We start from the raw sequence: 57,671 nt of genomic DNA, 5'->3' as shown, positions 1-57,671 counted from the left end.
CGCGACTGGTACAACGAGCGGCTCGAACTGGCCGTCGCCCATCGCAAGGGGGTCGTCAGCATCGCTCTGATTCTCGCTGTCAGCTCGCTCAGTCTCTTGTACTTCAATGGGCGGGATTTCTTTCCCGAGATCAAGTCCGGGACGTTGCAGATGCACATGCGGGCGCCTCTCGGCATGCGGATCGAGGCCACGGGCCGCATCGCCTCGCTGGTTTCGAAAGACATTGAGCGGTTGCTCCCCGGCCAGGTCGAAGGCATTGTGAGCAACTGCGGTCTGCCGGTCGGCGCGCATAACCTGGCGTTCATTCCCACTCCGACGATCGGCCCGCAGGATTGCGATATGACCATCTCGCTCAAGAATGAAAAGTCGCCGGTGTGGGACTATCGGCGTATTCTCCGCCAGGGCTTGCGCGAGCGATATCCCGGCACCGAATTCACGTTCCAGCCGGCGGACCTGACCGCGAAGATTCTCAACTTCGGCTCGCCCTCACCTATTGATGTGCAAATCAACGGCCCCGACCGGTATGCCAACTACGACTTCGCGCGCAATCTCGCCGGCCGGTTGCGCCAGATCCCCGGGACTACCGATGTTGTGATTCAGCAGACCATGCGCACGCCGACACTCCTGGCCGAAACCAACCGCATGTTCGGGCTTGGCATGAACCTGACTCAGAAGGACATTGCCGGCAACCTGCTGTTGACGACGGCCGGCAGCCAACAGGTCGATCAACAGTACTGGCTTGACCGAAAGACCGGCATGTCCTACCGAATCAATGTGTATACGCCTCAGCAGCAGCTCACCAGCCTCAAGGATCTGATGACGGTTCCCGTCGATCGGGACGATCGGTCCGCGTCGGACAAGGATCTGAAATTGCTTGGCAATGTGACTACGCTGTCGGCGGTCGGCACGCCCGGTGTGATTACGCACAAAGATATCATGCCGCTGATCGACATCTATGTCTCCACCGACGAGCGTGACCTGGGCAGTGTGCTGGCGGATGTCGAAGCGGTCGCCCGTAGCATGGAACCCGAGCTGCCCAGAAGCGCGGCGATTGAAATCCATGGCCAGGCCGAATTGATGCGCGAGGCCTACGCTGAACTGGCCATCGGTCTCGCCGTGGCCATCGTGCTGGTCTACCTTCTGATCGTCGTCAACTTTCAGTCGTGGCTCGACCCCTTCATCATCGTTGCGGCCCTACCCGGTGCCTTGGCGGGCATTGCCTGGAGTTTGTTCCTGACCCACACCAATCTCTCCACCCCGGCATTGACCGGCGCGATTATGACCATGGGCACGGCCACGGCCAATTCCATCCTCGTCGTTTCCTATGCCCGCGAACGGCTCGCCGAGCATGGCGACGCATTGCGGGCTGCGATCGAAGCCGGAAAGGCCCGCATCCGTCCCGTCCTTATGACCGCGGCCGCCATGATCATCGGGATGTTGCCGATGTCGATGGGAAGCTCGCAGAATGCGCCGCTCGGTCGCGCCGTTATGGGCGGCTTGATCGTGGCCACCGTATTCACGCTGGTGTTCGTTCCCTGCCTGTATGCCATTGTGTATAACCGGCGTTCCGTCCGGCGGCAGGAGCTTGTCTAAGATGAATGTCCTGCGCGGGAAAGGCCTTGCGATCGCGGCACTTGTTTTATGTCTGAGCTATGTCGGATATCGAGTATATGAAAGCCGGCTCGACGCGGTGGCGCTGCGTGAGGCCACGCTCGAGCGCGCCGTTCCGACCGTGGCCGTCATCCATGCCACGCCGTTGCCGTCGAACGAGACGATTACGCTCCCCGGCAATATCCAAGCGTGGTATGAGGCGCCGATCTATGCGCAGGTCTCGGGCTACGTGAAGATGTGGTACAAGGACTACGGCGCGCAGGCCAAGAAAGGCGATGTGCTCGCCGAAATCAACGCGCCGTCTCTCGACGCGCAATATGCGCAAGCCAAGGCGGACTTGGAGTCGGAACGGGCCAAGAATGCGCTGGCCGAGCTGACGGCCAAACGCTACCTGGCCATGCGCACCAATCATGCCCTCTCTGAGCAGGCCATCTCGGTGCAAGTGGCCGAGGCGAAAGCCCAGGCGGCCAAGGTCAAGGCGGCGGAACAAAACGTCAAGAACTTCGAAGCGATGATTCAGTTCAAGACCATCGTCGCGCCCTACGACGGCGTGGTCACTGTCCGCAATATCAATGTCGGCGACTACGTCAATAAAGACGGTACGATCAGCACCTCCGGGACCATCAGCAACCTGTTTACCGTGGCCGACGTCAGCATGATGCGTCTGTTCGTCAATGTGCCGGAAATGTTCGGGCCCTTTCTCCAACCGGGTCTGACGGCCGACGTGACGGTGCCGCAATTGCCGAATCGCCATTTCACCGCCAAGTTCCTGACCGTTGCCCGAGGATTCGATGTGAGCACGCGCACCGCCGTCACGGAATTCACGATCGAGAACGAGGACCGAGCGCTGTGGCCGGGCTCCTACGCCACTGTCCATCTCACGGCGCCCGTAGAAAAACGCCTGTTCACCATTCCCTCGACCGCCATGGTCTTCCAAGAGCACGGGGCGCAAGTGGCGGTGGTGGCGGTGGACGGCCGCGTGCATTTTATCCCGATTACCGTCGGGCGCATTCTCGACAGTGCTATCGAGCTGATCGACGGAGTCTCTGAGAGCGAACGCATTATCAATAACCCCAGCGCCGCGTTGTTGGAAGGCGATATCGTGCGCATCGTGACGCCGGCGCCCGGGTATGATCTCGTGACGCCAGATACGCCGGCCTCAAAGGAAGGCCACGCACAATGACGGCCTCGATCACATGCTGAGCGAGCGTGTCCGCACAGGATCCCACGCGCCAGGCTTTCTCCTCGCCGGGGTCCGGCGCAGTGCGATGGCCGTGCTGGCGCTCACGGCATCGGCCTGTAGCGATGTGCCGCATGTCGATCTGGCCCCGCCCTATCAACCGGCTGAATTTGTCGTCCCTGCCTCGTGGCATGGGGCCAGTCCCTTCGTCGAGGCGAATCCGTCGGATGGCGCGATGCGTCCGGATTGGTGGACCCTCTACGAGGATCCGCTCCTGAACCAGCTCGAAGAGCAGGCGATGGCGGCGAATGCGGATCTCCAGGCCACGGCGGAACGGTTTATCCAGGCGCGCGATGAAATGATGAAAGTCCGGTCGCGCCGAATGCCGCAGATCGGACTGGGGTTCGGTGCCTCGAATAACAGGCAGTCAGAGAATACCCTGTTTCGCGCTCCCGATAGTCCGCTCCAGGACCCCTCCGTGAACCTTGGAGGGCTGGCCTCTTGGGAGCCAGATTTTTGGTCGGCGATCCGCAATGCGACGCGCGTGGAAACGTATCGCGCGGAACAGCGGGCCGCCGACTATGGCCTCGCGCGTCTCAGTCTGCAGGCGGAGATCGCGGCCAACTATTTTTCGCTACGCGGCTACGACGCCGAGATCGCGACCTATACCCAATCGATCGATCTCTATCGACGGTCCCTCGCCATCGTGAAGGCGCAGTTTGCCGGGGCGATTGCCTCGGCTCTCGACGTGGCTCGCGTCGAATCGCTCCTATACAGCACTGAGACGAAACTGGCCCAGGTTCAAGGACAACGCCAAGTGACGGAACAGTCGATTGCCACCCTCGTCAACATGGCGCCGGCCGGGTTCACGATCAAACCGGTCGATCAGCTTCGTGTGACGCGGATCACGATTCCGCAGACTATGCCGTCGACCTTGCTGGAGCGCCGGCCGGATGTCGCTGCAATGGAGCGCCAGATGGCGCAAGCGAACCGGGCCATCGGCATTGCCCGTTCCGCTTTTTATCCGAACGTGAATTTCCGGATCGGAGGCGGCTTTGAGGACGGCGGTTTCAATCTTGTCCAGCTCGCCAACAGTTTATGGTCCTATGGCGCGACGGTATCGGTGCCGATGTTTCAGGGAGGCTACCGACGCGCTCAATTGCAGCAGGCCTGGTCGGCCTACCGCGAAACAGAAGATCGATACCGGGCGATCGTGCTCAACGCCTTCCGCGAAGTCGAAAATAATTTGAGTCTGACCAATCAGCTGAACCTTGCCGTCAACCGGCAAGAGGCGGCGGTCGGAGCGACGATGAAGACGCAAAGTCTGACCATGGAGCTGTATCAGGGCGGGCTGGCCTCCAGCCTGGAACTGATTTATGCGCAGGAGGTTACACTCACGGCGCGGATCGAATCGGTACAGATCAAGGTCGAACTTCTGAGAGCGTCGGTGGCGCTGATCCGTGCGCTCGGCGGAGGCTGGAACCGGAATCAGTTGCCGACTGACGAGCAAATCCAGCCGTTCGAGACTTTCCAATATACGAATCTCGACAAGCCGGCGCCTGCGGGCGGTATCGATGTCCATGTAGGCAATAACCGGATATACAATGATCTGACCAAGCCGCCGGTTCCTTGACCGGATGCCGGTAATCGCTACGCCGTTCAGGTCTCAGCGCAGGCTGGATGGCGCAAGTCTGGGTGGATCTGATCGTGAGGCAGGGATCGTGAAATGGGAACTTGAATCCCGTTGCGCGTGAGTGCCTTCTGCAATCGAAAGATTATTTCCCGCGATCCTGATCGGAGCCCAGGCGGAGTCGGGAGGGGCTGCGCCCTCCCTCCGGTCCCAGTGAGCCGGAACCTGGACCGATGGAGGGCGTCAGTGGAGGTGACGTGTTCCCCATATCGGGACTGTGCCGCGGAACGTAAGAGCGGGGCGTGTGATCGCTGCGTTCGGACCGTACGGGTACATCGAGAGGCGTCGCGGCCTTTTCGGATTTTCGCCAGGTGCCTTGCTCCAGATCGGTCTGTCTGACTTCGCCCCCTTCGCGTACCAGTTGGAGCTCGTCCAATTCGCCGTTGTGTGCGACAGCCAGATTGCTGGCCATGACCTCTTTCGCCATGGCCTCCGCCGTGGGCAGTTCGTCGGCATAGACATCGGTGGCATATTCCGCCGTCGAAGGCGCGGCGGAAGACGACCATACGGATTGACCAGGTTCCCCGATGTTGATCGATGTGACGGTGGACAGACCGGGTCTGACCGGATGCTCGCGAATTTCCTGTTCCTGCAACGCAATGCGGACCGGCACGCGTTCAACGATATGGATGAAGTTTCCCGTGGCATTGTCCGGCGGCAACAGGGCGAAGGCGCTCCCGCTGCCGGGCACGAGGCCTTCGACGGTGCCGTGAAACGTATATTGCGATCCATACAGGCCGACGTTGACCAACGCCGTCTGCCCGGGGCGAATGTGTTGCATCTCGGTTTCACGCAGATTCGCCTCAACCCACAAATGATCCAGCGGCACGATGGTCATCAGCGGTGAGCCGGGATGCACGCGATCGCCCACCTGGGCTTTCCGCTTCGCCACATAGCCGGAGACCGGGGCTTTGATCTGTTGGCGGGTGTATTCCAGATAGGCTTCGATGAGCTGGTGTTTCGCCAGCTCGACGGCTGGGTGCGCGATGACGGTGGTGCCGCCCACCCGCGCATCGAGCGTATCGAGCTCGGCCTTCGTTTCCCGCACATCCGCTTCCAGCGACAGAATTTTGTCGGACGTATTTTGGAGAATTTGCTTAGACACGGCGCCGCTCGCCGCCGCGGTCCGATAGCGTGCCAGATCGTGGAGTGCCAGATTCAGGCGGGCGGACCGCGAGGTCAATTGTTCCGCCAGCTGTTTTCTGGTCATGAACAGCGCTGCAATGCGCCGGACTTCTTCGCCGAGGTGCCCGCGCGCGCGTCCTAATGCCGCGTAGGCCTGATGTTCGTCGAGGCGGATCATCAAGTCGCCTCGATTGACGAATTGCGTTTCTTCGGCCAGGACCTGCGTGACAATCCCGGAGGCCTGCGCCGCCACCGGGACGAGGTTCCCGGTCACGTAGGCGTTGTCGGTGCGGACCCAGAACCGGTCGTGCGTCCACCAGTAGTTGAGGTAGACGATGGAGGCGATCAGCACGAGCGCGGCCACGATTAGCAGCCGGCGGTTCCGGCGGGCGCGGATGGCTTTGGGATGGATTCGGAACGAAGTCGGTGCCGGTGCCGGTGAAGGCGTGGGTGGAGTCGGTGTGGTCGTCATTGTGCACTCGGGTTATGGTGTGGTCTCTTTTCGATGTCCTGATTCTTATAGCCCCCGCCCAGCGCTTCGATGAGGTCGACGGCCGCCACCAGTTGGTCGCTTTCCAGCGCGCGCAGGGCATACTCCTGTTCCAGCACGGGCTGGCGGTGCCGCAAGACCTCGCGGTCGTCGTCCAGGCCGGTGATGAGCCGCACTTTCGCCAACTGCACGTCTTCACCGAGGGAGGCCATCAGGCGCTTGTGCGATTCAATCATCTCGCGCGTCGATTGCCAGGCACTGAGGCTGTCCGCCACATCGCGCATCGCATCGAGCAGCGTTTCATTATAAAGCTCCACGGCCGAGTCATATTCCGCCCGTTGCGCGGCCAGTTCACCACGCAGCCGGCCGCCCTCGAACCAGGGCATGCGCAGTCCCGGCGCGAAGCCATAGGAGTTGCTTTGACCGCTGAATAACAGGTTGGACAATTTATCGGCGTGTTTCATCAGCGTCAGCGCATTGAATCCGACGAACGCGGTGAGATCGATCGTGGGGTAAAATTGGGTCTTCGCGACCTTGACCAACCGGGCGGCGGCATCGGCCCGGTAGAGGGCCGCGGCCAGATCAGGACGGCGGACCAACAGTCCGATGGATAGATGGTCGGGGGCGGTAATCTGTTCGGGAATCACGACGGCCGGTTTCGCGAACAAGTGGAGCGAATAATCCGGGCCTTGGCCGGCCAGCCGCGCCAGCACATGGCGCTGGACGTCGAGTTGATCGCGGAGCCCCGCTTGCCGCTTGAAGGCCGCTTCATAATCCGCGACGGCGATTTTTACCGGCTGTTCGTTATCCAGGCCGAGACGGAATCGGGTTTCCGCGAGTGTCTTGAGATCCCGGCGGATGGCAACCAAGGTTTTCACGATGTCGAGCTGCTGCTGTAATGCTTGTCCTTTGAAATAGGATCGCGCCATGGCGGCGGTCAGCCGCAGGCGCACGTCGGCCTTTTCCGCTTCTTCCGCAGCTGCCTGTCCTAGGGCCGCTTCGACCGTGGCCCGGTTCTTCCCCCAGAAATCGAATTCGTACCGAAAGCTCAGCGGGTTGACGATGCCCAGCAGAATCTTGTCTCCCGCCACTTTCGGATTCAGCACCGCAAACACGCCATGTTGCGAAATGCGCTCATGGGTCAGCGAGGCATCGGCCTCCAGAAACGGCAGCAGCCGCGCGCCTTCCACTTTCACCAGGGCTTCCGCTTCTCGCAACCGCGCGGACGCGCGCTTGAGGCCGGGGTTATCTTTGAGGGCGCTGTCGATCAGGTCGTTCAATTCCTGATTGCTGAATTGCGTCCACCAGCGATCTTCCGGCCATTGCTGCAGCCGGCTCTCGACTTCAGCCAGGGTCTCGCGCATTTCCGGCGGCTCAAGCAACTCAGCGGGAGGATTCCCCGGCGGAATCCAGGCGCAACTGCCGAAGAGCAGCGCACCGGCGATGCCGAGGCCGGTCCGTAGTCGCGAGGTTGCAATGCCAGGGAAGGTCATGGCATCTCCTCGATCAATTCTTCCGCACGGAGTTCTCGCAACTCTTCTGCTGGAGTCAGCGGGAGCGGCCTGTGGGTCGGATGCGCGAACCAGACCAGCGCGGCGATGCCGAGGAACAGGCCGCTGGCCACCAGAAAGGCATCGTTCAGACTCAAGATCGCCGCCTCTTGTTTGATCATGGTGCCGAGCGTGGCATTCACTTGCGCCGGCGCGACTCCCGCCTCGATGAGTTTGGTCATCAACTGTCCCAGCGGATCGTACGAGATCGACAGCCGCCCGCCGAAATGGTCGGCCAGATTGAGTTGATGGAAGTGCGCGCGTCGAAAGAGGATGATGCTTTGGAATGTGATGCCGAAGGCCCCGGCTGTGACGCGCAACAGATTGGCGACCTCGGCCGCGCGGAGAATCAGAGGGCCGGACAAGCCGTGCAGAATCAACACGGTCAACGGGGTAAAGAACGATCCCAGAAAGATGCCTTCGACGACCATGGGCCAGAAGAGTTGGTCAAAGGAGTGTGGGTCGTCGTACAGGCCCATCCAGTAAAACGTGGCGGCAAATCCGAGACTGTTGAAACAGATCAGCCAGCGCGCATCGACGTATTTGCAGAGGATGTGCATGACCGCAATAGCGGGGGCGCCGAAGAGCACCAGGGGGAGCAGCGCCAAGCCGGCCAATTCAGACGAATAGCCCAGGATCAGCTGGATTTGCACAATCAGGAGCGAGAGCAGTCCCTGAACGGAAAAGAATCCAACGGTCAGGCAGGTGACGCCGATGAAAAAGTTCCGGTGTCGAAACAGCCGGAGGTCCAGGGTGGGGTGCCGCTCGCCGAGTTCCCATATCACAAAACAGGGAAGCGCGACCGCCAGGACGATCGCGATCGCTTGGAGGAGGGGAGAGTCCATCCAATCGAAATCGTTGCCCATGTTGAGGAAGGTCTGGAGACCCAGAAGCAGGAGCAGGAGCAGCAAAAATCCCACGAGGTCGAACCGCCCGTATCGCCGGCGGAACCCCCGTCCGTGGAGGAGCGCCGCCAGCGTTCCGACCACGATCATCGTCAGCACAAAATCCAAATAGAACAGTGAGCGCCAGCCGAATAGATAGACGAGGTACCCGCCGACCGGCATCCCAATGGTGAAGGGAGTGATGCTGAACAATCCCCAGACGCTCAGGGCCAGCGCTTTCGACCGCTTCGGGTACTCGTTCAGCAGCATCGCTTGGGCGATCGGCAATGTGATGCCGCCGGCGATGCCCTGCGCGATTCGGGCCGGGAGAAATTGCGAGAGGGTTTCGCTGGCGCCGCAGAGGTACGAGGCGCAGCTATAGACGAGGAATGCGCTGATCAGCAGGCGATAGTCGCCGATGCGGCCGGAGAGATAGCGCGCCAGAGGAAAGCCCAGCGCCAGCCCGACCATGAAGTCGGTTTGCGCCCAGGTGAGAAAACTCGGCAGGACGCCGCCGAGGTCGCCGGAGACGTGCGGCAGCAGCGCGATATACGAACCGGCATTGAACAACACCACGATGTGCGCCAGGCCGAGGATGGCATTGAAGAGCACAAACCGCCAGCCCCGCAATCGTCTGAGAAACACCGTTGTCATTCCGCGCTGCCTTCACTCTCTTAAAAAGACGGAGAATAGCTGTGCTGGGCCTGGGCCGGGGGCGGTTGGACTGTTGAGACGGGCAGGTTCACTGCCGGTGCGGGTGTCCGATGCGTCAGATAGATGGCCATTCCAGTGAAGAGCATGCCGCCGACCAGATTGCCTAATGTCACCGGGATTTGATTCCAGAGCCACCAGGTGGAGACCGTGACGTTGGCGCCGAGCAGCATACCGACCGGGATCACGAACATATTGACGACCGCATGTTCAAATCCCTGAGAGAAGAAGAGCACGGTCGGTCCCCAGATGGCAAGTAATTTCCCGCTAAAGGAGTTCGAGGCGTAGGACGCGACGACGGCCAAGCTCACCATCCAATTGCAGAGGATGGCTTTGGTAAAGACCGTGAGCATGCCGGCGGAGCCGTGGGCGGCATAGTAGTTCGTTTTGGCTTCGGCAATCGCGATCAGTTTGGCGCCGACCGGAGGGACGATATTGTCCCATGCCGTCGTAATGCAGAGTGCGAACAGGAGGGCATACAGCATCGACCCTAAGAGATTGCCGAGAAAGACCCATCCCCAATTGGCCAGTACGCGACTCATGCTGACCTGCCCGCGGCTCGCGACGGCGATGCAGGGCAGCAGCGCGAAGCTGCCGGTGATGATTTCCGTTCCCAGGAGGATGGCCAACGCCAGTCCGAAGGGAAACAGGAGGCTGCCGGCAATCCAGGACCCGGTCTCGACGGCGACCGTGACGGCCATGCTGGTCGCGATTCCCAGGTACGCGCCGGCCAGCATCCCTCGAATGACCAGATGCCGCGGGGGCACGTTCAGCTTGGTGGTACCGCCGGCCAGCATGCTTTCTACAACGCCGAGAGGTTTGACGTAGTCCATTGCGGATTCTCCTTTAGGATTCCATGGTGCCGCCGGTTGATCGCCTGGGTTGGAGGCCGTGAATAAATTCAGCAATCTCGTTAAGCAACCTCGGTGCCAGTCGTGTGCTTCGCATAAACCGCGCAATAGTTCTGACTTTGGTCCGTGCTGAAATGGTATTGAGCGGTTTCGCACGGCTCGCACAGTGCGATTGAATGGGCGCTGACGGTGAGTCATTCGGACATTTGACAGGGTGGGGAGTGCCCTCCTAGGATGACGCAGTTTCATGGAGTGCCTATGCGCGAGCGTGCCGCCCGCTTGTTCAACAATCTTCCGATTCACCGCAAGCTGTTGCTCGCGTCGTTTATTCCTCTCGTCGCCCTCATTGTCTTGAGCGTGATGACCTATCAGAGCATTCAGACGTTTTCGCAGGACGAAGAGCAGCTGGATAATCTGTATGTGGCGCAAAAAAATGCAGCTGAGTATATGCGGTTGGTTGTCGATCTGGAGACCGGGTTCCGGGGCTACGTACTGACCGAGCAATACCGGTATCTGCGTCCCTATCGCGTCGCGCAGGAAGGGATCGATGCCATCGGCCGTGATCTTGCCGGGCGCATTTCAGGCGACCAGTCGGATCGGTTCAAGAATATCCAGGCGCTCGTCGTCCAGTTGGTGACGGAGAAAGAGGCCTTGATTCACGCGATCAAGGACGGCCATAAACAGGACGCCTTTCATTATATGGAAGAGGGGCGCGGGCGGGAACTGATGGTCGAGATTCGCCGGCAAATGGGGATTTTCGACCGGTTCGAGCAGCAGAGCGTCGCTGAAAAGCTGGCACAATTGAGCCAAGATCGCACCTCCACGCTGTTTGTGGTGCTGGGCGGAGGCGTCTTTACCTTCGGGTTGATGGTCGGCGCCTTGTATCTGATTGCCCGTTCGATAGCCGCTCCGCTGCTTAGCCTGGCCACGACGGTCGGTTCTTCGCCCGCGGGTCTCGTCCCGGCGATTGCCGTGCTGGCGCGCACGGACGAGATCGGGGATCTCACGCGGGTCATGCACGACATGAGCACCCAGATTCGCGGCCACCTCAATGCGATGGAGAAGTCCGAAGCCGCGCTTCGTCAGCTGAACGAGCATTTAGCCACCTCGGAGGCGAAGTATCGCGGTCTCGTCGATCATGCGCCGTTTGGAATCTTTACCACGAAGGGCATGCAGATCACCTTCAGCAATCGCTATAACCAAGAATTAGCGGGCCTCGGTCCCAATGATCCGGTGGATCCCGATGCCTTCAGAGAGCAGATTCATCCGGAAGATCGCGATCGGGTGCTGTCCGAATTTTCGCAGGCGGTGACGCAAGGCCAGTCGTACGAAACCGTCTTTCGCTTTTTGCACAAGGACGGAAGTGTGCGCAAAGTCTTGAGCCGCCGGTTGCCCATCGACGGCGGCGACGGCGTTTCGCAAGTCTACGTGGGCTTCAACGTCGATATCACGGCGCTGGAGGATTTGCAGTCCCGATTGAGCCGGGCGGAGCATCTGGCGATGTTGGGGCAGGTGGCGGCCGGCATCGCGCATGAGCTCAGGAATCCGCTGGTCGGGATCGGCTCGACCGCCTCGCTTCTACTCGATGATTTCGCGGACGGCGATTCGCGACGGGCGGATATCGATGTGATTTTGAAAGAGGCGAAACGATTGGACCGCATCGTCAATCAAATCGTCGAATATGCGCGGCCGCGAGAGCTGGCGCCGGTACTGTTCGAACTATCTGGATTGATCGCCGAAGTCGTCAAGACGCTCGATGTGCCGCTGCAGGCCAAGCATCTGGCTATTCAGTCGGCCCTGTCGCCGCTGGCCGATCGCGTGCATGCCGATCGGGATCAGATCAAGCAGGTGCTCTTGAACGTCATCCACAATGCGATCGATGCGTCTCCGATGGACGGGGCGGCCATCGACGTGACGGCGTTCGAGTTGTCCGGCCAGGAGCGGCCGGGTATCGTGGTGCTGGTCAAAGATGCCGGCGTCGGGATTTCCTCAGCGGCGCTGCCGCACGTGTTCGAGCCGTTCTATACGACGGGCAAGCGGCATGGGACGGGATTGGGGCTGGCGATCTGCAGAAATATTATTGAAAGCCATGGTGGCGATATTCACATGACGAGTGAGCCGGGCAAAGGGACCTCCGTGAGAATTTGGCTTCCGCTGAGTCAGAATGCTCAGGCGGTGAAAGGCTAATCGATGCGTGCAACGGTATTTGTAACGGATGATGAACAGGCGATTCGCGCCGCGATCGTCAAGCGGCTGACTCGGCAGGGGCATCGTGCCGTCGGATATGAATCCGGCGAAGCGCTGCTGGAAGCGCTCCGGCACGAGCTGCCCGATCTCATCTTGCTCGATCTGAAGATGCCCGGCCTCAACGGTCTCGACACCTTGAAGCGTCTGCGGCAGCTGGCTCCGTCCGCCATGGTGATTATGCTGACGGCGTACGGGACGGTGCAGGATGCCGTGGAAGCGATGAAGCTGGGGGCGTACGACTTTCTGATTAAGTCGGTCGATCTGGAGGGCATCGATCCGGTGGTCGCCCGCGTGTTGGATGTCGTGAGCCTTCGCCGCCGCCTGGATGCCGAGCTCGAACATCGGGACAGTCAATACCAATTGAGCCATCTGGTCGCGCAGAGCCACGTGATGAAGCAGTTGCTCGAACAGGTGCGTGAAGTGGCAGAGAATCCCAAATCGTCGGTGATGCTGCTCGGTGAAACCGGAACGGGGAAGGAGTTTTTTGCGCGCGTGATTCATCACAACGGCGCCCGGGCGTCGGCGCCGTTTATCGGGGTCAACTGCACGGCGATTCCCAAGGAGCTGTTTGAGAGCGAATTGTTTGGGTTTGAGCGGGGCGCGTTTACCGGCGCGAATCAGCGCAAGCTCGGGCTGCTCGAAAAATCTGAAGGCGGGACCCTGTTCCTGGATGAAATCGGTGATCTCGATCTTTCGATGCAGGCCAAACTCTTGCGCGTCATCCAGGAACGCTCTTTCCGGCGCCTGGGAGGGACCGATGATATCGGCGTGGATTTCCGTCTGATCACGGCCACGAACCGCGATCTCAAAAAGGAAGTGGGGCGCGGGGCCTTTCGCGAGGATCTCTATTTCAGGCTCAACGTGGTCGCCTTCGAGCTGCCGCCGTTGAGGAATCGAGTGGAGGACATCTTCGATCTCTGCCAGCGCGCGCTGGTCCGGTTCGCTCAGGATTTCGGGAAGCCGGTGCCCGAACTGGACCCGGAGGCCCGCACGCTGCTGGAGCGCTATCACTATCCGGGAAATATCCGCGAGCTCCAGAATATTCTTGAGCGGGCCATGATCTTCTGTCAGGGCCGGACGCTTGCGCCGAGCTGTTTGCCGGCGGAGTTGCGCGAAGCAGGCAAGCAGGTGGCCGTCACTACGGCGCCGGGACCGGAGCCGGTCGTGCGGGTCGAGATGAAGCTGGGGCAGCAATCGCTGGCCGATGTAGAGGGCGCGATCGTGGAAGAAGTCTTGCGGCTGGCCGATTACAACAAGACGCTGGCGGCCAAACATCTTGGAATGACCCGCTTCGCCCTGGATCGGCGACTCAAGAAAACCCACGACGAGTAGATCTTGGCGCGCAGGTTGTCCTGCTCCATGCGGCCTGGCGGCGGCAGCCTTGTTGCCGAGCGCGTGCGGCGTACTCGGTTATTTCCTGTGGGACTCGCTTTCTTTGAGTGCCTGTTCCAGCTCTGCTACGCGCTTCTCTAGCCGCTGCATGAATTCCTGAATCTGATTTTGAGACTGCGAGGATGCGCCCGCTTGAACGGCGGATCCCTGAGTCGACGTAGGCGCCGGATCAAGGGGGGCGGCCGTCTTCGGCACCTTCGCTGTGAGTTCCGCATTCGCCCGCTCCAAGTCGGCAATTCTCTTTTTCAGATCGGCAATCGCCAGACTTTCCGCTTTTCCCAGCGTTGCCTGCTGCACGGCATCGTGGGCTTCTTGTGCCCGCCTGATCGGATCGGGATTGGCGTTCAGATAAGACTGATAAGCGATGGACAAGCGCCGCTCGGGATATTCAACCAGACTGCCTTGGCGCTGGGTCGTTTGGTAGCGAGCATCATCAAAAAAGACGGCAAAGTCCTGTTCGCCGACCGAGGTCCAAGGGTGGTCGCGGACATACCCGGTGGTTTCACGGATATCGTGCAGCCGGTCCGTGCTGCCCACCTCTGACGCGGTCGTGATAAGGGGGTGCCAGAAGTTCGCGATGGCCAGCCGCAGCGTATCTTGGTGTGCGACGATGGTGCCGGAGGTCACGCGCTGGCGCGCGCCCGTGCCTGGTTTCGCGCGGTAGAACACGACGGCCTCTTCGGCATTCGCTTGCGCGAATGCCTCCTGAAGCGGTCCGCTCAGGAGGTGAATGTCTGACGAGTCGAACAGTCTGGGCGTCCCTGGGTCACCGGTGAAGGAGCGCAAGAGCCCGATCTTATTTCTCGCTGAAATTGAAGTAAGCAGGATCTCGATTTGCTCGCGAGTGAATGACACCGCATGGGTGGGGCCGCGGTCGTGCAGGAAGGCGATCTTGCTGCGTGGTTCCAGCCGAACGATTGTATCGGGACTTTCGTAAATCGACCGGCCGACTGGCCCCACGGTCGCGCAGGCGCTGCTGAGTACGCAAGCACTCAGCACGAGAGCGGCACAGCTCTGCTTCCATAGCGTATCGAGTCGCCGAGGTGGTGCTGTCTGTGGGTGGCGCATCGTCATGTTCGATTCGTTGGAATAAAGGAGAGCTGTTCTTTCAGCTCAGGAAGCGTTCCAATTTTCCGGATCCCGGCCTTGGTGCCTTTGTAATAGGGGATCGTGGTATCAGGGTCGACATAGTCTGTCGTCAGGCTATTGGCCCACCCCTTCGGATGCTCGAACAACATAAACACATGGCCAGTTTGGTTGGACTCTACCACGACGACCAGCGCGGTCACCGTGCCGTAGGGATTGAAGAGTTCAACGAGATCTCCGTTTTCAACTTCGAGTGTCGCGGCATCTTGCGGATGGATTTCGACGTGCGGCAACGGTTCGCGGCCGATGACGTAGGGTTTGCGCAGATCGTCGTACAGCGTTTGCCATCCGTGATTGGATCGGCCGTTGTTCACCCAGAACGGATACCGTGCGTCGCTCATCAACTGTTGCAGTTGCGGAGGAAAGCCTGGCCAGGATGCCGGAATGAATGTGAATTTCCCTGCATCCTCAAACAGCCGCGTGGTTCCTACGGGGAGTCCGTTTGTGATTTCCTTGACCGGCGTCTGTACGCCGTTGGTTTTCAATTGTGCGAGCATGGCATAGGTGGTCTCGCCGTAATCTTCTTGCGCACCTTTGACGCCGGCTGCGGCGGCACGAAACACCTCTTCGTCCGTGCGCCAGTCGAAGCCGGAAAACCGCGCGGCCTTCTCGCTGTTCCCCTCTGCCTGGTAGAGCGCCTGGATTTTCTGCGCCATCATCGCCATGATTTTCCAATCAGGCTCCGCGACTCCCGGCGCATCCATAAATTTCTGGTAGAGCCGCAAGCGCCGCTCTCCGTTGATCGAGGTCAGATTCATTTCGCCCCATTGTGCCGCCGGCAGCACGAGATGCGCATAGCGGGCGGTGTCGATCGGATAGATGTCCTGCACGATGAGAAAGAGACCGCCTTGCTCCAACGCGCCGAGGACCGCCTGTACCCGCTCTTCGAGCGTCCCACCGCCGGCGGCATCCAAGGCCTGGTTGACCAGTGCCGTGCGCCGGGCGAGGGCGAGGCGAAACTGCTGTGCGTTCAACGTGCCGCCCGCCGGGTTGCAGCCGGCGACCCAGAAGACTTTGGAGGCGCCTCCTTTGATGGCAACTTCGTCCACGTTCACCGGCGGGCGCTTGCCCGGATAGCTCGGACGGCTGTACCCCTCTTGATGGCCGCCCAGCCGGCCGCATCCCGTGCCGGGTTTTCCGAGGTTGCCGGTCAACAGGGCCAAATCGACGACCGACGCCACGTTCTCATAGTTCTTCAGTCCCCAAATCAGTCCCTTCTCGTAGAGCAGAAGCGTTCGTCTCCGGTGTGTTGGGGATTTCGGTTTGGCGATCCACTCGGCGGCGGTCATCATCTGTTCTCTGGAGATCCCTGTCAGACGAATGGCCTCGTCGAGATCTTGTGCGAGGTTCTTCGCCTTGCATGCTGCAAAGTTCTCCGTCCGCCGCTCGATGAACGCGGAGTCGTGCCATCCCTGTTCATAGATCAAACGGGAGAGGCTGTTCAGCAACGCAATATCGGTCCCGTTGTTGAGTTGCAGATGCAAGACGTTCTGTTTGCCCGCCGCGGCTTCCGCCACCGCGACTGTGGACGTCCGGCGCGGATCGACGATGATGATCTTGCCAGCTGCATGCGGCTCGCCCGGCAGCGATGCGTTTTTCTGAGCCAACGTTCCCCCGGACAGATTCGGCACCATATGTTCGAGGAAATACACCGACTGGGTTTCATAGGAATTCGCGCCGATCAACAGGATGGTATCGGCGAGTTCGGCATCCAGATAGGCGGAGGGAAGTGCGGCAATACCGGCGTCGCCTGAGGCGAAGACTTCGCTGTTATAGGCGGGCCGATTGTGGATGGAGGCCATCTGGGTGCCGATTCCTGTGAAGAAGAATTTCCCTACCGCCCAGTTGTTTTCAAACCCTCCGCCTCCGCCGCCGTGATCGAAGAATTTCATGGCGATGGCGTCCGGTCCCCACTTGTCGAGGCTGGCTTTGATAATTCTCGCGCCGAGGGTCAAGGCGTCGTCCCAGGTGGTCGGGAGCTGCTGGCCGCCTCGATAGAGCAGGGGTGTCGTCAGCCGGTCGGCAGTGGGACGATCCGGGGCATACAGCACATCCGCGTGCGTTCCACCGCGGACCGAATGGTTGCCCTTGTTCACGACACAGTCATGATCCGGCAATACGACAAGGTTATACTTCCGGCCATTCCGTTCCGTGATGACATTGTGCATGGCCGGTGAAATCCAGGTGCCGGTTCGCTCCGGCTGTTGCTTGGTGAAATCTGTGTGCAGCGCGTTTTGATGAGGCTTCGGGCCGCCTTCTGTGCCGAGCGGCCATTTATAGACGTTATACCCGCAGCCCACGATGCAGTAGGAACAGACGGTAGTGAATTGCTGGGCATCGGTCGGCGGGACCGGCACCCGGTCTTCGCCATGCGAAATCGTGCTCATAATAAGTGTTCTCCTCTCCGGGCCATCACCGGTTACGCCAATACATTCGCCTGCCGTCCATAGATGAGGCCCTTGATGCCGACGGCATAGATATCGCCTTTCGCGTCGATCTCCAGCTCAACCTGCGGCAGATTATCCGTTGCCTGGCCAATGACGGTGAGGCCTCCCTTTTGTGCATCGAACATGGCGTAGTGGAGCGGGCAATGAAACGCTCCGGTGTCTGCCTTGAATTGCAGGGTGCCGCCCATGTGGGTGCAGTACCGGCTGAAGGCGACAATATCCTGATCCGGCCCCATGCCGGTCAGCACAGGCTTGCCGAATTTCAGCAGGCTGATGGGCGACGCGTTGTCCGGATACGACAATCGCAACTCCTGGCCCGCTTTCAGATCGGTGAGGTGGACCAGCTTGACGCGCGGATAGGGTAAGGTGGTCGTCAGCGTGGAAGCGGCTACTGCGTCTCCCGCATGTCCCGTCTCGGGCAGAGCGCTTGCCGCACAGGCGCCTCCGACTACGCAGGCGCCCAGCTTGAGAAAGTGTCGTCTGGATAAATCGCTCATCTTGTCCCTTCCTTTCTGCAACCATCATCGAACGCCGGTGTGGTCTTAGCTGGAGGCTGAACCACGTGGTATGTGCGAATTATATGGGGACATCCTCTGCTGGGCATGAAGGGTTCCCTCGCCTCTGGCGGCCTTTTTCAGCCTCCTGTTAGAGCGCATACTGAAACCGCGTGAAGAATTCATAGATGGATCGTTCGACATTGGTTGCTTGCGTCCGATTGGCTAGGAAGTCGCCCATAAAGGCATGCGCGAAGCCGACATCCAGATTCAGATTCTTTGCCAGGTTATAAGTCAGCATACCGCCGGTTTCCGTACCCATATAAGTCGTGGCTCCGCGTGTGCCGAAGTCACGCGAACGAGCGGCGGCGAAGTACGCGCTCTCCAGAGTGCCGGTCAGTCTGGGGATGATGGGAAATTTGAGCTGTCCTTGAACGGTCCAGAGTCCGGCTCCGCCGTTGTTTAGATTGATCCCGAAGTCATTGACGTCGCCTGGCGCATTGGCGTTGAAGATATGGGAGTAGCCCCAATAGCCGTTTGTCCCGAGGATCGCTTCGGGCGTGGTGAACTGATTGCTGGTTTGGCCGGCCTTGTCGCCGGATGAATAGAGCGCAAAGAGGTTGAGCGTCGCCGGGCCGATGGGCAGGGTGCCTTCAAACTTGCCGGAGTAGCCGGTGTGGTTATTCCCGGTCGTGCCGGTGCCGATACGGCCGCTGTTCACCATGAGGTAGCTGTTCCATGCGCCGGTGGTGAACAAGGACCCTGAGGCCGTCAGTGCGATCCAATGTTCATGCGTATCGCCGATCGAGATATTCTCGGTCTTGCCGAGATTCATGGTGTAGTAGTGGCCGCCGACCTTGAGGTCGTACGAACCGAGCTTGAGTGGGGTATTGTAGTCCGTCACCCACATGTCACCGTCTTTCCCGAATCCCTGTCCGATCGTCCCGGCCTTTAGATCCGATGCGAAGCGGTAGAATCCCACTCGGTAATCGGCTTCCCCGAATTTGCCGCCCAACGACGCGCCGCCGACGAAGAAATCCCATTCGCCGTCCCACAGTACGCGGCCGACCTGGTCGAGCGTCGGAAGAATTCCCACGACGAGGGTATGGTTTTCAATCGGTGTGAAATAGACATAGCCGTATCGGACGCCGCGGGCTTGCAGCCGGTTGAAGGCGTTGGGCGTTCCGTCGGCATTCGCCCCGGACTCTCCGCGCGGGTCGCTGGCCGCCGGGCTGGAACCACCGAAGCCGCCGCGAAATTCCATTTGCATATAGCCGCCGACATGGTCGTCGTCCTTGGGTCTGATATCGAAGGCCAACCGCATCCGTTGCCGGAAGAAGTCGTAGCCGGTCGTGTCTCCGTAATTCAGTTTCCCCGGCCCGGTTCCCGCGGACGGCAAGCTGCCGTTATTGATGCCGCCGGGAATGTTGCTCGCGTTGTACAGCACGCGGTACTGAGCCCACAGGCGCAGGCGCAAGTTTTCCATCGGCACGGCATAGGCGTTTTCATTGGCCGGCTCGGGGAACGGGAGTTGGTCGGCGCGAACCGGACTCCCGACCAGGAGGAGGAGGACCAAGAATATGCGCGCGGTCTGTCGGTTGTTCCGGCGGTGCATGTGAAGAGGCTCCTTTCTCGGCTGAAGAAGGCCCCGTTTATACATAAACACATGTACATGTGTCTATATGTATGGCAAAGCCGATGGCGAGAGGGTGTCGGGGATCCCGGTTAGGAGAGGTGCGTGATGAGCAGATACGCGAAGCAGGCCAGCAAGGCGGCTGCGGGGATGGTGACGATCCAGGCCAGGACCATATCGCGCACGGTTGTCCAGCGAACGGCCTGGATGCCGTTGAGGAGGCCGATGCCGATGATCGACGAGCTGCTGACATGGGTGGTGGAGACGGGCAGTCCGAGCATGGCGGAGATCATCACCAGAGAGGAGGTCGTGAGGTTGGCCGACAATCCTTCGACATGGTTCATGCGGGTGACTTTCTCTGCGAGCACCTGTGTGACGCGGAGTCCGCCCCAGTAGCTCCCGAATCCCATCGCGAGCGTGACACCGGCAAAGGCCGCCATCCGAAGAGGGCTATCGGCGGGCAGTGCAAGGGCTTGTCCCAGCAGGAGCATCGCGACGATCTTCGGCGCATCGTTGGTGCCGCGCGCGAGAGAGGCCAGGCCGCTGGAGATCCAATGGATGCTATCCAGGCCGACGACCAGTCCCTTCAGTCCGGCGCGGTCGCACTGAGACGGGACGGCCAGCACCGGCTGTCCCGGACCAGCCGTTTGAAACAGGGTGCGAGTCATCCCCTGCGCGTCAATCGTCACCAGGGCGCGGGCGGCGGGCATGAGGCAGAGGCAGTGTCCTTCCCACCGATTCGCCAGCGCGCGGATCAGCGGATGGACGATGATGGCCACGGTGAAGGCCAGCAGAGGACTCAACAGCAGGGGGAGGGCGATTTTCTTGGCCAGGGCCGGCCACATGAGGCCTTCCTGTCCGAACGCCATCAGGCCGGCGCCCATAATTGCCCCGGTCAGCGCATGAGTGGTCGAGACGGGCAGTCCCGTTCGTGAGGCCAAGAGGACCCACGCCATCGCCCCGCTGAGTACGGCTAACGCGAACGCCAGGGGAATGCTGCGGTCCGGTTGCACCAGTCCGGTGCTGAAGGTATTGACCATGGCCGTGGCGACGAGGGCAGACAGGCCGGCCCCCACCGCGGTCCAGGCCGTGCCCCATCGAATGGCGGTCGAATAGTTCGTGACTCCGCTGCCGACCAATGTGGCAATGGCTTTGGATACGTCATTCGTGCCATTCGCGAATGCGAGGGCCAGCATGAGCGTGAACAGCGCGAGGTCCATTTGATTATCGGCTAGCGGTGGGGAAATTCAGTTGGCAGCAGCCAAAGTCCAGCCCCTGTTTGCCACGCTGCTTCAGCGCGCTCTGCATATGGGGCGCAATGCGATAGCAGACTTGCTTGCCGGCACGTTGCCCCTCGATGAGGCCTGCCTGTCGGAGAATGCGGAGATGATGGGAAATGTACGGTTGAGGACGGTTCAGTTCCGTCACGAGATCGCTCACGCATTTTTCCTGCGTCAGCAAAGACTCAAGAATAGCGAGCCGGGTGGGGTCGCCGACTGCGCGCAGAATGACGGCGCATTCCTGAGCGGTGACGGTCTTATTCGGTGTCGTTCGCTTCACCCTGCCCTCCGCAAATGTCCGGCCTCTCGCCTCGTCGCGTGACCCCTGTTCGTGGTCGATGGGGAGTACCATAAACGTTCGACGCGGGGAGTTCAACGACTGCGATGTCGGGCGAATGACAGCGGTGAACGCCCGCTTTCGATGGGCTAGAGTTTTCCGTGGCGTGGTGATTACAATACCGCGCGATGAAAATTCGAACCATTCGCGGACGTATTGTATTGGCCATTGTGCTGGTGGGGTGTATCCCGCTGCTGATCGGTCTGGTGTTGGCCTATGTGTCGGGCATGCGTTCGTTGCGCGATGTCATCGGCGGGAATCTTCAGGCGGTGGCGATCCAGGCTGCCGATCGCGTCACGATGCTGGTTCAGGGCGAAGTCCAAGGGGTGCGGCTCCTTGGATCTGCGCCGTTGCGTGTGCGCCAGCCGGTCGAGGCCGCCAATGAATCCTATCCGGTCGATCGCGAGAAGACGCAGGCATTGATTGCGGAGCGGATGCAGGCGTGGGAGAAAGGCGGGGATGGGGTCGGGCGGCTGGTGAACGCCGAACTCTCCCGCTTCCTGTTGGAGACCAAGGTGCGCGACGGAGACAAAGTCGTCGGTCTGTTGATTGCCGATCAGCACGGGGCTCTGGTGGCGGCGAGTTCAGAGCCGGACCACTATTCATTCAAACAGGAGCTCTGGTGGACGGCCATTCATGCGGGCGGCGTCGATCAGGTCTATATCAGCGGGCTGATTCCGGCGCACGAGGGGTCCTTCAGGACGCCCGAGGAAACCATCGACATTGCCGTGCCGATTCTCGATGACCGGCAGCACACCGTCATCGGAGCGGTGAAAGCGTCCTATCGATTCGACAGCCTCTTCGCGATGATCAATCAGATTCGGATCGGGCAGACCGGCCACGCCATGCTCTTCGATGCGGCGGGCAATCCGCTGGTCTGTCCTATCTTGCCCCGGCAAGCCCATCGCATTCCCGCTCAATTGATGACGATGATCGTATCGTCGCACCCGGGATGGGGCATTGCGGAAGACGACGGGCATGGAGCGATGGATACGGTCGTCGGGTTTGCGCCGGTCGCCGGTCTGCCGTTGCCGGATAACTCGTGGCATATCTTTGTGCGGCAAGAGCCGGGGGAAAGCTATGCGCCGATTCGCGATCAGCTGCGGAACCTGGCGGCGATCGGCCTGGTGATGCTGGGATTGCTCTGGGCGATGGGGCGCTATGTGGCCGCGCGGATTGCCCGTCCGATTCAGATTCTCCAGACCGGTGTAGAGGCCATCAGTCAGGGCACCTATGACCGTCCGTTGAATATACGGACCGGCGATGAATTTGAGGAGCTGGCCGCCGCCGTTCACCATATGGCGGACCGGCTGAAAGCCTCGCGTGGGGAACTGGAAGCGTTGAATGCCGATCTGGCCCGGCGCGTCGAAGACAAAACCGCCGAAGTCACGGAGCACATGAAGCAGCTGCAGTTCTCCGAACGTCTGGCGACGCTGGGCAAGGTGGCCAGCGGGATCGCGCATGAAATCAATAATCCGTTGGGGATCATTCTCAACCGGATCGAGTGTATGGAGGCCGAGGCCGCGCAGTTGGGGGTGTCGGAGGAGCAGCAACGAGACTTGGTGGCGATCCGGACTCAGGCGGATCGCATCTCGCGGATCACGAAGAGTATGTTGGCCTTGTCCCGAGGATCGGCCACCGTGTTGAAACCCATGGATGTGAATTGTGTCCTCCGAGCCTGTATCGATGCATCTAAGGAGAGGGCCTTGACCAAAGGGGTCAGTATTGAATCAGTCTTGTCGCCCAGTCTGCCGCCGATCATGGGCGATCGCGACCGCATCGAAACGGTGATGTTAAACTTGATCAATAATGCGATCGATGCGGCTGAAAGCGGCGTTTCTCCAGGTGTCGTCACGGTTCATTCCGAAGGGGGGCCGGGCAAAGAGGGCGGCTTGGTGGCGGTACGGATCAGCGATACGGGCCCCGGCATTCCAGCAGAGATGTTGGGACGCATCTTCGATCCGTTCTTTACGACGAAGGGTGAAGGGCAGGGCACCGGCCTGGGGTTATTCCTCAGTTACGGCATCGTGGCCGATCATCGTGGACGTCTTGAAATCGACAACGGCCGGCGCGGGGCCGTGGCGACGGTCTCTCTTCCCGCGTTGGTGTCGGCAGCGGAGTCGCAGCAGGAGGCCGGATGGGAATGGGAACAGGCAAGATACTGATCGTTGACGATGAAGTGGATGCGCTGGACAACTGCCGCCGCATCTTGAGCCGTTTGGGCTATGACTGTCTGACGGAGCACGACCCCATTCGTGCCGTGCAACGCATCCAGCAGGAGCGGCCTGAACTGGTCTTGACGGATCTGCGCATGCCCGGGCTCGATGGAATCAGTGTCCTGGTTGAGGCAAAACGGGTCGATCCGAAGATCAACGTGGTGTTGATGACTGCCTACGCGACAGTACAAACTGCCGTGGACTCCATGCGATACGGCGCGCTGGATTATGTGCTCAAGCCCTACTCCAGCAAGAATCTGGAAGATGTGGCCAAGCGAGCCTTTGAATACCGCGGGCAGCCGCGCACCGGCAGCCCTTCTGTGGCGGGGCTCGATCGGCCGGCCTCGGCCGGCGACGCGGTCAGGAAGAGCGGCATCGATTTTATTCGGGGAACCAGCTCGGCGATTTGCGGCGTGAAGGAGCTCGTCAGAAAAGTCGCGCGGACAGATGCCAACGTGTTGATCTACGGTGAGAGCGGAACGGGGAAGGAATTGGTGGCGCGCGCCATTCATGATGAAAGTGACCGGGCGAGCCGGCCCTTCGTGCCGCTCGATTGTGTGGCGCTTCCGGATTCCTTGCTCGAATCTGAACTCTTCGGCCATGAGAAGGGGGCGTTTACCGGAGCGCATGCGGCGAAGGTCGGCCTATTCGAAACGGCCAATCGCGGCACGGTTTTTCTGGATGAAGTCAGCGGCATGAGCCAGACGCTTCAATCGCGGTTGCTCCGGGTCTTGCAGGAACGCCATGTCCGCCGCGTGGGCGGGACGCGCTACGCGGATATCGATGTCCGGGTGATTGCGGCGTCCAACCGGGATCTGGAAGACGCGTGCCGCAAGGGAGAGTTTCGCGAGGATCTCTTTTACCGCCTCAACGTCATTCCGATCCTGCTGCCTCCGTTGCGGGAACGTCAGGGCGATGTGCAGGTGTTGGCGCAGGAATTTCTGATGCGCTTCCGGGGGCGCGGGAGCGAGCCGGCCTTCGATCCGGCGGCCTTAGCTTGTTTGACGGCGCACACCTGGCCGGGCAATGTTCGTGAACTTCAGAATGTGATTGAGCGGGTGGCGGCGCTGGCCGATGGACCCACGATCCGGGCCGAACACTTCCCCGAGCGTATTCGTGCGGCAGGATCGGATGAGTCCGGCGCGGAGGAAGCGGGGTCTTACAAGCAGGCCAAGCAGGAAGTCGTCCGTTCGTTCGAGCGCAGTTTTCTCCTGGAACTTCTGAGACGCCATGACTGGCACATGAGCAACGCCGCGCAAGAAGCCGGCGTGGATCGCAAGACGATCGAACGCATGGTGAAGCGGCACGGCCTTCGAGAGCCAAGTTAGCTGGAATCTCTCTGACTCCTCTGCGGGCAGGAGCGACCGACTCAGTTCTTCGATAGTGTCTCGCCAGAAACTCTTCAGTCATGTCTGCATTTTGATGGGGCGTCGCTGTCCCATATTCTCTTTCTTGTCGGCATCGCACTTGCTTAGCTTTTAGCCAGAGAGGCTTGGGCGGGCAGGGCTCCACGTGATGAAGCTCTGAGTCTGCGCGCTCTTTCCCCCTGCGACACAGAAAGAGGACCGTGTGGAGACGTTGACGCCGGATAAGATATTGATTGTCGATGATGAGCCCGAGGCGATTGAAAACTGTCGACGAATTCTGAGCCGGCATCGCTACCAGTGCGTGGGCGAAGCCGATTCGAATCGGGCGTTGGCCGTGATCGAGCGCGAGCGTCCGCAAGTTCTGCTCACCGATCTTCGCATGCCGGGCCTCGACGGCATTGGGTTATTGCAAGCGGCCAAGCGGATCGATCCGGCGATCACGGTGGTGTTGCTGACGGCCTATGCGTCCATTCAAACTGCGGTGGCGTCCATGCGGCATGGCGCCTTCGATTATCTGGCCAAGCCGTTTACCGGGCAGGAACTCCGGACCGTGGTGCAGCGCGCGCTCGGTCAAGAACGCGGCGTTGCGAGTGTCCGCGCGGAGGTCTCGCGCGCTCCGGTCACTGGCCTGATGGAGCGCGGCACGGCCGCTCAAGAAGGAGTGTTGATTGGAAACAGTGCGGCAACCCAGATGGTGCGAGACGTCGTTGAGCGAGTGGCGGCGACGGAGGCCGCTCTGCTGATTTCCGGTGAAGCGGGCACCGGCAAAGAATATCTGGCGCGAACGATTCATGCGCGCTGCGTGCGCCGGTCAAAGCCATTCGTCTCCGTCGGCTGTATCGCCGGCGATGACGCGACGCTGGACGCGCAGGTGTTCGGCGTCGCGGGATCATCGGGTTCACAGCCGGGCCTGTTGGAAATGGCGCGAGGCGGTACCCTGTATCTCAACGAGGTCGGCGGTCTCAGTCCGCGGCTCCAGGCAAAAATCGCGCGCGCGTTGAAGGAGTGCCGTGGGCGCCGGGTGGGGGAGGAACGGTATTACGATCTAGACTTGCGCGTCATGGCCGCATCAACGCAGGATCTGCAAGCCTGCTGCGACAGAAGGGAGTTCCGTGAAGATCTCTATTGGCATCTGAACGTCGTTCCGGTTCTGCTTCGTCCGCTGCGCGAGCGGGTCGACGATATCGACGCCTTGGCGCACTGGATTCTCAGGACCTGTCAGGTGGGCCATAGGGACGACCACCTCATGTGGCAGAATTTCACGCCCCGCGCACGGCGGCGACTGCGCCACTATCCCTGGCCCGGCAATCTGCGCGAGCTATGGAGTGTCATCGAACACGCGGCGGTGCTGGCCGATGGATCGCTCATCGATTTGACGCATCTGCCGGATCGGCTGCGAACGGCACGGTAAGGTCCGTGACATATGCGCCTGACGGAGTGGCCGGCCCATCGCGCCGGTTTCCAATCATGAGCGCGGCGCAGCCTGTGGCGCATCGGGTTTCGGCGCCACAGGGCTCACGGCGTTCTGATCGCGTCCCGGCTGATAGGTCTTCAGCATGCCGGTGATGGCCGGCATCAATTGATCGTGCGCCGAGACCGGCATCTTGATCCGGACCCCTCGGCCTTCGTTGCGTCCCAAAGAAAAAATATGGATCTCCAGCATCGCGCGATGCTGGTCGTCTTGGTAGGTGAAGGCCAGGCGCTTGGCCGGGAGCCCCGCGAAGGTCGCCGCCTGATCCGGTTGCCACGTGATCTCGACCGTCTTCTTGCGGTAGAGATCCGCGATGATCCGGCGATGCGCGGCGGCGAATTCAGTGAGGGTCTGTCGCCCATCCTGGCTTGTGCCCTCCAGGAGATTCATGTGGCCGGATAGCGCGACGAGGCTCTGATCGATCGGCGGCTGAAACGTGATGCCGATGCCGTCCGGCAGCGGATGGCCGAGTGTCCAGGTGTCGGGATAGCGGACAGAAAATCCGAAGCGGGCGTTGGTGTAGCTTCTCCAGCCAGGGAGTTCGCGGTCGAGTGACGCGGCTGAAAGCGGCGGCGTGATTGGGCCGAAGCTGAATCCAATCGTCAACAAGAGACACATCCAATACATACAGGTCCTCATGGAGTCGGAGTGGTGGCAGACGTCAGGGAACGCGTGCAGCGGAATCCGATGGACGCCGTCCGCTGGTCCGGCGCCGCTCCGCTTCTGGTCGCCGTTCGCAGCAAGGCGGGCGTACTCTTCCACGACCCTCCGCGGACGACTTTGTAGCGTCCAGTGGACGGGCCGGGTGGATCGCGTTCCGGCATGGTCATGTAATAGTCGATTCCGAACCAGTCTTCGACCCACTCGGCGGCATTGCCCGCCATGTGATGCAGGCCATAGGGGCTGCGTCCCTGCTCTCCGCTGTCGACGGGCGCGACGATGGGAATCTCGTGTACATTAGACTGGCCGAACATCGCCAGCGCCGGTGTCGGTGATTGCGGCCCCCAGGGAAAGAGATTCGCCTGCTCGCCGCGCGCGGCCTTTTCCCACTCGGCTTCGGTCGGGAGACGCTTTCCCTGCGCGCGGCAATAATCAGACGCCTCGGACCAGGTGACATACAGCGCGGGCCAGCGCGCCAGGGTATCCGGCGGCAGGGCATGGACGGTCGTGACATGTTCGATCAGTTTGCGCAGGCCCTCGGAGAGCGGGCGCTGTTGCTGGCTGAGCCACAGTAAAAATTGTCCCAGACTCACCTCATCCCGATCGATCTCATACCGGTGGAGCCACACGCGCCGCTGCGGTTGTTCTGTGTCGTCATAGTGAAGATCGAGGCTGAACAATCCGTGGTTGGCACGGGCCGTACCCATGAGGAACGAGCCTGCTGCCACGGTCTGCATCGGAGAGGGTTCGGCCTGCGCGGCGATGAGAGCGGCGATATCAGGTGTCGCCGCGGTTGCTGCAAACAGGCACGTGGCGCCCATGAGCGCGATGAAGACCGCCGCGCTGAAGACGCCGCGATACTTCAGCGGTCGTGACGTGTATCCCGTGAAGCGTCGAGGGGTTTGCATAAGGTGCGCAGGGTGAATAGAAGAGGCGCACTATAATGCGGAGATCTCCGCAGTGCAAGATTTCTGGCGGCGTGATTTTCTTCTCGGTCATCCAAGCGGGCCGCTGTCGATGCGCATGCCCGTTCCTCTTCGCCGCTCTGTTCGCCCCATCGTCCGGCTGAGTGAAAATGGGGCCTGGCCGCCCCATTCAGCCTCGCGCCGTAGAAAATCGAAGACAGTTGTAACTTCAAAGATTTGTGCGTGCCTGCCTGCGCTGATGGGGCGGCGCTGTCCCATCGCTCCATTCGCTCGCTCGTCTGAATCGTCGGCGATTTCTGTAAATCGTCGAAACGTTCCTGCCTGAACATAGGGAACACAATTTGCTCTAAGCCCTGTCCACGAGAGTCTGCGCAGTCAACGTCCTGCGTGAATGAAATTGAGCGCTGTCTGGTGAAGGAGTGGGAGAGAAAGGACCGGCTTCCTGACGATCCCCCCGATGAAGATTGGCCTTCACCAGACTTCGAATTCGATAGAGCCGGGTTGCTGCGAGTCAGTAGAAGTGAACGGTGCCTAGACGGTTTGATGGAGGAGGCTGGACGTATGGGTGTATCAACGAAGTGGGTGCGGGTAGGAATGTTGGGACTGACGACCTGTCTTGGGTTGGCCGGGACCATGCCTGCAGGCGCGGTCATGTCGCATGATGGGCATGTCGCCGTCGATCACAATGCGGATGTGGCGACGCCGGTGCATGCGCAGGCCGGTCCGGTGCTGCAGGACAAGATGTCGAAGGCGATCGAGCAGATCGAGCGAGAGGTCAAGAGTAAGGGGCCGTTCCAGGGAGCCGGCGCCCACGCCATGCAGCAGGGTGTGCTGCTGGTGGCGGAGGATCCGGATAAGGTGCAAGTGACGCAGGGCGCTCGTTGCCCGGTGACGGCGCCGGTCCGCGCGTATGACATCACGGCGATGAATGTCGAGATCACCGTGAACCGGTTCGGCGATTTTTATCCGGGCTACATGTATGCGTTGACCGAAAATGTCGCGGGTGTGCGTGAGGAAGAAACGAAGAACAAGGCGGCGCGGGACAGTGAGGATCCGACGTTTGCCGGCGGCGCCATCTCGAACGGGTTGCAGGGCGATCTGATCCAGCCGCTGGTGATTCGGGCGAACCAGGGCGATTGCCTGCGGATTACATTGCGCAATCAGATTGAGAATGAACCCACGAACATGATCGTGAACGGTTCGCAGATGCTCGTGGCCAGCACGGGGAAGCCGGCGAATGCCATGAACCCTGAGGCGCTGGTTCCGACGGGAAAAGCGGGCGAGTTCGAATGGTACATTCCCATCGATTTACAGGAAGGCGGCCGCGCCTTCCATAGCCATGCCAGCCGTGATCAGTACTCTCTAGGCTTGCTGGGATCGATTGTCGTCGAGCCACGCGGGGCCCGGTTCCTCAGCCCGTTTACGGGGGAAGAGATGAAGAGCGGGTGGGAAGCCATGATCGACCTGGCGAACGCCTCGGACTTCCGCGAATTCGTGATTTTCTATCACGAGGCAGGCGACGAGACGTTCCGCTTGTTGGATCGCAAAGGCGACATGTTGCCGCAGCGCGATGCCCATACGGACACCTATCGTCCGGCGGCGCGCTTGCTGAACTATCGCAGTGAGCCGCACGGCGAGCGTTTGGAGATTCAAGCGCATCTGGTGGGATTTGCCGATGAATCACAGGGCTATGGCTCCTACACGTTCGGTGATCCGGCGACGACGGTTCCCCGTTCCTACTTGGGGGATCCGGCCAAGTTCCGCATGATCGGCGGATCCGAAATCGTCCATTCGCATCACTTGCATGGCGGATCGATCCGCTGGGCCAGACAGCCCGGTACGAGCAAGCTCGATCCGACGTTGTCGAAGAGCGGCCCGGTGAAGTTCCCGCCGATCAGCGATACGTCAGACCGGTTGGATGTGCAATCCATCGGTCCGTCCGAGATCTACGATGAAGTCATCGAAGGCGGATCGGGCGGACTCCAGGCGCTGGCGGGTGAGTTCGTCTTCCATTGCCATATCCCCCAGCATTATGTGACCGGCATGTGGGGCTTCTGGCGTGTGTACAACACATTGCAGTCGGTCGGATTCCAGACTGACGTGATGAAGCCGTTGGTGGAGTTGCCCGATCGCAAAGGGAAGATCAAGTTGTCCGTGAGTTCGGACAAGTTGGTCGGCACCACGGTCGATTGGTACGGCGGCAAGAAGTACGAGATCACCAAGGACAAGACGGATTGGAAAGCCAATCCCGTGAAGGTCTCGATCAAGGATTGGGTTGAGTACATGCTGCCGCCGCAGGGCTTGCCGGGTAAGACCGAAGATCAGGTCAAGCAAGCACAAGCGCATGATGCGACCGTGGTGAACTGGAAGTGGAACGGGACGCGGGCGATGAACGAGCCGGAGACGCCGCACAAGTGGGCGGATTATGTTTCGCCGACGCCGTTGCAGCGTCCGGCGATCACGTTCGATCCGCAGACGGGCAAGCTGGCGTTCCCCTGGTTGCGTCCGCACCTCGGGAAGCGGCCTCCGTTTGCGCCCAATCACGGCGGCGCGCCCTGGTTGGAACCGTTCCGTGTCCGTGAAGACGGCACCAGAAGCACGGAGCCTCCTGTGCCGGGCGCGCAGGGGCCCTGGAGTCTCTGTCCTGAAAATGCGCCGAGAAAGTATTTCAATATCCATTCGATCACCTTGCCGATCACCCTCAAGCCGGCGACTCCCAAAACCGCCGCGGTGGTGGATCCGATCGGCATGATCTATGTACTGCATGAAGAGGAAGAAGAAGTCCGCAAGAATCCCAAGAAACAAGTGCCCTTGGTGATTCGCGGGAACGTGCACGATTGCGTGGACGTGGTCTTCAAGAACGAAATCCCGGACGATGCGCGGACCGGATGGGCGAACAAGATCAATCTCCATCCGCACTTCTTCCAGTTCGATACGAGTGCGTCCGACGGTCCGACGATCGGATTCTCGTACGACATGTCGTTGCGAGCCTTCACGATGCTGGAGGATCCGCAACCGGACAAGGGCATGCCCCTGCCCGGCAACACGACGCTGACGGCTGATACGAAAGCCGGTTCACGCAGCATCACGGTGAAGAATTCGTCGAAGTTCCACGTCAATACGGAACTCGGCGTAGGCATGGACGATCCGAAGTATTTCGAGGTCGCGCGGATCAAGGACATCAAGGGCAATACCATTACCTTTGACCGTCCGTTGAAGTACGCGCACAAGAAGAACGACATTGCGAGCGTCGAGTTCATTCGTGAGCGCTGGTATGTCGACGCGGACCTCGGCACAGTCTATTGGCACGATCACGTGTTCGGCACCGATACCTGGGGACATGGTCTGTTCTCAGCGTTCATCACCGAGCCGCCGCGATCGACCTATCATGACCCGTATACCGGAAAAGAACTCCGGAGCGGTCCCATCGCGGACATTCACACCCTGGAGCCGGTCTCGGCCCATATCCGGGGCAGTTTCCGCGAAGTCATGATGCATATCATGGACAGCAATGCCCGGTCGGCGGAGCTGATCATGACCGATAATCCGCAGGCCCGCATGGGGGCGGTCACGGTAGACGGACCTCCGTCGCACCAGTTCCCGGAGCGCATCAACAAGTCGGCGATGACGTTCCTGAACGGCGGCGAAGCCACGACGGGCAGCGGCTACAGCATGCGTGTCGAACCGTTGAGCGTGCGTCTGGCCAACAATCCGGATCCGTCGAAGCTGTTTGTGTCCGGCATTCACGGGGATCCGGGGACGCCGTTGTTGCGGAGCTATCTCGGCGATCCGATCTTGGTGCGGGCGCTGGTCGGGTCGGCCAACGAAGTGCATACCTGGCACGTGACCGGACACTGGTTCCCGATGGAGCGGTACGCCACCATGGCGATGCCGCGCAGTACGGTGCACCTGGTGATCGGTGAACGGTACGACCCGGCGATTCCTGCCGCGGGTGGACCGCAGAAGCAGGCGGGCGACTATCTCTACTACAGCGGCCGCGCGTCCCATTTTGCGGAAGGCAGTTGGGGGATCTTCCGGGTCTTTGATGAACTGCAAGGGGATCTGAAGCCCTTGCCGAGCCGGGAAGAGATTCAGAAGTCCGCGCCGTCGGTCTGCTCGGCAGACGCGCCGGTGAAGGCTTTCAATGTGTCGGCGATCGATCAAGTCATCCGGTATCACGAGGGCGCGCCGGGTACGATGGAAGTCGATCTCGAACGCAAGATGGTCATGGAGAATCAGCAGGGCAAGATGTATGTGCTCGACGAGGATCGTGGACGGGTCAAGGCCGGTGAATTGCGGCCGAGCCCGCTGACGCTGCACGTGAACGTCGGGGATTGCGTGAAGATCAATCTGAAGAACGACATGGCCAAGGAACGGGCCGGATTCCACGTCGATATGATGGCGTTCGATCCGAAAGATTCGTTCGGGGCCAACGTCGGCAACAACCCCGGCGATCAAACGATCGCTCCGGGGCAGAGCAAGACCTACACGTACTTTGCGCATCCGGAGTACGGCGAACTGGCCGCCCTCATCCAGGATTGGGGGAACGTGGTGGAGAATCCACGGAACGGCTTGTTCGGGTCGATCATCGTCGGTCCGAAGGGATCGCGCTACCGCGATCCGGTGACGGGCCACGACATTACGATGAAGAGCAGCTGGCGCGCCGACGTGCTCGTGGATCGGACGATCCCCGGGAACGATAATCGGAAGAACTACCGCGATTTCTCGTTGATGTTCCAGGACGAGGACAACATCGTGGGTGTCAGCTTCATGCCCTACATCCAACAGGTCGCCGGCATCACGGCGGTCAACTACCGGTCTGAGCCGACCGCGTATCGGATGGAAAAGGGCTGCGACGTGTCCGAGGTCTTCAGTTGCGTGAAGACCGGCGACACGCCCTCGACGCCGCTCTTGCTGGCGCATGTGGGCGATCCGGTGGCGGTGCACGTGCTCGGCGCCTTCAGCGAGCAGGTGCAGCTGTTCACCGTGGACGGCCACGAATGGCCGCATGAGCCGTACATGCAGGGTGCCGACCAGGTCAGCACCATGGAGTTCGGCGGGTCAGAAGTCATCAACGCCTATCTGACGGGCGGCGCGGGCGGCCCGAACAAGATCGTCGGCGACTACATGTGGAAGAACCAGCGTCCGGGCTTTGTGAACGCCGGACAATGGGGACTCTTCAAGGTCCTTCCCATCGATGATCAGCGGGTCCTTCCGTTGACTCCACAAATTCCGGCCAGCAAGAAGGCGGAGTTTGGGAGCGACAACGGAACCGTCTCGCGGACATCGCTGGTGGGACGCTAAGCAGCCATCAGGCAGCGTCTCCGCTTTTCAGGCGGGGATGCTGCCGACACAGTGTGCCAAGCCGGTCCACTATCACTCAGACCATGGGGGAGCATGTCTGCTCCCCCATGAACCTTGTATACGGTGGGAACTATGTCTGGATCTGCACGTCGAGTTGTGGCGAGGATGATGATGGGGATACTGCTGACGGTGTGGCTGATGGGAGCGGCCCAGGCCGCGGCCTACGAGGAAACGACGGTCACTAACGGAGGGACCGTGAAGGGGACGGTCCAATTTTCCGGTGACATTCCGGATCCTCAGCGGTTCGAGCTGCGACGGTATTATGACCGGGTCTATTGCGGGGCGCTGTCAGACGGGTCGGGCTATCGGCTGCTGCGTGAGGTGTCGGTCGGCGAACAGCAGGGATTGAAAGATGCGGTGGTGACGATTGAAGGTGTGTTCAAGGGCAAGCCGTTCGAATTTCAAGAGACCAAACTCGAAGCGAACATCTGCCAGTTTGTGCCGTTCGTCTCCGTCGTGCGGAACGAGCGCCCGCTCAGCGTCGTCAATCTGGATTCAGTCGCCCACGATTTGCAGTTTTATGAACGGGACCGGGAACATATTTTCATCATGTTTCACCGGCCGGCCCTGACGAAAGCGGGGACGAGCGACGTGGTTCGGTTCACCGGCACCCGGCGCGAGGTCACGATGCAATGTGGGATGCACCCCTTCATGCAGGGACACGGGCTCGCCGTGGACAATCCCTATTATGCCGTCACCGGCACGGAGGGAACGTTCGCGATCAAGGATCTTCCTGCCGGGACCTATCGCATCAAGGCCTGGCATCCGGTCCTCGGCGAGAGAGAACAAGAAGTCACCGTGGTCGAGAATGGGAGCGCGTCGGTTGGATTTACCTTCGACGCGAAATAGAGCATGACGCTTCGCCGATTTGTGTGCGCATTTGCCATGGCCGTCGGTGTCGGTGCGACAGGGACACCGGCGGTCATCGCCGAGGGAACGGCGGTTCCCCCGGTGAGCCGCGTCGAGGTCGTGCTGGCCGATCAGTATCGGAGTCGGACGGCGACCTTGACCGAAGAGTTTACTCAGGCAGGCTTGACGAACGTTCATTTTCAGTTCGCCAGAATGGGCCGGCCGCCACAGAACATCGGTCTTGGCCGTGACGTTCCCGCCGACAAGGCACGGGAAGCGATCCGTCTGGCGCTCAAGTACAACCTGAACGTGGGCATTCTCTTACCGGAGCGATTATTCCCCCCCCGTTTCGTGACGATCGCCTCGTCGAACTACGACGACACGGTGGAGTCCACAATCGACCAGACGGCGCTGGCGCAGCTGCAGAATCCTGCGCTCAGTACGGACGAGTTTCATCAACTGTATCGCAGGCTCACGACCATGAAAGAGCCGCCTGGGCGCTATTAAGGAGAGCAGGTGACACAGCTTCACGTATCCGTCGGCCGTATTGTGTGTGTGTGTCTTGTGACTATCGTGTTGTCCGGTGATCTCGCGTTTGGGCTTCGCACGGCGGATGCCTCCGAGCCGGCGCTGCAAGAACGGAGAGAGGCGTTGATGAAGAATGTGGAGGACATGATGGCGCACGGCGGCATGGGGGACGCCAAGGCGATCGTCCATCACTGCGAAGCCGCTGCCAATGACGCCGCCGCCATTCTCACGCAATTGCCGGATTCGGATCCTCGCCGGAGTCAGGTCCTGGCGCCTCTTACGGATGTGATTCAACAGTGCAAGCGTGTGTCGGCCGCCGGCGTTCATGCCGATCCCGGTCAGTTGCTCAATCCCGCAAGTAAAGCCAGTGCCGCGGCTCGAGCCTCGATCAAAGCGCTGGGCTTGGCAAAGATGAATTAGGCGGATTTGAGGGACGACTTTTCTTTCACTGTCACGGTCAGCGTGAGCGGTTCCCGTCGACGCCGGATACGTCTGCTTCTTCCGCCCGTGGCGCAGCGCTAGAAGCGCGCGCTATGGCAGGCGTCTCCCGCAGAATCTACCGTACACTGCCGGAATGACGAGCAGCGTTAACAGCGTCGACGTGATTAAGCCTCCGATGACAACGGTGGCGAGGGGCCGCTGGACTTCGGCGCCCATGCTGGCGGCGACTGCCATGGGGAGAAAGCCGAGGCTGGCGACGAGTGCGGTCATCAGCACGGGCCGGAGTCGATCCATGGCGCCTTGCCTCACTGCGTCTTCCGTCGAAAGCCCTTCCGTTTCGAGTTGCCGGATGTGGCTAACCAGGACCACCCCATTGAGCACCGCAATGCCAAACAGCGCAATGAATCCGATCACCGCTGAAATGCTGAGCGGCAGACCACGCAGCCAGAGCGCGAGCACTCCGCCGGACAACGCTAAGGGCACATTGAGGAAAATCAGCAGCGCGGGGCGCATAGCGCTGAAAATCACCGACAGCACGCCGAGAATCAGGAGGAGGGTGATGGACACGACTATGGCTAACCGGCTGGCGGCTTCTTGAAGATGCTGATACTGTCCGCCCCAGGTCAATTCGTATCCCGTGGGGAGCGAGACCTCCCGTGAGACGGCTCGCTGAGCCTCTGCCACAAAACTTCCCAAGTCCCTTCCCCGGATGTTGTTCTCCACCACGATGCGCCGCTGTACATGTTCTCTGCTGATCTGAGCCGGCCCCGTGTCCACCCGGATGGCCGCCACGCGGGAGAGAGGGACCAGTTCGCCCTGCGCGGTCGGGATGAGCAGATTGCCCAATGCCGCAGGATCAGCCGACGCGCTGTCGGCTAAGCGAACGACGAGGTCGAAGCGGCGAGGGCCTTGCACCACGGTGCCGACGACGCGCCCCACGCGCGTGGTTCGCACAAGGGTGAGCACATCGTCTGCCGTCAGCCCATAGCGGGCGATCTGTTCCCGGTCCACAATCACGCGCAGCAGCGGAAGGCCTGCCACCTGCTCGACTTTGACGTCTGCTGCGCCGCGAACGGTTTCCAAGACCCGCGCCACGGATTCGGCCTGCCGCCGGAGCACGTCCAGATCCGGCCCGAAGATCTTGACCGCGAGGTCGGAGCGCGTGCCTGCGATGAGCTCGTTGAAACGCATCTCGATCGGTTGCGTAAAGCCGAGGCCGACGCCGGGCACCGCATCGAGAATGGCGGGCTTCATGGCCGCAATCAAATCCTCGCGTGTCCTGGCCGTCGTCCATTCGTGTTGCGGCTTGAGATTGACGAACACATCGGACAGCTCGACGCCCATTACGTCGGTTGCCACCTCAGGACTTCCGGTCCTGCTGACCACCTGTACGACTTCCGGAAACGTTCGAAGCACCCGTTCAACGTCCAGGGCATTTTTGACCGACTCGTTCAGCGAGACACTGGGCAATCGCCAGACTTGAATCGCCAGGTCCCCCTCGTCGAGCCGAGGCACAAACTCCAGGCCGATCCATGCGCCGATTCCGAGACTCGCGACAAACAGCCCGACCGCCGGCGTCACCACCCAGGTGGGGCGCGCCGTCGCCCACCTAAGACAGGGTTCATAGGCACGGCGCAGCCGTTCGAACAGGCGAGTGTCTTTGCGTCCTGACGGAGCCCGCACAAACCAGAAGGCGAGCAGAGGCGTTACCGTCACGGCGAGGAGGAGAGAGCCCGCCAGCGCCAGGATAACGGTGAGCGCCATCGGACGGAACATTTTCCCCTCGATCCCGGTCAGCGCCAGAATCGGCACGTACACAAGAATAATGATGGTGACGGCGAGGGTCATGGGACGAAGAATGTCGCGGCCGGCCGCCAGGATCTCGTTCAATCGCTCCTCCCGGCTCATCGCGCCGTGCTTCGCCAATCGCCGGAGGATGCTATCGACCATCACGACCGAACCATCCACGAGTAAGCCGAAGTCGATCGCCCCGAGGCTCATCAGATTGCCGGAGAGGCCCGCCTGCATCATGCCGCTGAAGGCGATCAGCATCGACAACGGAATGGCGGCCGCCACGATCACGCCTGCCCGGAGATCGCCGAGGAAGAGGAACAGCACGGCAATGACGAGCAAGCCCCCTTCGAGCAGATTGTTGCGCACGGTGCGCATCACCTGCGACACCAACAGCGTTCGGTCATAGTAGGGTTCGATGGTCACGCCTGGAGGAAGGGTCGCTTCAATCTCTTTGACTCTGGCCTTGACCCGCTCAACCACCTGCTGCGCATTCTCGCCGGCCAACATCTGAACCATGCCGATGACGGTTTCGCCGTGTCCCATCGCCGTCGCCGCGCCGATGCGGAGGGCCGAGGCCTCCTTCACCTCCGCGAGATCCGCAATGTAGATCGGCACTCCGCCGGGGCCGTGCGCGACTACGATCCTCGCGAGGTCGGCCACCTGTGTCGCTAAGGCTTCACCGCGAATGAGCAGTTGCTCGCGGTGCCGTTCGATATAGCCGCCGCCGGCGATGGCATTGTTGCGTTCGAGCGCCTCAAACACCTGCCGAAGGGACAGCTTGTAGGACAGGAGCTTGGCCGGATCCACGATGACTTGGAACTGTTGCGGTTCTCCTCCCCAAATGTTGACTTCCACCACGCCGGGTACCGCCCGCAGCCGCATGCCGATCTCCCACTCAAGCAGCGTGCGCAGCGCCATGGGGCTGTAGCCCTGTCCCTTGAGTGTGAACTGATAGACTTCGCCCAATCCCGTCGTCAGCGGACCGACAAGCGGACGGCCGTACTCGGCGGGAATACGCTCCATCGCGCGGGCCAGCCGTTCGGTGACCAACTGTCGCGCGCGGTAGATGTCGACCCGATCTTCGAAAATGGCCGTGACCGCCGAGAGCCCGTACCGGGACACCGAGCGAAGCTCACGCAGGGCCGGCAGCCCGCTCAGCGAGGCTTCGATGGGAAAGGTGATGAACTGCTCCACTTCAACCGGGCCCAGCGCCGGTGAAAGGGTCAAGACCTGAACCTGGACCGGCGTCAGATCGGGCATGGCATCGATGGTGAGATGGCTGAAGGACCAGAGACCGATGACGATGACGAGACTCGCCGCCACCAGGGTGAAGAATCGGTAGCGCAGCGAGAGGGTGAACAGCCGTTCCATGTTAGTCTCCCTCTCCGGATCCGATGTGTTCTTTCAGCAGCACGTTCTTCAAGTCGAAGACGCCGTCGATCACCGCCTGCTCGCCCGCCGCCAGTCTGCTTTTCACTTCAACCCACCCTCCGCCCTCGCGGCCGGTTTCGATCGGTAGGAAGACATACCCGGTCTCGCGCCGGACGAAGATCCCGCGCACGTTGTCCACCATCGTCACAGCGGAGACGGGAACCGCCGGAGTCGGCGGACTCGCCACGGTCAACTGAACATCCACATACTCTCGCGGCTTCAGCCTGTGCTGCCGGTTCGCGACCTCGAAGCGGATTCGAATCGTGCGGGTCGTCTCGTCCGCAACCGGCGCAAGATAGGTGAGTGGCGCGGTGATGGGGGCGCCGCCCGTGGGCAGAATAGTCCCCACGTCGCCTTCCTTAAATTTTCTGGCCTGTTCAATCGGCAGATTGGCAAAGACCCAGACTCGGCTCGTATCCACGACTTCGAATAATTCAGTTCCCGGATCCACCCCCTGACCGCGCACGGCATTTTGCGCGATGACCGTTCCGGCGATAGGCGATGTCAGCGTATAGCGATGACTCTCTTCATGCCGGCCTCGCTCAAGTGCGGTCAGCTCCGCCGTCGACAGACCCATGTTCAGGAGTTTCTCGCGGATATGCTGGTACCGCGCCTGGGTTTCCAAGTATCGACCCTTGTCTTCGATGAGCTTCCGCTCGGTCACAATGTCGTCGGCTCGCAATTGTTCCGTTCGTCGGAAGCTGTTCTCGGCGACATCGGCCTGGGCCTTCCCGACAAGGTATTCTTCGATGAGTTGATCGAGCTGCAAGCTGCCGATGGCCGCCAGGGGCTGACCGGATTTGACTCGATCGCCCAATTGGACGTGGATCTTTTCAACCTGTCCGGCGATACGGGAGGTAATCTTCGCCACCTGTTTCAAATCCAGCGCGACTTCCCCGGGAGCTGTAACCAGATCGGGAATCTGGTGCAGGGTGACGGGCTCCGTTCGCAGTCGCTCTCGGACAACCGCGGGAGGTTGGAGCAGGCGGGGAGCTGCCGTGTTCATGTTGGCGGGTGAGGCCGAAGGGTGCGGTGTCGGCTCTGTCCCTCGATCTCCGCACCCTGCAAGAAACAGGAAGACTGCCGCGATCATTCTGGTTAGCGTTCTTCGTGATGTCATTGGAATACTCCCGGCCAAGCGTTCTGCCACGATGGTGTGCTCATAGAGGTGCACCCAGGGATCGCTCTAAGCGGACTAACGCGATCGAGAGATCCGCGCGCACCTGGGCATATTCCAGCAAGGTCTGCCGGTAGACGCGCTGGGCATCCAGCACATCCAACAGGCTCGCTGCGCCCTGTCGGAAGCTGGTGCGGGCCACGGTCAATGTCTGTTCGGCTTGTTTCAGCAAACCGGTCTCAAAGACCTGTAGTTGATCCTGGGCCGTTCGCGCGTCTTGCGTGTGTTGCGTGATGGCTTGCTCCAACTCGTGTTTGGCCAGGAGCCGCTCAGCGTCCGCCCGATATTTGGCGCCCAGGGCCGCCTCGATCTCACCTTGCCGCCGATACCACAGCGGGAGGGATAGGCTCAGGCCGGCGATCAGCGATTCATCGCCCGCCTCGCGGTGATAGCTGCCTTGCACGCTGAGATTGGGGACGCGGGATTCTCGTTCGAGTTGCACGGTATGCTCGGCCTGCTCCGCGAGCTTGGCGACGCGCCGTACGGTGGGATGTTGCTCGACGGCCCGAGGAGTCAGACGATCTATGTCCATCTCTTGCCGGGGACTCAGGAAATCCCCTTGGATCGAGAACTGTTTTCCCAGCGATCCGGCGGTGAGCGTATTGAGTCGTGTCCTCGCCACGATCAGGGCATTCTGTGCCCGAGCGACTTCCTTTCTGGCCTTCTGCGCCTCGACTCCGGCTTTCATCGTATCGAAGGAAGTCGCTTCTCCGGCCGCGACCCTGGCTTTCACCGTGCGCAGCACTTCCTCGACCATCGCCACGTTTTGCGCGGCGAGTTCGGCGTCGCGCTGGGCAAAGAGCACCGAATAAAATGCCACTTTGACGTCGGCGAGGAGCGTCAGGCGGGTTTCTTCCAGCGCCGCGTCCGCTCCGGCCACGCCCGCATTTGCGGCGTCCTGACGGGCCTGTCGCTTCCCAATCCATTCCAACGGTTGCTCGATGCTGACTGTTCGTTCGGTAATCCTGGTCCCGGTACTCGGATCGCGAATGGCGCCGCGGCCGGCAGTCCCCGAGATCGACGGATTGGGATACGCGCCGGCGGCAATCTGTTGACCATGACGCTGTTTCAGCAAGCCTTCCGCACCGGCGAGCGTCGGGCTATGTTCTACGGCAAGCGACAGGATATCGGTCAATGAGTAGATGGATGCGGCGACCTCAGCGGGCCATGCGATCTGAGTGCGTCCCGCGAGACCGCACAGAATGAAGCCGAACAAGAATATCCGGGGACTCATCAGAGCCTCCTTAGGTTTCGTCGATAGATCTCACCGCCGGCAGGGTCAGGGCCTGCCTACGCAGCGAGAGCTACGCGTGAGGACAATGTGTAATGCGTTGTGTAGGCTAGACGGGCACTGATGGCGGCGCGCGCGAGGGGATGTCGTGAGTGAGGAGCGTATGCGGAAGCGTGACGGGGATGGGGTGAACGACCGATGGGTTGGCGATCAGGGGAGTTGGAGCGGGAGGCTCAACGAGGAGCGCCGATGTGGTGAGCGGCTTGGGCAGAGTTCGATCGGTCGAATCGCTGATGAAAGAAAATCCGACTTCGCCATTGTCCGACGCGTGGGAGGGATGCTCGAAGAGAATGGACTCGTTTGCCGGCGGTTGTTCGGCTGCAGCAGCCTCGCCTTGGTGGTGGCTGAATTCGTCGTCCAGGTCGGGGGAGAAGACGGTATGCACGGTGCCGCCGTGGATATGGTTCGCTGCTCCGTGGTGATGGTCCGCTTCAGGATGGACGTGGAATAAGGGGATGGCCAGCATCCAGACCATGATCCAGACGCGCAACATGCTGTGCGGCCATGAATTGTATGTGTGCAATATTCCCACGCAGGCACTCCGTACAGATCAAACCCTAACACAGGGCATCGCGGGCGGCAAGGAATGGAGGCTTCACGCGGGGCGGCCTCTCACCAGCGCGTTCGATATCTATGCTGGGAACTGGCTAGCAGAAACGAGGCGTCGGATTTTCTGTGGGGTGGAGTGTTCGTCGGGGTGACGGATGGCGAGTGGCTATTCTTTCACCGTCACGGTCATCGTGATCGGATCCAGCGGGTTATCGGCGGCGTCGCGGGCGGCGGCGACGATTTTGTCCAGGACTTCGATGCCGCGAAAGATTTCTCCGAACACAGTGTAGCGCCGGTCCAGTCCGCTATTATCTCCCACGCAAATAAAGAACTGTGAGCCGTTGTCGTTGAAGTCGCGCGTGCTGTTGCTTTCACGCGGCATCTTCGCCATGGAGACGGCGCCGCGTTTGTGTGGGCGGTCGCTTGGCTCGGGGGTCAGAAAGTAGCCGGGGCCGCCGGTGCCGTGCGTCGTCCGGTCGGCGCTTTTGCTGAAGGGGTCGCCGCCTTGAATGAGAAAGCCGGGGACTACGCGGTGGAAGGTGGTGCCGTCGAAGAAACCCATTTTGGCCAGATTGATGAAATTCTCCACATGGCGCGGGGCATCGTCGGGATAGAAGCGGATCTTGATCTCGCCGAACTTGGTGGCGATAGTTGCGCGCGGATCCTTCTTTTGAAATTGCATAGTCATAGGCGAGCAATGTAGCAGGGGCGCGGCTTTCGAGGCAAGGCCTCGGGGCAGTGCTGAGTATTGAGTTGTGAGTGCGGTGTGAATCTAAAGGACTCAGGACTTCTCTTGCGCAAGTCCTTTTTCAGGATCGATCCAGAGCCAGAGCAGTCCGCCGATGATGGCAATCAGGGCGGCGGTGCCGAGGGACAAAGGCCAGCCCCACTGTTCGGCAATCCAGGGCGTGACGGTGGGGGAAATAGCTCCTCCGATATTGGCGCCCATGTTCATTAAACCCGACAGACTGCCGGCGTGCGTCCTGGATAAGTCGCTGGTAGAGGACCAATAGGCGCCGACGCTGAAGTAGAGCCAGCCCGCGCCCAGGGACAGACTGGCAATGGCGAGGTAGGGTGAGTCGAGCCAGGCGCCGAGTCCGATGGCCGCGCCGGCGAGGAGCATTCCCGCCATGCCCGTTTGCCGGCGGCCGGCCGTAAGTCCGTGGCGGGCGGCCATTCGATCCGTGACCCAGCCTCCGATCGGGCAAAAGATCAGAATTGCGAGGAAGGGTGCGGATGCGAAGACTCCGCCGCGCAGGATATCGAAGCCGCGCACGTTGACGAGATAGAGATAGAACCAGGACATGTAGACGTAGGCAACATAGCCGAGGCAGCTGTAACTTAGGACGAGCCACCAGACCGTCGGAGTTTTCCGCAAAGCCGCCCAGGGAATAGCGGGAGAGGACGCCTGGCCGGTTGTCGTAGCAGTACCGGTATTTTGATTGGCAGTCCGATTAGCGACCCAGGGATGGTCGAGCGGATGATTGCGCGCGATGAACCACCAGATGACGGCGAGGCCCAGGCCGAGGACGGCCGACAGATAAAAGGCCGTTTGCCAGCCGAAGTTCACCATGATCCAGGCGGTGACGGGCGGCGTGATCGCGGCGCCGACGCCGATGCCACCGATGGCGATCCCAATGCCGAGCCCGCGTTCTCCCGCGGGAAGCCAATCCGTGACGACACGATTAAAATTCGGCAACGCCACCGCTTCACCGACGCCCAAGAGAAAGCGCGCCAGTGCGAGCGCTCCCATGATGCCCAGCCATCCGGCCAGCGGCGAGGCCGGGGCCATGGCCGTCCAGGCGGTGAAGACGGACCACCAGAGCAGCGCCAGGGTCAGAATGATCCGCGCGCCCCAGCGGTCACCGAGCCAGCCGCCGGGAATTTGAAACAGGGCATAGCCGATCACGAAGGCCGAAAAGACGAAGCCCATCTGCTGATCGGTCAGGCCCAGCGCCGGCATCATCTGCCGGGCCGTCACGGAAATATTGACGCGGTCGATGTAGGTGACGACACTGATGGCAAAGAGCAATCCGAGTATCACCCAGCGAATGCGTGTAAGAGGCGGGGAGTCGTGATCAGTGGAATGGTGTGGGTGCAACGGTCATGTCGATCCAGTGGAGAGCAGTATTATAACGAGTCTCGGGCAGGGGCTCTAGCGCAAACTCCATGCAGATCGAGTTGAGGCCGGTTGTATATCGGCGGAAAACTCCTTGTCTCCCGCAGGGTTGGTGGATTTAACTAGAGGCTTCCGGTAAGATCGAAATGGCAATTGTACGTATGGGTGCTGAGGGGGAAGTGTGTCGCGTCTTCGGCTGTTTTTGGTCATTGTGCTGGTCCTTGCGGCGAGTGCCGGTACCTTCCTGCTCTTTTCCAATACGCTGATCGGCGAAGACTATCTGAAAAAGTTTGTCTTGCAGCAGCTTGAGGAGAGCCTCGGGCGAAAAATCGAAGTGCATCGCGCCAAGTTCGTCATTTTCCCGCGCATCCGCGTCGAACTGACCCAGGTCTCCATTCACAATCCCAATTCCGATCAAGTCGTGTTTTCGGCGAAGCGTATCGATCTCGTGCTCCGTCTGCTTCCCTTGTTGCGCAAGCAGGTGGTGGGGAAGCGGCTCCTGGTTGAAGACCCGGTCCTCACGATTCATCGGACTGAAGCCGGTCACTGGAATATCCTGGATAACGCCGATCAGGCGGCAACGGATCAGCGCACACTGGATATGATGACGCGTGTCTTCATGATCCGGCAGGCCACGGTGGTGAACGGGAGTATCACGGTTATCGATGAGGGGCGGCCCGGCGGGACCAGAACACTGAAGCTGGAGCGGGTCGAAGGCGGGATCGTGATTCGCCCGGAGCGTGCGATGGCCGACGTGCATCTGTCGGTGGCGCAGACCGGTCGGGACGGTCTGTCGGCCGTGTCGCTTGTCGGGCAAATCAAACGGGTGGAGCGATCTGATGCACTGACCGCTGAAGAGCCTGCGGCATCGGCTCCTGCGTCAATGTTTCAGTTCGAGGGGCAGGTGGATGCCGCGAATGTCGTGTTGCGCGACGTGGCGGATTTCTTCGGTCCTCGGCCGATTCCAGAACAATTGGACGGGCTGGTGAATGTGCAAGGCCAGGTGCGGATCATGCCGGGCCTCGCCGGATACGATGCGGTGTTGTCGAGCATGACGGCTCGCTTGAATCAGCTCACGTTGACCGGCAAGGCCAATCTCGCGGGACTCCTCACGGCGCAACCGACCTTTGCCGTGACGTTCAACTCGTCGCTGGTGACGCTCAAGGAATTGCTCAATACTATTCCGGCTCAATGGATTCATCCGCAACTTCCGGCGGTGTTGGTGGAGCGGCAGATTGATGGGAAAGTGCAGGTGGTAAACGCCACGCTTACCGGATCGGCGACGTCGGGGCCGCAATTGTCGGTGACGGGGGAATTCCGTGTGCAAGAGGGACAGGCTTTGCTGGGAGATGATCGCGTGCCCACCAAAGACTTGACCGGAGTCATTGTCGTGGAGACCGGTCGTGTGCGGGCTGCGAATTTCACCGGCAGGTATGGTGCCATTCAGATCACGGAGGGCAAGGCAGCGGTGTCTTTCCTTGACGCGGGTCCGTGGCTGGAATTGGAAATTACCGGCAGCATGGCGGCGACCGATTTGGTGCAACTGTTGGCTAAGACGGTCAAGGCCGATCGGTTTGCGCATTTGCTCGGCGGCCTCCGCGATGTCGAAGGGACGGCATTGCCGACGTTTCGCCTGGTGGGGCCGCTGAACGAACCCGGTGGCGTGACGTTTGCCGGTGGGGAGATCACGGCCCGGTACATCAGTCTCACGCATCCGTCTCTGCCCGAACGGCTGACGGCGCTCCAAGGGAAGTTTGTATTGGCTGACGGCGGGACGCGGTTTGAACAGGTCACCGGTCATTTAGGAGATACGATCGTTCAGGTTCAGGGCGGCTTGTCTGGCGGATCGGCGAGTGTGTTTCAAGAATTTGTCATTCGAGTGAACGGCGATGCCGGGCATATCGTCAAATTTGTTCCCTCCAGGGCGATTCCGGCGGGGATGTTTGAAGGGTTGCTCAGCGGGGCCGTCCAGCTGAGCGGTGCCGCGGAGGCGCCGCAAGTACGCGGCAATCTGGTGTTGACGGACGCCAAGGTGGTGGTGCCGAATGCGATCGAGAAGCCGGTCGGCGCTCCGGCGATGCTGGAGTTTGATGGCCATCTGACCAGGACGAATACCGCGACGGTCACACGGGTTGAGTTGGTGTTGCCCTCCGTGCGCATTCCTGTGAAAGGGGCGATTCAGATTGGCGAGAAATTCTCTATTGATGCCACGCTGGTTACGGGAGAGCTATCCCTATCCGGTCTGCCGGAGTGGATTGCGAAGGGCGGGTTCGAAGCCGGCAATGTCGAGGTGTCGCTTGATGTGAAGGGGAAAGGCACGGATTGGAAGACGTGGAAGACCACGGGCTGGGTGGCGGTGACGAACGGCCTGATGCTGGTCAAGGGTGCGGGGCATATCGACGATCTGTATGCCCGCGTGAAATTGGTGCGGAACGGAGCGGAAGTGAAGCGGTTGTCCTTCAAGGTACAGGACAGTGATCTGGCGCTGGAAGCCACGGTGCGGAACTGGCCGTCCAAGCCGGTGATCACCGGCAAGATTGAGTCGAATCAGCTGGATCTTGACCTGGTGATTCCCAAAGGTGAGCGCTCGCCGATGCGGGAGTTGTTGGAGACATTGGCGTCCTCCAGTCAGGTGACGATGACGGCGTCAGCGGCCAGGGCGCACTATCGGCATCTCAAGTTCGGCGGATTGACGGCGCGAATCACGATTCAAGACGGCGTATTGGATATCGATCGGATCAGCGGGGATTCGGCCAACGGCCAAGTGGCCGGCCGGGTGGTTGTGCAACTCCCCGCCAAAGCGCCGGCCGAGACCGAGGTCTCCCTGCGAGCCACCGGAGTCGCGGTGGAAGATCTATTGCGGCTGACGAATGCGAACATCCAGGGCGTCTCGGGCCAAGTGCGGCTGAACGGAACCATTCGCGCGCATGGGCGTAACCCTCATGGGGTCTATCCCTCGCTGAATGGGAAAACCGAGGTGTTGTTGGAGAATGGACGCATCTTAAAATCCGAGGAACGCGCGATCTGGAAAATTTTGAGCATCCTGAATCTTCCTGCCGTGCTGCAAGGAAAAGTGGATCTGGAAAAAGAGGGCTTGCCCTATAACCGCATCTCCGCCACGGTGATGATTCAGAACGGATCGTTCCAGACGGAGAATCTGGTTGTCGACAGTCCGATCCTGAAGATTACGGCGGCGGGCAACTACGATCTGCCCACGGATCAGTTGGATATGGTCGTGGCGGTCAGTCCCTTCGGGTCCTATGCCACGTTTCTCAAGACGATCCCTTTGTTCGGCCGCATCTTTGCGGGGGATCGCAAAGGGATGGCCACGGCCATTTTTTCGCTGAAGGGCGCGGTGGAAGATCCCGAGGTGACGTATCTGCCGATGAAATCGTTTACGACCGGATTGTCGGGATTGGCGCAACTGGCCGTCGATGTCTTGAAGAACACGCTGACACTCCCGATCGATCTCATGACGCCGAATGAGGATAAGCCTGTCACGCCCGAGCTTGAGTTTGCGCCGGAAGCCGTGCCTGCAACGCCTTGACCGTCATCTGACCTCATGTTAGCATCAGCCCACTCATGCACCGAACCACCTCCAGCCTGTCTCTTTTCCCTCGTCTCACTCATCTATGAAACGAACTACCGCTGCACAACCTGAGGTCGCGACGCTGTTTATTGCCGCCAGCGAACTCGATTCTAATCTCTACTATGCGACGAAGTTCGTTGCGCCGGACCCCTTTATCTATATGGAGGTCAAAGGCGAGCGGTTGCTGGTCATGAGTGACCTCGAAATGGATCGGGCTAAATCGCAGGCGTCGGTGGATCGAGTCTTGTCCTATTCCGAGCTGGAAAAGAAGGCGAAGTCGAATGGGACCAAGGAGCCGAGCACGGTCGATATTGTCCATGTGATTCTCCGGGAAGCCAAAATCAGGCAGTTGCTGGTCCCAGCCAATTTCCCCTTTATCCACGCCACGCGGCTTCAAGAGCTGGGCTACAGCATGAAGCCGAAGCGTGATCCCTTCTATGAGCGGCGTGTCGTGAAGACCGCCGAAGAAGTGCGGTGCATTGAAGCGGCGCAGCGGGCGACGGAAGAAGCCGTCGCGGCGGCCCATGCCACGCTCAAACTGGCGACGATTCGCGGCGAAGAGCTCTGGTTGGATGGGGAAGTGCTGACCTCGGAACGGATTAAGAAGCTCATCAATGTCAAATTGATGGAGCGCGATTGCGTCGCGCAACATACGATTGTGGCCGGCGGCGAACAGGCTTGCGATCCGCACCATGAAGGCACCGGCCCCTTGCCCGCGAACCGCAGTATTATTTTCGATGTGTTTCCTCGATCCGCCAACAGCCGGTATTTTGCCGACATGTCCCGCACGGTGATTCGCGGTACCGCCAGTCCTGAACTCAAGCGGCTCTACCAGACCGTCAAAGATGCGCAGGAAGAAGCTATTACGAAGGTTAAAGACGGCGCCGACGGCATGAAGATTCATCAAGGGATCTGCGACCGCTTTGAAAAGGCCGGGTATAAGACCGGATTGGTCGATGGTCGGATGCAGGGCTACTTTCATGGAACCGGGCATGGCGTCGGGTTGGATATTCATGAAGCGCCACGCATCAGCCGGACCGGTTCGCTCTTGCAGGAAGGTCACGTCGTGACGGTCGAGCCGGGGCTCTACTACCCTGGATTAGGCGCCGTGCGAATCGAAGATATGGTGCTGGTCACGAGCGATGGTTGCCGCAACCTGACTGATTTCCCCAAGACCTTCGAACTCGGCTAACCTGGGCGATCAGTGCTCAACGATCGGCTTTCCGTGTACTGAGGGCTGATTGCGGAAGGCTGAAGCTTCCCATGCGTCTCTCCATTACCCTTCAACGATTCAATCCCGAACAGGATGCGACGCCGCACGATGAAGAGGTGCGCCTCGATGTGCGGCGCGGTTCGACCGTGCTCGACCTGCTGATTCGGATCAAGAACGAGGTTGATGGCAGTCTGGCGCTGCGCTATTCCTGCCGGTCCGCCATCTGCGGATCCTGTGCCATGAGTATCAACGGAGGCGAGAAGCTGGCCTGCCGGACATCGGTCAGGAAGGAATTGGAACGGCATGGCCGGCTCCGTATCGCCCCGCTGGACCATCTTCCGGTCATCAAAGATCTGGTCGTGGATATGCGGCCGTTCTGGGGGAAGATCCGCGACATCACGCCCTGGCTTTCCACATCGATGGCCGTGCCAATTGTACGAGCGGAGACTCACAATCCCGGTTCAACCGGCTCCGGCTATCACAATGTCGATGCCTGCATCATGTGCGGCGCCTGCGTGGCTGCCTGTACGGTGCAGGAGGTGTCGCCGGGATTTGCCGGACCGGCGGCGCTGGCCAAGGTCGATCGATTTCTGTCGGATCCGCGTGAGCCGGAGAAGCTGAAGCGGGCGCGGCTCGCCGTGTTGCAAGAGGCGAACGGGATGTGGGACTGCACGCGATGCAACTATTGCGTGGAAGTCTGTCCGAAGGATGTGCAGCCGATGGAGGCGATCATCCGGCTGCGACGAGCGGCGCTCGATCGGGGCCTCGCATCAACGGGCGGTGCGCGCCATATCACCGGATTTGTGTCGATCATTGAACAGCAGGGGCGGCTGAACGAAGCGATCATGCCGCTCAAGGTGGTCGGGTTCGATATGTCACGCTTTCTCAGGATTCTGCCTCTGGGCATCAGGATGTTGTTCAAAGGGAAAGTCCCCAATCCCTTCGCGCATCGGATTCCTGGTTTGGCGCAAGTGCGGGCGATCTTCCGGCGGGCTCGCCGTCCGACGAGGCTGTAGCGCTCATCAATGCCGGCTTCCTTCCAATTTCTTGAGGATGTGGCTCTCGCGGATCTGGCCTTCGATGCCGAGGGCGACTCCATTCAGGAGCTCTTTGAGGCGGCGTCGAGTGCGGTGATGGAGGCGATGGCCGATCCCGCCACGGTCGGCGCGATCTGGGAACGCCGCATGGAACATGCGGATGGCGATCTCGCCGCGCTGCTGTTTGAGTGGCTGTCCGACTTGGTGTATTGGAAAGATGCGGCGGGCGTCGTATTCAGCCGGGCTGAGGTCTCGCTGATTCGGGAGGGAGATATCTGGAAACTGGTGGGGACACTGAGCGGCGAGCCGGTGAATCAGACGACGCAGGTGTTGCGCGATGATGTGAAGGGCGTGACCAAACACTTGTACCGGCTGCATCAGGATCATGGGCGCTGGCGTGTGAGGGTGGTACTCGACGTATGAAATGTAATACCGCCATGAAGGTCGTGCGTCTGTCCGGCGAGGTCTGGGAGATTCCCGTCACGGAGAAATCGGGCATGCTGGTGCCGGCTCGCATTTATGGGACGGAGGCCATTCTTCGCGCCATGGATACCGGGGTGTTCGAGCAGGTGACGAATGTGGCGTGCCTTCCCGGCATCAGCCGCTATGCGCTCTGCATGCCGGACGGCCATTGGGGCTACGGATTTCCGATCGGCGGCGTGGCCGCGTTCGATGTGCGCTCGGGGATCATTTCCCCCGGCGGGGTGGGATATGACGTCAACTGCGGCATGCGGTTGATTCGAACGGACCTGACTTTGGCGGAGGTGCAGCCCAAGCTCGATCGATTAATGACGGAATTGTTTCGCCGCGTCCCGGCCGGTGTCGGGGCGAGCGGATTTGTGTCGATGGATCGGTCGTCCTTCAATCGGGTGATGACCCAGGGAGCCCGATGGTGCATTGAGCAGGGCTATGGATGGCCTCGCGACTTAGAGCGGATGGAGCATGGCGGATGTCTGCCCGGCGCCGATCCTGGTAACGTCAGCGACCACGCGGTGACGCGGGGGATGAATCAGCTGGGGACGCTGGGTTCGGGCAATCACTACCTTGAGGTCCAAGTCGTGTCGAACGACCGCATGTTCGACCCGGAGGTCGCAGCCACGTTCGGGATCACCGGAAATGACCAGATCGTCGTCATGGTGCATTGCGGGTCGCGCGGCTTCGGCCATCAGGTGGCCAGCGATTATCTCAAAGTGTTTGAGAAGGCGATGCGGCGATATGGGATTACGGTAAAGGATCAACAGTTGGCCTGCGCGCCGTTTCTATCCGAGGAAGGCCAGAACTATTTCTCGGCGATGAACTGTGCGGCTAATACCGCGTTTGCGAATCGGCAAGTCATCACGCATCAGATCCGCGAAGCATTCGCCGCGGTCTTTGGCCGGTCGGGAGAAGAGTTGGGCATGGAGTTGGTCTATGACGTGGCCCACAACATTGCCAGCGTGGAGCGATATCCCGAGGGGGATTTGGTCGTGCACCGAAAAGGGGCGACGCGTGCGCTTGGCCCGGGCAGTCCGGACTTGCCGGCCTGCTATCGGTCCGTCGGCCAGCCGGTGATCTGCGGCGGCTCGATGGAAACGGGGTCTTATCTACTGGTGGGTACGACGCGGGCGGCGGAGGACACGTTCGGTTCGACGATGCACGGCTCCGGACGCACGATGTCGCGCACGCAGGCCAAAAAATCGATCAGCGGCGAGCAACTCCAACAGCAGATGAAACAGCGGGGGATTCTGGTGAAGGCAGTCTCGATGTCCGGGCTCGCGGAAGAGGCCGGATGTGCCTACAAAAACATTTCTGAAGTGGTGGAGTCGGTCGAGCGCGCGGGAATTACAAAAAAGGTAGCGGAACTCCGACCCATTGGCAATATTAAGGGCTAGACACTTTCAGGCATCAAGCGATGAGGTCTCCACGTGGAACATCGGCAACATCCTCGTTTCCTCGTCCAGTTTCGCAGCTCTTTTAGCTCCGCCAACATTGTTTCCGGTGACGGGACTCTGAGCGATCTCTCGATCCGAGGCTGCTGCGTCTTCAGTGCGACCTCGGTGAAACCCGGCACAACATTGCAGCTGCAGGTTGACGTGTCGGGCGATGCGCCGCCGATTCAGGTCAAGCAAGCGGTGGTCCGCTGGTGCCGTGATCGCAAGTTTGGATTGGAGTTTGCGAGTTTGACGCCGGATGAATGGGCGCGACTCCAGCACGTCGTAAAAGAGCTGGAGTTGGAGCCCTATCAGCGTGCCGGCGCTTCAGAAGCGCCGTGAGCGGACGGGCGGATGACGGCGTCTGCCCATGTTGTTTCGGTCGCGACTAGGCGCGATGGCGATAGCCGTAGAGCAGTGTGATATTGATGCGTCGGCTGAGGTAGTCGTCGCGGAAGGTCACGTCGTCGGTTTCGTGAAACAAGTCTGAGTTGAAGACCACCGCGCGGTTGGCGCGATAGGGTACCCGAATCGTCTGGGCCCCGGCTTGTGTCAGCCATTCAAGAATCTTCGGTTTATTCTGCTCGCTGTTGTAGGCCGCGAAATTCCAATCTGCCGGCGCTTCTTTATCGTAGACCACGAGTCCACCCTTCTCGGGATTCAGGTTCGCCTCGTCCGGTGTAATCCAGAAATTCACATTCACGGCAGCGGCGTCGGCATGGATGGAGAGGCCGCGCCTGGCGCTATCCTGTTTAAAGGCCCAGGCTTGGGTGAGCCGATGGTCTTTAAAAATGCCGGGAAGTGTGCGGCGTAGTTCTTCGGCAATTTGCAAGAGGAGGGGGGTGGCGAATCCATCGCCGAGAAACGCCCCGAGGTAGCCGTTTTCGTAGTCCTTCTTCCAAATCGTGGATTCGAGGCAAAAGGTTCGCAGTGCGGCTAGGGCTTCCGGCTTGAGCAGGTGATCGATGTAGGTCACTTCCGGCTGCTGTCCCAGGTAGCGTGTTTCGATGGCTCGGATATCGAGTTGCGGATTCAGTGCGCCATCGGCCAGCCGTTCACAGGGGGCGCGATAGAGGAATTGATTGAAAGACGGCGCAATGGCTGTAAGCGCCGCCGGATCGACGGGACATCGGTTGCGTGTAGGGTAGGCTGCGGCCAGAGTGATTTCCAATCGCTCCAGCGCATCAATATAACTTCGGTGTGAAGCATCAAGACGGCCTCGCTCAATGAGCAATCGAGTTTGCTCGGCGTCGTGCTTCAGCCGTGATCGAAACAGGGCGGTCTCTTGAATTGGACCGCTATGATGGTGTTTTGCTGTGGCTACGTGGGAGAAGCGAGCAATGGCGCCGGCGTGATCGCCCGTCCACATGGCGGCGATGCCCAAGTTATACAGAGCTTTCGATGACTGCGGCGCGATGTTCAGCGCCTGCTGAAACGAGGCGATGGCCTCATCGCTCGAGCCGATTTCCAACAGGGCCAGGCCTAGGTTGTTCCAGGCCTCAAAGTGCGTGGGTTTCAGCCTGATGGCTTCTCGATAGGCGGCGATGGCCTCCCGGAGGGCATGCTGTTCTTTGAGCGCGACGCCGAGGTTGTTGTGGGTGTCGGCGTGTGCTGGATTCAGGAAGAGGGCTTTTCGATAGGTCTCGACGGCGGCGGCGAGGCGATGCAGGTCTTTGAGCACGTTGCCGAGGTTGATGAGGGCATCCACGTATTTGGGATTGAGCACCAGGGCTTTCTCATACGCCCGGATCGCGTCTTCGGCTTTTCCCGCTCGTTGCGTGACCACCCCGAGGTTGAACCGATAGAGCGGGGAGGACGGAGTGCCCTCGATGGCTTGGGTGATGAGTTCGATCGCCTGATCGTAGCTGCCGACGCGATAGGCCAATAATCCTAAGAGGTGCAGTGCTTCGGGATGGCCCGGCACCATATTCAGAGCCAATTGGTAATTGCGTTCCGCCTCAGCCAATTGCCCTGCCTGATGATGGCGTTTCCCCTGGTCGAGCAGTGAATGAACGGCAAAACTATTGGACGTGGAGCCGGTCTTGGCCTGACGGGATTCCTGACGGCGGCGGTTTGATCGGTTCATGGGCGGTTCCTGGCGGTATCGACGGCAGTGTCGAGCGTCAGGCTCAGCCTATACGAAAAAGATGCGCGGGGTCAAAGGGCGGGCATGCTAGGCCGCCGCCGCGGTTTGGCGTTTGGCGACCTGGCCGAGGATGTCCAGCGCGGCGACGCGATAGGCTTCGGCGTAGGTGGGGAAGTTGAAGACGTTGTCGATAAACGATTCGACCAGCGCGCCTTGCTGCAAGGCCATCTGACCGATGTGCACCAGTTCTGTGGCGGAATCTCCGACGATCTGGATGCCCAGCAATCGTTCGCCGTCCGGATCGGCGATCATTTTTAGGAGTCCATGGCCGGCGCCTGATATTTGCGCGCGGGCGACTTCCTCGAACTTGGCGCGGCCGACGAGTGGATTCCGAAATCGTTCGTTGGCCATCTTTTCATCCAGGCCGATACTGGCCATTTCAGGAATGGTGTAGACCCCGATGGGAATGGTCGACGCGGCATCTCCGATCGGCAGGTTGAGGGCATGGCGTACGGCGCGGCGACCCTGCTCCATGGCCTTTGACGCGAGGGCCGGCGCACCGACCATATCGCCGACGGCATAGATGTGCGGCACGGCGGTTTGGCAGAACTGGTTGACGGACAGGCTGCCCTTGTCGTCGACCTCCAGTCCGGCCGCAGGTAGATTGAGGTCTTCGATATTGGCTTGCCGTCCCAATGCAACGAGCATTTTTTCGCTCTTGATGATCTGGCCGTCGCCGAGCAGCGTCACCACATGGGTGGCGCCGTTCCATTGGACGCTTTGAATCGATTGTCCGCCAAGGTAGTGTCCGCCGTGCTGTTCAAAGCTGGCGACGAACTGCGCCACGAGCTCTTGATCCATGAATTGCAGCGGTGCTTTTGCGCGATCGATCAGCGTGACTTCAACGCCGAGGAGGGCGAAGATCGAAGCGTACTCGCACCCGATGACGCCGCCGCCAATGATCGCCAGAGATCGTGGGAGGTAGATCATCGATAAGAGCGAATCGCTGTCGAGGATATGTTCATGATCGACGGGGATTTCGTGAGGATTGCGCGGGCGCGAGCCGGTAGCGACGACGAAATGGTCGGCGGTAAAGTGTTGACGGGCGCCGTCTACGGTCTGCATTTCGATGGTGCGATCATTGATGAAGCGCGCGCGGCCGTGAAACAGGGAGATGCCGTTCCGCCGCAGCTGTTTGCTCATGTAGGTATCGTGCGTTTGGACGACTTCTTCCAGTCGGCTGAGCAGGGAGGAGATTTCGGCACCCGGCTTCAAGCTGAATTCAAATGCCGCGCTGGCTCGGCGGAGGCGGTCGAGGTGCAGGGCGCTTTCCCGCAACGTTTTGCTGGGGATGGTGCCGCGGTAGACGCAGCTGCCGCCGATACCTCGTTCACGCTCCAGCAGCGCCACGCGCTTGCCGGATTTCGCGCCCTGGATGGCGGCTTTTTGTCCGGCGGGGCCGGCGCCGATGATGACGATGTCGAAGGCCGTTGGTGTGCTCATAGGTTCATCGCATTGACCAGGGCCAACGCCTTTTCTTTACCGGCCAGCAGCTGGTCGATATCGGTGGGGTAGAGGTTGAGGTCGGCGAAGACCGGATGCTCGCGCAATTCTTCTTCCGGGAGGATCTCCGGCTCCAGGAGGTGTGTTGCCAGGCGGTCTGCGGCGCACGTGAGCAAGCAGTCTTGTCTAAAGGCTGTGGCGTGATCATATTCCTGGTAGCACGCAATGGCTTCGGCTACTTGTTTGGGGAGTCCCCATTTGTCGGCAATCAAGGTGCCGACGCGAGTGTGGTAGCCATCCAGGAGTTGCCGCATCGTGGCGGTGTCGTCCGGGACGTTGAGGGTTTTGGCGAGATTCACCACGGTCCGGAGGACAACGGGTTTGCCGATTCCGTGCAGGAGTCCGCAAAGGTACGCGGTTTCGACGTTCACTCGGCGCATTCGGGCGACTTCCTTGCCAAACGCGCCGCTGGCCAGTGAGTGGCGCCAGAGCAGCTTCACATGCTCTTCGTGACCTGGCACTTGGAACGCACCGTTTTTCAAGGAGGCGGTGAAGGCAATTTCAGAAAGCAGATTGATGCCGAGCATGGCCACGGCGTGCTGAAGTGAGACGACCGGGCTGCGCGGCATATAGGCCGGTGAATTGGCGATGCGCAGGACGTGGGCAGCCAAGGCTTGATCTTGATGGATCAGCGCTGACAGCTTGGCCGCATCAGCCGTGGCATCGGCGGCCAGGGTCATGACTTGGCTGGCAACTTGAGGGAGCAGCGGGAGTTCGACTTCTCCGGCATCCAGTTTTTTGACCAGAGCCTGTTCGAGCTTCTCGATGGCGGCGGCGGAGATTTGAGTATCGGGGGCCATTGGTATGCTGGCGCTCCTGTTGTTTGTCGTCGGTGTGAGCTTGTGACATGTCTTTGTCGGTTGGTTTCGCTGAAAAGTTGAGCCGGCAGGCGCCCGGCGTGACAAGTTTGCGGAGGCCTGATTATACTGTCGGCTAGAGTGAGCAGTGAATCAAGCGAGCGAGCGGGCGGGATGTGAAGGAGGCAGGGCTATGAACTATCGCTGGATTATCGGCGTGTTGGTCGGTTGGTGCGGACTGATTTCAGCGGGCGCGGAGGCCGGAGAGAAGCCGGTGACGCCCGGAACAATCGCCCAAGACGCTCGTGAGACGATTGAGGCAACGATGCAGTATACGGCTCAACAAAAAGAGGCCTTTCAACGGAAGGCTCAGGAAGAACTGGAGACGATTCAGAAGCAAATGGCGGCGTTGCAGGGGAAGGCCGATAAGGCTTCGGCGGCAGCCAGGACAGAATTACAGAAGTCGATTCATGAGCTGGAGGAAAAGAAAGGGGCAGCCAGGAAGCAACTCGATGGACTCAAGTCGGCCACCGATGCCAAGTGGGATGAGATGAGATCCGGAGTGCATGCCGCGATCGAAGAGATGAATCAGTCCTATCAACGACTGCGCTCCAAGCTCCAGTAGTCACTTAACGGGGATGGACGATGGCATTGAGATTTGCGTTATATCCAGGCTGTGCGGCGAAAGGCGCGACGCCGGAACTGTATCAATCGACGATGGCGATCGTCGGTCGATTGGGTATTGAGGTCGTCGAGCTGGCGGCGTCGTCCTGTTGCGGTGCCGGGGTGGTGACGGAGGCGGAGCCGGATGTCGCCTTGGCCTTGAATGCGCGGAATTTTGCCCAGGCAGAGCAGCTGGGGCTTGATGTGATGACGATTTGCGGGACCTGCCAGGGCGTCATGGCGGCGGCGAACAAGCGATTGAAGAGCGAGCCGGGATTGCTCGATCGTATCAATCGTGTGTTGGAGCCGGATGGTATTGCCTATCGCGGAACGATTCACGTCAAGCATCTGCTCTGGATTATTGTGCGTGAGATCGGACTGCGTCAGCTTGGTACGCAGGTCGTGAAATCTTTGCAGGGGCTACGCATTGCACCGTTCTATGGCTGTTATATTCTTCGGCCATCCTGGGATCTCGGTTTTGACGATCCGGAAAACCCGGCGTCGCTTGAGCAGGTGATTCGTGCGTTGGGCGGGGAGGCGGTTGCGTACGCCGGGCGGACCAAGTGCTGCGGGTTTCCGATCATTCTCGAAAAGGAAGCGGTGGCGATGGCGATGTCCGGAGCCAACATGAAAGAAGCCAAGGATCAAGGAGCCGATTGTATGGTCACTCCTTGCCCCCTGTGCCATATGAGCTTGGATATTTATCAGGATCGAGCGGGGCAGGCGGTGAGCACGCAGCTAAATCTTCCCATTCTCCACTTGCCCCAACTCCTCGGTTTGGCGATGGGGATTCCTGCCAAAGAATTAGGTCTTGCGCGTCATTTGATCCCGGTCGATTCGATCGTCAGGCACATCAATCAGTCGGCCCGTCATTTATAGATCAGGAGGATTGCACTGTTATGAAAGTCGTTAATATTTCAGAGTATCAGCAGTTTAGCCAAGAGAAGATGAAGAAGAACAACATGTTTGAGTCTTCCCGATTCTTTTGCGATATCTACTGTTTTGAACCGGGGCAGGAACAGAAGGGCCATATCCATGGGGAGCAAGATAAGGTCTATCTCGTTCTTGAGGGGCAGGGGACTTTTCAGGTCGGTTCAGAGAAGCAGGTGCTTGGGACGGGGCAAGGGACGATGGCGCCGGCAGGGGAAGAACACGGAGTAAAGAACCACACGGATCAGCGATTGAAAGTGCTGGTCTTCGTTGCGCCGAACCACTAGGAGTGCCGCGCTTCGTGAGGGCTGGTCAGGCCGGGGGTGAGCAGCGTCGAGAAACCGTGAATGGATAGGGATGTCCTTATTCGGTGTGTAAGGGAATCTTCACACTAATGGCTCCGGCTAAGCCTCCTTCTCTGGCACCCTCTTTGGGGTAGCCTGATATGTCCCATTCGCCTTTTGGCTCGCCGTGGCAGACGAGGCAGGCCTGCTGGTAGTAGATCGGCATGATCACACGCAATGTTTTTCCAGATTCGGTCAACTCACTGACATAGGCGTCACTGTTTGGTCTCCCAGACAGCCAATGGAGAACGGAGGACTCGTACTCGTCCGGCTCGTTCTTGGGATTGC

43 protein-coding genes (2 of these 43 cut by a window edge) are annotated in these 57,671 nt (G+C 60.3%); 21 read left to right on the top strand and 22 right to left on the bottom strand.

Annotated features, from left to right (window positions below; translation table 11 throughout):
• The 3 genes in view from NITLEN_RS14155 to NITLEN_RS14145 are tightly spaced (at most 13 nt apart) and all read left to right on the top strand, a layout consistent with a single transcriptional unit that may run on beyond the window.
• On the top strand, positions 1-1,593 hold the 3' portion of the coding sequence (locus tag NITLEN_RS14155; RefSeq protein WP_121990285.1) for an efflux RND transporter permease subunit. Its footprint begins 1,587 nt before the window's first position; 1,593 of the gene's 3,180 nt are visible here — the last part of the coding sequence; its start codon lies off the left edge, out of view; it ends in the stop codon at positions 1,591-1,593.
• A gap of 1 nt (position 1,594) precedes the next feature.
• Entirely contained in the window at positions 1,595-2,794 is a 1,200-nt protein-coding gene (locus tag NITLEN_RS14150; RefSeq protein ID WP_121990284.1) for an efflux RND transporter periplasmic adaptor subunit, read from the top strand.
• 13 nt (positions 2,795-2,807) lie between these two features.
• A complete protein-coding gene (locus NITLEN_RS14145) occupies positions 2,808-4,424 on the top strand; it encodes an efflux transporter outer membrane subunit (protein ID WP_121990283.1) in 1,617 nt (538 codons plus the stop codon).
• Positions 4,425-4,566: 142 nt separating this feature from the next.
• Here the strand turns inward: NITLEN_RS14145 and NITLEN_RS14140 are convergent, their stop codons facing one another.
• The 4 genes from NITLEN_RS14140 to NITLEN_RS14125 are packed head-to-tail and all read right to left on the bottom strand — an operon-like array spanning position 4,567 to position 10,074.
• Positions 4,567-6,078 (bottom strand): HlyD family secretion protein, encoded by a 1,512-nt coding sequence (locus NITLEN_RS14140; protein ID WP_121990282.1) that lies wholly within the window; start codon positions 6,076-6,078, stop codon positions 4,567-4,569.
• The gene (locus tag NITLEN_RS14135; RefSeq protein ID WP_121990281.1) at positions 6,075-7,589 is read right to left on the bottom strand and encodes an efflux transporter outer membrane subunit; all 1,515 of its coding nucleotides are present in this window, start codon (positions 7,587-7,589) and stop codon (positions 6,075-6,077) included. Before NITLEN_RS14135 ends, NITLEN_RS14140 begins: the two co-directional genes overlap by 4 nt.
• A complete protein-coding gene (locus tag NITLEN_RS14130; protein WP_121990280.1) occupies positions 7,586-9,184 on the bottom strand; it encodes a DHA2 family efflux MFS transporter permease subunit in 1,599 nt (532 codons plus the stop codon). The genes NITLEN_RS14135 and NITLEN_RS14130 overlap by 4 nt, the downstream gene beginning before the upstream one ends.
• Positions 9,185-9,204: 20 nt before the next feature.
• On the bottom strand, positions 9,205-10,074 hold the full coding sequence (locus tag NITLEN_RS14125) for a formate/nitrite transporter family protein (RefSeq protein ID WP_121990279.1): 870 nt from the start codon (positions 10,072-10,074) through the stop codon (positions 9,205-9,207).
• 276 nt (positions 10,075-10,350) lie between these two features.
• Here NITLEN_RS14125 and NITLEN_RS14120 point away from each other — a divergent pair, with 276 nt between their 5' ends.
• A complete protein-coding gene (locus NITLEN_RS14120; RefSeq protein ID WP_121990278.1) occupies positions 10,351-12,279 on the top strand; it encodes an ATP-binding protein in 1,929 nt (642 codons plus the stop codon).
• Positions 12,280-12,282: 3 nt separating this feature from the next.
• On the top strand, positions 12,283-13,671 hold the full coding sequence (locus NITLEN_RS14115; RefSeq protein WP_121990277.1) for a sigma-54-dependent transcriptional regulator: 1,389 nt from the start codon (positions 12,283-12,285) through the stop codon (positions 13,669-13,671).
• Between the two features lie 78 nt (positions 13,672-13,749).
• Here the strand turns inward: NITLEN_RS14115 and NITLEN_RS14110 are convergent, their stop codons facing one another.
• The 6 genes from NITLEN_RS14110 to NITLEN_RS14085 all read right to left on the bottom strand — a co-directional run bounded on the left by NITLEN_RS14110 (position 13,750) and on the right by NITLEN_RS14085 (position 21,011).
• Entirely contained in the window at positions 13,750-14,805 is a 1,056-nt protein-coding gene (locus tag NITLEN_RS14110) for a hypothetical protein (RefSeq protein WP_121990276.1), read from the bottom strand.
• A complete protein-coding gene (locus NITLEN_RS14105) occupies positions 14,802-17,264 on the bottom strand; it encodes an arsenate reductase (azurin) large subunit (protein WP_121990275.1) in 2,463 nt (820 codons plus the stop codon). The genes NITLEN_RS14110 and NITLEN_RS14105 overlap by 4 nt, the downstream gene beginning before the upstream one ends.
• A gap of 32 nt (positions 17,265-17,296) precedes the next feature.
• The gene (locus tag NITLEN_RS14100; RefSeq protein ID WP_121990274.1) at positions 17,297-17,821 is read right to left on the bottom strand and encodes an arsenate reductase (azurin) small subunit; all 525 of its coding nucleotides are present in this window, start codon (positions 17,819-17,821) and stop codon (positions 17,297-17,299) included.
• Positions 17,822-17,969: 148 nt separating this feature from the next.
• Entirely contained in the window at positions 17,970-19,433 is a 1,464-nt protein-coding gene (locus tag NITLEN_RS14095; RefSeq protein WP_121990273.1) for a hypothetical protein, read from the bottom strand.
• A gap of 110 nt (positions 19,434-19,543) precedes the next feature.
• On the bottom strand, positions 19,544-20,671 hold the full coding sequence (locus tag NITLEN_RS14090) for an inorganic phosphate transporter (protein WP_121990272.1): 1,128 nt from the start codon (positions 20,669-20,671) through the stop codon (positions 19,544-19,546).
• 4 nt (positions 20,672-20,675) lie between these two features.
• A complete protein-coding gene (locus tag NITLEN_RS14085) occupies positions 20,676-21,011 on the bottom strand; it encodes an ArsR/SmtB family transcription factor (RefSeq protein WP_181416876.1) in 336 nt (111 codons plus the stop codon).
• 185 nt (positions 21,012-21,196) lie between these two features.
• On the opposite strand from NITLEN_RS14085, the gene NITLEN_RS14080 reads away from it, so the two are divergent.
• The 3 genes from NITLEN_RS14080 to NITLEN_RS14070 all read left to right on the top strand — a co-directional run bounded on the left by NITLEN_RS14080 (position 21,197) and on the right by NITLEN_RS14070 (position 26,062).
• Positions 21,197-23,233, top strand: coding sequence for a sensor histidine kinase (locus NITLEN_RS14080; protein WP_121990270.1), 2,037 nt, complete (start codon positions 21,197-21,199; stop codon positions 23,231-23,233).
• Positions 23,206-24,612, top strand: coding sequence for a sigma-54-dependent transcriptional regulator (locus NITLEN_RS14075; protein ID WP_219999460.1), 1,407 nt, complete (start codon positions 23,206-23,208; stop codon positions 24,610-24,612). Before NITLEN_RS14080 ends, NITLEN_RS14075 begins: the two co-directional genes overlap by 28 nt.
• Before the next feature lie 241 nt (positions 24,613-24,853).
• Positions 24,854-26,062: a sigma-54-dependent transcriptional regulator gene (locus NITLEN_RS14070; RefSeq protein WP_121990269.1), complete on the top strand. Its 1,209-nt coding sequence runs from the start codon at positions 24,854-24,856 to the stop codon at positions 26,060-26,062.
• A 54-nt stretch (positions 26,063-26,116) separates the two neighbouring features.
• Here the strand turns inward: NITLEN_RS14070 and NITLEN_RS14065 are convergent, their stop codons facing one another.
• On the bottom strand, positions 26,117-26,749 hold the full coding sequence (locus NITLEN_RS14065) for a hypothetical protein (protein ID WP_121990268.1): 633 nt from the start codon (positions 26,747-26,749) through the stop codon (positions 26,117-26,119).
• 8 nt (positions 26,750-26,757) lie between these two features.
• Positions 26,758-27,690, bottom strand: coding sequence for a formylglycine-generating enzyme family protein (locus tag NITLEN_RS14060; RefSeq protein ID WP_121990267.1), 933 nt, complete (start codon positions 27,688-27,690; stop codon positions 26,758-26,760).
• Between the two features lie 579 nt (positions 27,691-28,269).
• Between NITLEN_RS14060 and NITLEN_RS14055 the strand changes: the two genes are divergently transcribed.
• From NITLEN_RS14055 to NITLEN_RS14040, 4 genes are all read left to right on the top strand, one after another.
• On the top strand, positions 28,270-33,012 hold the full coding sequence (locus NITLEN_RS14055; protein ID WP_181416875.1) for a multicopper oxidase domain-containing protein: 4,743 nt from the start codon (positions 28,270-28,272) through the stop codon (positions 33,010-33,012).
• Positions 33,013-33,144: 132 nt separating this feature from the next.
• Positions 33,145-33,921 (top strand): carboxypeptidase-like regulatory domain-containing protein, encoded by a 777-nt coding sequence (locus NITLEN_RS14050; RefSeq protein WP_146216198.1) that lies wholly within the window; start codon positions 33,145-33,147, stop codon positions 33,919-33,921.
• A 3-nt stretch (positions 33,922-33,924) separates the two neighbouring features.
• On the top strand, positions 33,925-34,428 hold the full coding sequence (locus NITLEN_RS14045; protein WP_121990264.1) for a hypothetical protein: 504 nt from the start codon (positions 33,925-33,927) through the stop codon (positions 34,426-34,428).
• 9 nt (positions 34,429-34,437) lie between these two features.
• Positions 34,438-34,869: a hypothetical protein gene (locus NITLEN_RS14040; RefSeq protein ID WP_121990263.1), complete on the top strand. Its 432-nt coding sequence runs from the start codon at positions 34,438-34,440 to the stop codon at positions 34,867-34,869.
• 111 nt (positions 34,870-34,980) lie between these two features.
• Here the strand turns inward: NITLEN_RS14040 and NITLEN_RS14035 are convergent, their stop codons facing one another.
• From NITLEN_RS14035 to NITLEN_RS14005, 6 genes are all read right to left on the bottom strand, one after another.
• Positions 34,981-38,055 (bottom strand): efflux RND transporter permease subunit, encoded by a 3,075-nt coding sequence (locus NITLEN_RS14035; protein WP_121990262.1) that lies wholly within the window; start codon positions 38,053-38,055, stop codon positions 34,981-34,983.
• 1 nt (position 38,056) lies between these two features.
• Entirely contained in the window at positions 38,057-39,235 is a 1,179-nt protein-coding gene (locus NITLEN_RS14030) for an efflux RND transporter periplasmic adaptor subunit (protein ID WP_121990261.1), read from the bottom strand.
• Positions 39,236-39,275: 40 nt separating this feature from the next.
• Positions 39,276-40,526, bottom strand: a complete 1,251-nt coding sequence (locus NITLEN_RS14025) for a TolC family protein (protein ID WP_121990260.1) — start codon at positions 40,524-40,526, stop codon at positions 39,276-39,278.
• A 106-nt stretch (positions 40,527-40,632) separates the two neighbouring features.
• The gene (locus NITLEN_RS17915) at positions 40,633-41,115 is read right to left on the bottom strand and encodes a hypothetical protein (RefSeq protein WP_146216197.1); all 483 of its coding nucleotides are present in this window, start codon (positions 41,113-41,115) and stop codon (positions 40,633-40,635) included.
• A 183-nt stretch (positions 41,116-41,298) separates the two neighbouring features.
• Complete coding sequence (locus tag NITLEN_RS14010) at positions 41,299-41,814, bottom strand: peptidylprolyl isomerase (RefSeq protein WP_245924492.1); 516 nt, start codon at positions 41,812-41,814, stop codon at positions 41,299-41,301.
• A 99-nt stretch (positions 41,815-41,913) separates the two neighbouring features.
• Entirely contained in the window at positions 41,914-43,176 is a 1,263-nt protein-coding gene (locus NITLEN_RS14005) for an MFS transporter (protein ID WP_181416874.1), read from the bottom strand.
• A 256-nt stretch (positions 43,177-43,432) separates the two neighbouring features.
• Between NITLEN_RS14005 and NITLEN_RS14000 the strand changes: the two genes are divergently transcribed.
• From NITLEN_RS14000 to NITLEN_RS13975, 6 genes are all read left to right on the top strand, one after another.
• On the top strand, positions 43,433-46,798 hold the full coding sequence (locus NITLEN_RS14000; RefSeq protein WP_121990255.1) for a DUF3971 domain-containing protein: 3,366 nt from the start codon (positions 43,433-43,435) through the stop codon (positions 46,796-46,798).
• Between the two features lie 85 nt (positions 46,799-46,883).
• Positions 46,884-48,032: a M24 family metallopeptidase gene (locus tag NITLEN_RS13995; RefSeq protein ID WP_121990254.1), complete on the top strand. Its 1,149-nt coding sequence runs from the start codon at positions 46,884-46,886 to the stop codon at positions 48,030-48,032.
• A 71-nt stretch (positions 48,033-48,103) separates the two neighbouring features.
• Complete coding sequence (locus NITLEN_RS13990; RefSeq protein WP_121990253.1) at positions 48,104-49,069, top strand: succinate dehydrogenase/fumarate reductase iron-sulfur subunit; 966 nt, start codon at positions 48,104-48,106, stop codon at positions 49,067-49,069.
• A gap of 9 nt (positions 49,070-49,078) precedes the next feature.
• Entirely contained in the window at positions 49,079-49,513 is a 435-nt protein-coding gene (locus NITLEN_RS13985) for an archease (RefSeq protein ID WP_121990252.1), read from the top strand.
• Positions 49,510-50,961: an RtcB family protein gene (locus tag NITLEN_RS13980; protein WP_121990251.1), complete on the top strand. Its 1,452-nt coding sequence runs from the start codon at positions 49,510-49,512 to the stop codon at positions 50,959-50,961. Before NITLEN_RS13985 ends, NITLEN_RS13980 begins: the two co-directional genes overlap by 4 nt.
• 33 nt (positions 50,962-50,994) lie before the next feature.
• Complete coding sequence (locus NITLEN_RS13975; protein ID WP_121990250.1) at positions 50,995-51,342, top strand: PilZ domain-containing protein; 348 nt, start codon at positions 50,995-50,997, stop codon at positions 51,340-51,342.
• A gap of 46 nt (positions 51,343-51,388) precedes the next feature.
• Here the strand turns inward: NITLEN_RS13975 and NITLEN_RS13970 are convergent, their stop codons facing one another.
• The 3 genes from NITLEN_RS13970 to NITLEN_RS13960 all read right to left on the bottom strand — a co-directional run bounded on the left by NITLEN_RS13970 (position 51,389) and on the right by NITLEN_RS13960 (position 55,449).
• Positions 51,389-53,086 carry a tetratricopeptide repeat protein gene (locus NITLEN_RS13970; protein ID WP_121990249.1) on the bottom strand — a complete coding sequence of 566 codons (1,698 nt, stop codon included), beginning with the start codon at positions 53,084-53,086 and terminating at the stop codon, positions 51,389-51,391.
• Between the two features lie 87 nt (positions 53,087-53,173).
• A complete protein-coding gene (gene sthA, locus NITLEN_RS13965) occupies positions 53,174-54,589 on the bottom strand; it encodes a Si-specific NAD(P)(+) transhydrogenase (RefSeq protein WP_121990248.1) in 1,416 nt (471 codons plus the stop codon).
• A complete protein-coding gene (locus NITLEN_RS13960) occupies positions 54,586-55,449 on the bottom strand; it encodes an HDOD domain-containing protein (protein WP_121990247.1) in 864 nt (287 codons plus the stop codon). Before NITLEN_RS13960 ends, sthA begins: the two co-directional genes overlap by 4 nt.
• A 190-nt stretch (positions 55,450-55,639) precedes the next feature.
• On the opposite strand from NITLEN_RS13960, the gene NITLEN_RS13955 reads away from it, so the two are divergent.
• Genes NITLEN_RS13955 through NITLEN_RS13945 form a run of 3 tightly spaced genes read left to right on the top strand, consistent with a single transcriptional unit; the run spans position 55,640 to position 57,326 of the window.
• On the top strand, positions 55,640-56,071 hold the full coding sequence (locus NITLEN_RS13955) for a sll1863 family stress response protein (RefSeq protein WP_121990246.1): 432 nt from the start codon (positions 55,640-55,642) through the stop codon (positions 56,069-56,071).
• Between the two features lie 20 nt (positions 56,072-56,091).
• Positions 56,092-56,988, top strand: a complete 897-nt coding sequence (locus tag NITLEN_RS13950) for a CoB--CoM heterodisulfide reductase iron-sulfur subunit B family protein (protein ID WP_121990245.1) — start codon at positions 56,092-56,094, stop codon at positions 56,986-56,988.
• 20 nt (positions 56,989-57,008) lie between these two features.
• Positions 57,009-57,326 carry a cupin domain-containing protein gene (locus tag NITLEN_RS13945; protein ID WP_121990244.1) on the top strand — a complete coding sequence of 106 codons (318 nt, stop codon included), beginning with the start codon at positions 57,009-57,011 and terminating at the stop codon, positions 57,324-57,326.
• 76 nt (positions 57,327-57,402) lie between these two features.
• On the opposite strand, the gene NITLEN_RS13940 is transcribed toward NITLEN_RS13945, so the two are convergent.
• Positions 57,403-57,671, bottom strand: the 3' end of a protein-coding gene (locus tag NITLEN_RS13940; protein WP_121990243.1) for a Tll0287-like domain-containing protein. It continues 493 nt past the right edge of the window; the window shows 269 of its 762 coding nt (coding positions 494-762); its start codon lies off the right edge, out of view; its stop codon occupies positions 57,403-57,405.

The organism is Nitrospira lenta (assembly GCF_900403705.1).
Classification (GTDB): Bacteria; Nitrospirota; Nitrospiria; order Nitrospirales; family Nitrospiraceae; genus Nitrospira_D; species Nitrospira_D lenta.
Note: the sequence above shows the minus strand (reverse complement) of the source record. Positions and strands in the feature narration are given on the sequence as shown.

Coding starts and splice junctions, on each gene's coding strand:
- NITLEN_RS14150 (WP_121990284.1), top strand. CDS start 1,595: ATGAATGTCCTGCGCGGGAAAGGCCTTGCGATCGCGGCACTTGTTTTA.
- NITLEN_RS14145 (WP_121990283.1), top strand. CDS start 2,808: ATGCTGAGCGAGCGTGTCCGCACAGGATCCCACGCGCCAGGCTTTCTC.
- NITLEN_RS14140 (WP_121990282.1), bottom strand. CDS start 6,078: ATGACGACCACACCGACTCCACCCACGCCTTCACCGGCACCGGCACCG.
- NITLEN_RS14135 (WP_121990281.1), bottom strand. CDS start 7,589: ATGACCTTCCCTGGCATTGCAACCTCGCGACTACGGACCGGCCTCGGC.
- NITLEN_RS14130 (WP_121990280.1), bottom strand. CDS start 9,184: ATGACAACGGTGTTTCTCAGACGATTGCGGGGCTGGCGGTTTGTGCTC.
- NITLEN_RS14125 (WP_121990279.1), bottom strand. CDS start 10,074: ATGGACTACGTCAAACCTCTCGGCGTTGTAGAAAGCATGCTGGCCGGC.
- NITLEN_RS14120 (WP_121990278.1), top strand. CDS start 10,351: ATGCGCGAGCGTGCCGCCCGCTTGTTCAACAATCTTCCGATTCACCGC.
- NITLEN_RS14115 (WP_121990277.1), top strand. CDS start 12,283: ATGCGTGCAACGGTATTTGTAACGGATGATGAACAGGCGATTCGCGCC.
- NITLEN_RS14110 (WP_121990276.1), bottom strand. CDS start 14,805: ATGACGATGCGCCACCCACAGACAGCACCACCTCGGCGACTCGATACG.
- NITLEN_RS14105 (WP_121990275.1), bottom strand. CDS start 17,264: ATGAGCACGATTTCGCATGGCGAAGACCGGGTGCCGGTCCCGCCGACC.
- NITLEN_RS14100 (WP_121990274.1), bottom strand. CDS start 17,821: ATGAGCGATTTATCCAGACGACACTTTCTCAAGCTGGGCGCCTGCGTA.
- NITLEN_RS14095 (WP_121990273.1), bottom strand. CDS start 19,433: ATGCACCGCCGGAACAACCGACAGACCGCGCGCATATTCTTGGTCCTC.
- NITLEN_RS14090 (WP_121990272.1), bottom strand. CDS start 20,671: ATGGACCTCGCGCTGTTCACGCTCATGCTGGCCCTCGCATTCGCGAAT.
- NITLEN_RS14080 (WP_121990270.1), top strand. CDS start 21,197: ATGAAAATTCGAACCATTCGCGGACGTATTGTATTGGCCATTGTGCTG.
- NITLEN_RS14075 (WP_219999460.1), top strand. CDS start 23,206: ATGGGAATGGGAACAGGCAAGATACTGATCGTTGACGATGAAGTGGAT.
- NITLEN_RS14065 (WP_121990268.1), bottom strand. CDS start 26,749: ATGTATTGGATGTGTCTCTTGTTGACGATTGGATTCAGCTTCGGCCCA.
- NITLEN_RS14060 (WP_121990267.1), bottom strand. CDS start 27,690: ATGCAAACCCCTCGACGCTTCACGGGATACACGTCACGACCGCTGAAG.
- NITLEN_RS14055 (WP_181416875.1), top strand. CDS start 28,270: ATGGGTGTATCAACGAAGTGGGTGCGGGTAGGAATGTTGGGACTGACG.
- NITLEN_RS14050 (WP_146216198.1), top strand. CDS start 33,145: ATGTCTGGATCTGCACGTCGAGTTGTGGCGAGGATGATGATGGGGATA.
- NITLEN_RS14045 (WP_121990264.1), top strand. CDS start 33,925: ATGACGCTTCGCCGATTTGTGTGCGCATTTGCCATGGCCGTCGGTGTC.
- NITLEN_RS14035 (WP_121990262.1), bottom strand. CDS start 38,055: ATGGAACGGCTGTTCACCCTCTCGCTGCGCTACCGATTCTTCACCCTG.
- NITLEN_RS14030 (WP_121990261.1), bottom strand. CDS start 39,235: ATGACATCACGAAGAACGCTAACCAGAATGATCGCGGCAGTCTTCCTG.
- NITLEN_RS14025 (WP_121990260.1), bottom strand. CDS start 40,526: ATGAGTCCCCGGATATTCTTGTTCGGCTTCATTCTGTGCGGTCTCGCG.
- NITLEN_RS14010 (WP_245924492.1), bottom strand. CDS start 41,814: ATGCAATTTCAAAAGAAGGATCCGCGCGCAACTATCGCCACCAAGTTC.
- NITLEN_RS13995 (WP_121990254.1), top strand. CDS start 46,884: ATGAAACGAACTACCGCTGCACAACCTGAGGTCGCGACGCTGTTTATT.
- NITLEN_RS13990 (WP_121990253.1), top strand. CDS start 48,104: ATGCGTCTCTCCATTACCCTTCAACGATTCAATCCCGAACAGGATGCG.
- NITLEN_RS13985 (WP_121990252.1), top strand. CDS start 49,079: ATGCCGGCTTCCTTCCAATTTCTTGAGGATGTGGCTCTCGCGGATCTG.
- NITLEN_RS13980 (WP_121990251.1), top strand. CDS start 49,510: ATGAAATGTAATACCGCCATGAAGGTCGTGCGTCTGTCCGGCGAGGTC.
- NITLEN_RS13970 (WP_121990249.1), bottom strand. CDS start 53,086: ATGAACCGATCAAACCGCCGCCGTCAGGAATCCCGTCAGGCCAAGACC.
- sthA (WP_121990248.1), bottom strand. CDS start 54,589: ATGAGCACACCAACGGCCTTCGACATCGTCATCATCGGCGCCGGCCCC.
- NITLEN_RS13960 (WP_121990247.1), bottom strand. CDS start 55,449: ATGGCCCCCGATACTCAAATCTCCGCCGCCGCCATCGAGAAGCTCGAA.
- NITLEN_RS13955 (WP_121990246.1), top strand. CDS start 55,640: ATGAACTATCGCTGGATTATCGGCGTGTTGGTCGGTTGGTGCGGACTG.
- NITLEN_RS13950 (WP_121990245.1), top strand. CDS start 56,092: ATGGCATTGAGATTTGCGTTATATCCAGGCTGTGCGGCGAAAGGCGCG.
- NITLEN_RS13945 (WP_121990244.1), top strand. CDS start 57,009: ATGAAAGTCGTTAATATTTCAGAGTATCAGCAGTTTAGCCAAGAGAAG.